Raw genomic sequence first — 56,949 nt, 5'->3', positions numbered from 1 at the left:
TCGCCGATTGGCCCTGTATGCCGGTGCGGCGGCCGCGGCAGGCTGGCCGGCATGAGTCTCGCCTTCCTCCTCACCACCCTTGTCGTCGTCGCCACCCCCGGCACCGGCGTCGTCTACACACTCGCCGCCGCGCTGTCCCGGGGACGGCGGGCGAGTGTGGTGGCCGCTCTCGGGTGCACGCTCGGGATCGTGCCGCACATGCTGGCCACGATCACCGGCGTCGCCGCGCTGCTGCACACGAGCGCGACCGCCTTCCAGGTGCTGAAGTTCGCCGGGGTCGCCTATCTGCTGTACATGGCGTGGGCGACGCTCAAGGACAAGGAGGCACTCGTGGTGGACGACGCACCCGCGCCGCTCTCCGCGGGGCGGGTGGTCGTGCGGGGCGTGCTGATCAACATCCTCAATCCGAAGCTGACGATGTTCTTCTTCGCCTTCCTGCCGCAGTTCGTGGACCCGGGCGAGGCCAACGCGCTGCCCCGCATGCTCGCGCTCAGCGGGGTGTTCATGGCCGCGACGTTCGCGGTCTTCGCGGCGTACGGCGTCCTCGCCGCCTCCGTACGCAGCCACGTCACCTCCCGTCCCCGGGTGATGGCGTGGCTGCGGCGGACCTTCGCCGGGTCGTTCGTGGCCCTGGGGGCAAAGCTGGCGCTCACCGCCCGCTAGGCGCTGCGCGGCTGTGCCGTCTTCGGCTGCGGCGCCGTTGTGGCTGGTCGCGCAGTTCCCCGCGCCCCTTGGGAGTTGCCGGGACCCGGCGTTGATGGTGGCCGTCGCCCTGGGCGTTCCAAGTGGATCAGGAGCGGGCTGCTGCCGAACAGGCTGAGTCGCTGGACGTGGACGGGGGACAGGCCGAACGCCAGGGCGTGGGCCAGTCCGCGGGCATCCGGTAGGAGTACGACCGCGCGTCCGTCGTGGGTCAGGACCCTGGCGAGTTCGCGCCACCAGCTCTCCGGGTGCCCGGCGAGGCGGCCGCCCGCGCCGACCTGTGCGCCCCACGGCGGGTTGCACAGCACCCGGTCCACGCTGCGGTCGGCCACGGGGAGAGCCCCGGCGTCGCCGTGGCGGACCGTGACCGGCAGCGGGCCGGCGTTCTCCCGTGCCGCCCGGCGCGCGTCCGGGTCGAGGTCGAAGCCGAGCAGGGTGGTGCCCGGCACCGTGTGATGGGCCTCGATCAGCAGGGTGCCCGCGCCGCAGCACGGATCCAGCACCCGCTGCCCCGCCCGGAGTTCGGCCGCCTGGGCCATGGCGGCGGCGACCGGCGGGTGCAGGGTGCCCGCGATCGTCGCGTTCTTGTAGGCACGCCGGTGCGCCGGGCGCCGGCCCAGGCGCAGCAGCAGGCCGGCGTGGGTGCCGTCCAGGGTCAGCCGCCAGCCGCTGTGACCGGCCGGGGGTGCCTCACCGTGCCGGCGCGAGTGGTACGGCACCCCGACGCGCTCGGCCAGCACCCGGCCGACGGTGTCCTCGATGTCGTAGCGGTTGTACGTCCTGCGTCCCAGGAAGGACGCCGAGATCTCGATGCCGTTGCCGAAGCCGGACGGGCCGCCGTGGGTCCGGCGCCCCCGCGCCAGCCCCTCCAGGTCGACCGTGCGGGCCAGTTCGGCCAGTTCGGTCAGGTCGCTCTTGTGCGGGCCGATGTCGTGCCGGCGGTGGGCCAGCAGGAAGACATCGTCGGCGGTGCGCAGCCGAAGGGCGATGTCGTCCGTTGCCCGGAAACCCACCTCGCGGTGGCCGATCCACTCGATGGTCGCGGAACGCGTCCGCAGAATCTCGGTGCCGAGGGCGGACTCCAGCCCGCGTACGCACCGAGCCACCAGGAACACGCGCGGTGTGCGCATGATGCCGTCTTCTCCCACGTCGAAGCCCGGGACGGTGGAGGACCGTCCCGCTTCGCCGGCGCCGGGGTGTTCCGCGTCGTGCCGACGGAGCGGCTAGCGGAGGTGGAAGAAGTACGTCATCGTCATGATCGAAAAAGCGTACCAGCCGGTCGGGCTTCCGTGAGAGGCTGCGGCATGGCCGTCATTCACCACACCACGCTCAAGCCGACGAAGCTGGAACTGCTCACCGCCTGGCTGCCCACCCGCCCGTGGTGCGCCGGTGAGGGTGCGCCCCGGCTCGCGAAGGCCGGCGGTTTCCGGCTGGACGACCCGCAGGGCGAGGTCGGGATCGAGTTCATGGTGGTCAGCGATGACACGGGTCCCGAGCCGGTCTGCTATCTGACCCCGCTGACCTATCGCGGGGCGCCTCTCGACGGCGCCGAGCACGCCCTCGTCGGGACCATGGAGCACGGCGTGCTGGGACCGCGCTGGGCCTACGACGGCTGCCACGACCCGGTGCTGGCCGCCCAGTTGCGGGCCCTGGTCGAGGGGCGGGTCCAGGCACAGGCGCAGAGCGTCACCGACGCCGTCGACCGGGAGGTCACCCGCTCGTACACCGGCCCGGGGCTCGCGACGGAGCAGGGTGCCGTCCGGGTCGTCGAGGACTCGGCGGAGGGCACCCTGTCGGCCGCGCCGGACGGCACGACTCTCCGGCTGCACCGCGTTCTGCGGCCCGCTCCGCAGGGCGAACCGCTGCCGGAAGGGGCCGTCGGGCATGTCGGCGGCGCCTGGCAGCTGCCGGACGGCACCCGCGTGCACGGCCTGTTCGCCACCCTGCACGCGGGCACCACGGGCTGATCAACGGCCCTGCAACGACCTGACGTTGTCACCGAACGTCCAGTTCTTCGAGCCGTCCCAGTTGATCGACCAGGTCATCAGGCCCTTGAGCGAGGTGCCGTAGTGCCGCCAGGCCTGGGCGACGAGGGACGGTGACATGTGGCCGCCGCCCGCGCCGGGCTGCGCGGGCAGGCCGGGCACCTGCTTGTCGTAGGGCACCTTGATGGTGGTGCCCTGCACTACAAGGCCCTTGTTGAGGCAGTCGGTCTGCGCGACGAAGCCCTCGACGGTGCCGGCGGAGTAGGAGTCGCCGGAGCAGCCGTACATGCTGCCGTTGTAGTACTGCATGTTCAGCCACCACAGGCGGCCGTTGTCGGCGTACTTCTTCACGATGGGCAGATACGCGCCCCAGATCGAGCCGTAGACGACGCTGCCGCCGGTGACGTACGCCGTCTCCGGGGCCATCGTCAGACCGAAGTTGGACGGCATCCGGGCGAGGATCCCGTCGATGATGCGGATCAGGTTCGCCTGGGACGTGGACAGTTGGCCGATGGTGCCGCTGCCGGTCAGGCCCGTCTCGATGTCGATGTCGATGCCGTCGAAGTTGTACTTCTGCAGGATCGGGACGATCGTCGCCACGAACCTGTCGGCCACGGCCGTCGAGTTGAGGTCGATGCCGGCCGTCGCGCCGCCGATCGACATCAGGATGGTCTGCCCGGCCGCCTTCGCCGCGCACATCTCCGCGGGGGTGGCCACCTTCACACCCGAGTCCATGCCGTCCTCCCACAGCGCGGTGCCGTCGGAGCGGATGACCGGGAACGCCGCGTTGAGCACGTTGTAGCCGTGCGCGGCGATACGGGAGTCGGTGATCGGGGTCCAGCCGAACGGCGGGTGGACGCCGTTGGCGGCGCCGTCCCAGTTCTCCCAGTAGCCCTGGAGCACCTTGCCGGACGGCTTGGACTTGACCGCGCAGGTGTCGGCGGCGGACGCGGGGGATGCGGCGGGGAGCTGGGTGAGACAGACGGTCGCCAGTGCCGCGGTGAGCAGGCTGAGGGCGCGGCGGAGCATACGGGGCCTCCCGGTGGGGGTCGGGGCGCGCGATGTCGTAGGCATGACAGTGCTCGTGGTCCAGACCTTTCGTCAATAGGTCTGGACCACATCGGGTGAGCCGGAGGGTGGGCGGACAGGTATGGAATGACAGATATTGAAATCTGTCATCTGTTAAGGCATGGTGGAGGCATGACGATGCAAACCCGCACCCTCGGAACCACCGGCCCCCAGGTCTCCGCCCTCGGCCTCGGCTGCATGGGCATGTCCGCGCTGTACGGCGACGCGGACCGGACCGAGTCGATCGCCACCGTCCACGCCGCCCTGGAAGCGGGCGTGACCCTCCTTGACACCGGCGACTTCTACGCCATGGGCCACAACGAGTTGCTGATCGGCGAGGCCCTGCGCACCGCGCCCGCCGCCCTGCGCGAACAGGCCCAGGTCAGTGTGAAGTTCGGCGCGCTGCGCTCCCCGGACGGCGACTGGATCGGACACGACGGCCGCCCGGCCGCCGTGAAGAACTTCGCCGCCTACTCCCTCCAGCGCCTGGGCGTCGACCACATCGACGTCTACCGGATCGCCCGGCTCGACCCCGACGTACCGATCGAGGAGACGGTCGGCGCGATCTCGGAACTGATCGAGAAGGGGTACGTCCGCCATGTCGGGCTGAGCGAGGTCGGCGCCGACACCATCCGCCGGGCCGCCGCCACCGCCCCCGTCGCCGACCTCCAGATCGAGTACTCGCTCATCTCCCGCGGCATCGAGGAGTCGGTCCTGCCGACCACCCGTGAGCTGGGCATCTCCATCACCGCGTACGGCGTCCTGTCCCGCGGGCTGATCTCCGGCCACTTCACCCGCGACCGGCAGCTCGGCGCCAACGACTTCCGGGCGTACTCGCCCCGCTTCCAGGGCGAGAACCTCCAGCACAACCTCGACCTCGTCGAGGCGCTGCGGAAGATCGCCGAGCGGAAGGGTGTCTCCGTCGCCCAGATCGCCATCGCCTGGGTGCTCTCCCGCGGTGACGACATCGTGCCCCTCGTCGGCGCCCGCACCCGCGAGCGGCTCACCGAGTCCCTCGGCGCGCTGGCCGTCACGCTGGACGACGCCGACCTCGCGGCGATCGAGCGGGCGGTGCCGGCGGACGCGGCGGCGGGCGACCGCTACCCGGCCCCGCAGATGGCCCACCTGGGCAGCAAGTGACCAGGTCCCTGCCAGGTACGGTCTAGGGCATGTCACCGACGCCCCAGACCCTGACCGCCGAGCGCATCCTCGAAGCCACCGAGGAGGTCCTGCGCCGCCACGGCCCGGCCAAGGCCACCGTGGTCGACGTGGCCCGCGCGCTCGGCGTCAGCCATGGCAGCGTCTACCGGCACTTCCGTACGAAGGCGGCCCTGCGCGAAGCGGTCACCAAGCGGTGGCTGGACCGGACCACGCAGGTGCTCGCGGCCATCGTCGCGGCACCGGACCTGGACCCGGAGACCCGGGTGCGCGAGTGGCTCGCGGCGCTCTTCGCGGCCAAGCGGCGCAAGGCTTTCGACGACCCCGAGCTGTTCGCCACGTACACGGTGCTGACCACCGAGACCGCCGAGACGGTCGTCGGCGAGCACATCGCCGAACTCACCGGCCAGCTCACCGAGATCGTGCGCACGGGCGTCGCCGCGGGCGCCTTCACCGCCGAGGACCCGGCCGTCACCGCCGGGGCCCTGTTCCGGGCGACCGACCGCTTCCACGACCCGCACTACGCCCGGGAGTGGGAACAGCCGGACGTGGAGGGCGACTTCGAAGCCCTCGTCGACCTGCTGCTGCGCGGGCTGCGCACCCGCGGCTGAGCCGTCACAGGACGTCGAGCGCGCCCGTCGTGCGGCCGAGGTAGGTGACCGGGCCGGGGTCGGGGACGGCGATCTCGTGGAAGCCGAGACGGTCGTAGAACGCCCGCGCGGGCTCGTTCGCCGTCACCATCGACAGATGCACGGCCGGCACGCCCCTGTCTCCGAGGGCCCGCAGCAGTGTGCGCATCAGCGCCCGCCCGTTACCCCGGCCCTGCCGGTCGGGCAGCAGGTCGATGTGGAGGTGGGCCGGGTAGGCGGCGACCTCCGGGACCAGCATCCGCTCCGGGTGGTGCAGCAGCCCGGCGATCTCCTCGTCCGGCGTGCGGGGCGGGCCGTCCGGCAGGGGATACCGGCCGGCGGCCGTCGGCAGCCACTGCGTGCGGAACGCCGTCACGAAACGCGCGGTGTCCGCGGCGCCCACGACATAGCCGACCGCCCGTCCGTCCCCGTCGTCCAGGACGAACGCCAGCTCCGGCTCCAGTACGACGTACGGGATCGCGAAGGTCGCCGGGAAGATGCCGGGGTCCCGGTAGTGCGGCCGGCTGTCGCCGCCCACATGCGCCGTGCGCACACAGATGTCCTCTACGGCCGCACGGTCCCCGGGGTGGTAGCGGCGGACGTGCGTCATCCGTCGGACTGCGCCTCGGCCGGGTCCACCGTGGCCTGGTGTGCCTCGGCCAGATGCTCCTCCGCCTTCAGCCAGGGCAGGAACTGCGCGCCCTTGCGCCAGCCACAGGTGTCACATCTGACCGTGCGCTGCGTGCCCCTGCGGAGTACCCGTACGACATGTTCTCGTCCGTGGTGGTCCCAGCGGCTCACCTTGCTCGTGTTGATCTCCAGCATGACGCCTCCAGCGTCCGAGGACATCGAGTCTGTGTGCGCGGCCTTGCGCAGCAAGGAGTGTGCAGCAAGACCAACATCAACAGGGACTCTTCCCCGGCGCGTTGACCAACCTGTGGCCACACCCTCACAAATCGATCAGGTGCTCAGGCGATCGTGCGCGGCAGTCGCAGGCTGAGCAGCGCCGTCAGCGCCACCCCGGCCAACTGGACCAGCAGCGTCGTCACCAGGGCGTCCCGCATGCCCGCCCCGGGGACGAGGGAGAGGAACAGCGTGCCCAGGGTCGCCACACCCAGCGCCAGTGCCGACTGCTGGGTCGTGATCATCACCCCGCTGCCCACGCCCGCCCTGGCCGGCGGCACCTCGGACAGCACGATCCGGAAGACCACGGGGAGTTGCAGGGCCTGGCCCGCGCCGGCGATCGCCGCACCGGGGAGCAGTTCGAGGAGACCGAGGTCCGGCCAGGAACGCCAGGCGGTCACGGCGATCAGGCCCACGCCCACCCCCTGGATCGCCGCACCGGCGGTCACCACCCGGGTGCCGAACCGGGCCACCAGCCGAGGACCGGCCAGCGACACGAAGAAGAACGCCACCGCCATGGGCACCAGTGCGAGACCCGCCCCGACCGGGCCGAGCCCCGCACCCTGCTGCAACGCCACCGCGATCACGAACATGAAGCCGCTGAAGCCGATCGAGAACGGCACGATCAGCAGCAGACCCCGGCGCAGGGACAGCAGTCCGAACAAGCTCGGCGGCACGAGGGGCGTACGGCCCGCCCTGTCCGCCCTGCGCTCCACCGCGTAGAACGCCGCCGCCACCAGCGGGAACGCCGCCAGAGACAGCCACGTCCACAGCGGCCAGCCCGCCGCCCGGCCCTCGGTGAGCGGGGCCAGCAGCGTGAGCAGGGCGGCGGCGAGCAGGACCGTGCCGGGGCCGTCGAGCGGCTCCGGGCGCTGGGAGCGGGTCTCCGGGACCGCGCGGGTGGCGAGGAACAGGCCGACCAGGACGACGGGCACGTTCACCAGGAACACCGAGCGCCAGCCGGTGCCCCAGATGTCCGCCGCGACCAGGACGCCGCCGAGGATCTGCCCGGCGACCATCGACAGACCGGCCGTCGCGCCGTACAGACCCATGGCCTTCGCTCGGCGCCGGCCCTCGGTGGCCGCCTGGATCGTCGCGAGCACCTGCGGCAGCATCGCCGCCGACGCCGCGCCCTGCGCGACCCGCGCGGCGACCAGTGTCCACGCGCTGGGCGCAAGACCGCACGCCAGCGAGGTCAGCCCGAAGGCCGCCATGCCGCCGAGGAACAGCCGGCGCCGGCCGAACAGGTCGCCGAGCCGCCCGCCGAGGACGAGCAGCACGGCGTACGCCAACCCGTAGCCCGCGACGACGAGTTCGAGCACGGCCTCGCTCGCCGCGAGGTCATGGCCGATGGTGGGCAGGGCCACGTTGACGATGAAGAAGTCGATGAGGGGCAGTGCCGCGGCGAGCAGCACCGTGAACAGGCCGAGGCCGCCGAGCGAGGGTGTTGCCGCGGTGGCCCGGTCGGCCTTGCGTGAGGTGATGGTTTCGGTCACGCCCACCAGGCTGGTGCGCTGCGCAGGCTGGTACCAGAGTGTCCTTATCCTGGTAGCAGAACCACCTGGAAACAGGGTCCGGGAAGCGGCAGGCTGGAGGCATGACGACCATGGCCCAGGAGATGACGGCGACCGCGGACGGCTCGCACGGTACTGCCGCGTCGGCGATCCGGCGCCATGAACTGGCCGCCTTCCTGCGCCACCGCCGCGAGCACATCACCCCCGAGCAGGTCGGCCTGCCCCGCGGCACCCGGCGCCGCACACCCGGCCTGCGCCGCGAGGAGGTCGCGCAGCTCGCCGCGGTCGGGGTCACCTGGTACACCTGGCTCGAACAGGCCCGTGACATCCAGGTCTCCGTCCAGGTCCTCGACGCCCTGGCCCGCACCCTGATGCTCGACCCCAGCGAGCGCTCCCACCTCTTCCAGCTGGCCGGCGCGGTGGACCCGACACCGGCGACGGCCTGCCCGTCGGTGACACCCGCGATGCGCGCCGTACTGGAACAGCTGGAACCGTATCCGGCGTGCCTGCAGAACAGCCGGTACGACATCCTCGCCCACAACCGCACCTACGGCCTGCTGCTGTGCGACCTGGAGGCGGTGCCGCCCGAGGACCGCAACTGCATGATCCTCTCCTACACCCACCAGGACTGGCAGTCCTCGATCGTGCATCTGGAGGAGACCCAGCGCCTCATGGCCGCCCGCTTCCGCGCCGCGATGGCCGGCCACCTCGGCGAACCGGCCTGGAAGATGCTCCTCAAGCGGCTGCGCACGGAGTCCCCCGCGTTCCGCGAGGTGTGGGAGCGCCACGAGGTGGTGTCCCACCGCAGCAAACGCAAGGAGTTCCTCAACCACCATGTGGGCCGCATCCTGGTCGACCACACGGACCTGTGGCTGAGCCCGGACGTGGGCCCGAGGATGGTGACGTACGTACCGGCGGACGAGGAGTCGCGGAAACGGCTGGAGAAGCTGCACGCGATCGCGTCCGAACGGTGAGCCTCGGGCGGGGCAGAACTGCTCGGCCCGCCCGAGGCTCAGGCGAAGTGCGGTGCTACACCATGACGTTGGTGACGACGTAGTACAACGCGTACAGGACCGCGGGCAGTGTCCCCACAAGGCCTGCGATGGACGCGATCACCACGGGCAGTCGCTGCGTCGCCCTCAACGCCCTGGCGAGATAGCCCACCAGCACGAAATAGGCCAGGGTGACTACAACTCCAGCCAAAAGCCACATAGATGGATCGCCGGCTTGCATGACAGCATTCTTCTCCCTTGCGACAGTGCCCAGTCCGGATACGCGACGCAACCGCGGCAAGGGGAACCGGAATGGGCCCTGGCATGGGAGCCCGAACCACTCGCAGCATCGTGGCGCGTGGCATGACGGTAGCTCAAAGAGGCGTGAGTGGGCCAGAGTTGGCCAGAAGAGCGAAGACGAGCTGGGGTCCCGGGATGCCAGTCCCGGGAATCCCCGGCTCAAGTCAGGCCCGGACTGGGCAAGTCACGGAGCGCTGCTGCGCAGAGAGTGCCAGGCCGCAATAAACGAACGATATACGCGCGCTAAACGTGCTGATAGCCTGCTGCCCAGGGAGGCGACCATGGACGGTGTGCCACGCACGCCGGAGCAGCGGCGTCCCCACGCGCAGGAGCCGACGGACCGCCTGCCGCGCACCGGGGCGCTGCGGTTCAGCGTGCTCGGTCCCGTCAGAGTCTGGCGCGGCGCGGAGCAGCTGTCCACCGGCTCCCCGCAACAACGCGCCCTGCTCGCGGCCCTGTTGCTGCGCGAGGGCCGTACGGCGACCGCGGCGGAGCTGATCGACGCCCTGTGGGGCGAGGAGCCGCCTTCTCAGGCGCTGGCGGCGGTACGGACGTATGCCTCCCGGCTGCGCAAGGTGCTGGACCCCGGAGTCCTGGTGAGCGAGTCGGGCGGCTACGCGGTGCGCGGCCTGGCCGAGGGCGCGCTGGACCTGGCTGTCGCGCAGGAGCTGGCGGCCCGGGCGGAGCAGGCGCGCAACGCCGCGGACCTGCGTCGTGCCGGGGAGGCCCTGTCGCAGGCGCTGACGCTGTGGGACGGGGAGGCGCTGGCGGGCGTACCGGGCCCCTACGCGGAGACACAGCGGGCGCGGTTGGAGGAATGGCGCCTCCAACTCCTGGAAGCCCGCCTCGACATGGAGCTCGAACGAGGGCAACTCGCCCAGGTGGTGGGGGAGTTGACCGCGCTGACGGCGGCGCATCCGCTGCGCGAGCGGCTGCGGGAGCTGCTGATGCTCGCGCTGTACCGCAGCGGGCGTCAGGCGGAGGCGCTGGCGGTCTACGCGGACACCCGGCGGCTCTTGGCCGATGAGCTGGGCGTGATCCCCCGAGCGGGCCTGCAGGAGTTGCAGCAACGCATCCTCGAGGCGGACCCCGGACTGGCCACCTCGTCCACCCCGAAGCCCGAGTCGACGCCCGTGCGACCGGCGCAACTCCCCGCGACCGTCCCGGATTTCACCGGCCGTGCCGCCTTCGTCGACGAGATGACCGACGCATTGGCGTCGCCCGACGGCCGGGTGATGCCGGTGTCGGCGCTGGCGGGCATCGGCGGCGTGGGCAAGACGACGCTCGCGGTGCATGTGGCGTACCGGGCGCGCGCGGCCTTCCCCGACGGGCAGCTCTACGTCGACCTCCAGGGCGCGGGCCCGAAGTCGGCGGAACCGGCGACGGTGCTGGGCTCCTTCCTGCGGGCCCTCGGCACCGCGGACTCGGCGATCCCGGACTCCCTGGAGGAGCGGGCCGCGCTCTACCGGTCCGTGCTGGACGACCGGCGGGTGCTGGTCCTGCTGGACAACGCCCGTGACGCCGCCCAAGTACGCCCGCTGCTGCCGCCGACGGGTGCCTCCGCGGCGCTGGTGACGTCGCGGGTGCGGATGGTGGACCTGGCCGGGGCGCATCTGGTGGACATGGATGTGATGTCCCCCGACGAGGCGCTGTCCCTGTTCACGAAGATCGTGGGCGAGGAACGGGTCGCGTCCGAGGGGGAGGCCGCGCTGGACGTGGTCGCCGCGTGCGGCTTCCTGCCGCTGGCGATCCGCATCGCGGCATCCCGTCTTGCGGCCCGGCGTACCTGGACGGTTTCCGTGCTCGCCGCCAAGCTCGCCGACGAACGGCGCCGGCTGGACGAGCTCCAGGCCGGGGACCTCGCGGTGAAGGCCACCTTCGAGCTGGGGTACGGCGCCCTGGAGCCCGCCCAGGCACGGGCCTTCCGGCTGCTGGGCCTGGCCGACGGCCCGGACATCTCGCTGGCCGCGGCGGCCGCGGTGCTGCATCTGCCGGTGGACGACGCGGAGGACCTGCTGGAGTCCCTCGTCGATACGTCGTTGCTGGAGTCGGCGGCGCCCGGCCGGTACCGGTACCACGATCTGGTGCGGCTTTACGCGCGTGCGTGCGCGGAGCGGGACGAGCAGCCGCCGAACGAACGGGACGCGGCCCTGGCGCGGTTGCTGGACTTCTACCTGGCCACGGCGGCCGGGGTGTACGCGATCGAGCGACCCGGCGACCGGCTCGTCGACCACCTGGAGCGGACGGAGTACCCGGGGCTGGAGTTTCCGGATCGCGATGCGGCGCGGGACTGGCTCTACGCCGAGGCCGGCTGTCTCCTCGCCACCGTCCGGCAAGCGCCCGCGACAGCGCGCCTGCGCAAGAAGGCCGACCTGTTGCTCGCCACGCAGGATCTGGCGGAGTCCGGAAACGCCGTCACGCTCTATCAATCGGCCGCCCTCGCTCTTCGTGACGCCTCGGTCCACGTGGGCGACAAGCACGCCGAGGTACGGGTGCGCGCCATCCTCGCTCGCGCCCACTCCCTGGCCGGCCGTTTCCGGGACGCCGACGAAGAGGCACGTGAGGCGCGAGCACTCTGCGCATCCGTCGACGACTCCTGGGTCACCGGAGATGTGCTCAACACCAGCGCGGGCATCGCGCTGCACAACGGTCGTGACACGGAGGGCGAGACCTACCTTCGCCAGGCCATCGACAGCTCCCGGTCGAACGGTGACGAACCGGCTCTGGCGATGGCGCTGGCCGGTCTCTCTCGCATCCACCGGATGACGGGACGGGAAAGCAGCGCCGTCCTCCTCGCCAGGCAGGCCGTCGAGATCAGGGATCGCCTCGGCCACGCCCTCCCTGGAGCCGGCGCCCGGTATGCCCTCGGGATGGCACTGGCGGCGACCGGATCGACGAGCGAGGCGATGAATGTCCTGGTGGAGGCGCTCGACGTCTTCCGCGACAGCCGGCAGCGGTTCTGGGAAGGGATGACGCTCGCGCGCATCGCGGAGACGCACCTGGCCATGGGATCTCTGCGAGAGGCGGCGAGCGCGGCGGAGCGCTCACTCGCCGTGCTGCCAGGAACCGCGGGAGAGGGGCAGCGCGCCCACACGCTGACCGTCCTCGGCCGGGCGCTCCAGGGAATCGGCCAGACCGACCGGGCCACCGCATGCTGGATCGAGGCTCAGGCCGTGTACGAGGAACTCGGGTCCAGTGAGGCGAAGGCCGTACGCGAGCTTCTCGGCGGTCGGACACAGCCGAGTGCCTACGCCTCCTGAGTCACCCGTTGCGTCGGCTGCCCCTCACACACCGGCCCTCGCGGCTTCGCGCACCTCCGCCGAGTCCAGCCGCTCAGCCGTCCGTTCGGCCGTGCGCCGCGCCCACCGCCCACTGGTCAGCGCGCCCACCACGAGGACCGTGAGCCCACACCCGGTGAGAATCCACCAGCCGGGCACGGCGGCGGAGACGAACGTGTCCTTGTACGACGACGCCCCCACCCCGGCAGCCAGCACCGCCCCGATCACCGCCACCCCCAGCGTCTGCCCCAGCTGACGACTGGTGGAGGCGACGGCGGCCGCGACCCCGGCCTGGGCCCGTGGCATCCCCGACACCGCCGTATTGGTGATCGGCGCGTTCACGAACCCGAAGCCGATACCGAACAGCACATACCCGAGCATCAACGTGACATTGGACGTCTCCGCCTCGAAGACGGCGAACAGCGCGCAGCTGGTCGTCATCGCGACGCCCGCGATCAGCAGCGGCAGCCGCGGCCCCCGGTTCCCCACCAGCCGCCCCGACAGCGGGGCACACAGGAACATCGGCGTCGCCATCGGCAGCATCCACAGGCCCGCGTGCAGGGCGTCGAGGCCCCGCACATTCTGCAAATACAGGGTCGACAGGAACAGGAACCCACCCAGTGCGGCGAACGCGCCGATCGCGATCACCGTGGCCCCGCTGAACGGCGCCGAACGGAAGAATCGCAGGTCGATGAGGGGTTCGGCACGGCGCGGCTCGTACCGGAGGAGGCCGAGCAGGGCCGCCGCCGCGACCACCGCGAACGGCAGCACCGACGTGAAGCCGGCGTTCGGCGCCTCGATGATCGCGTACGTCAGCGCGCCGAACAGCGCGATCACCAGGAGCTGGCCGACCGGGTCCAGGCGGCGGGCCCTGGGGGCCCTGGACTCGGGGACGAAGCGGAGGGTGAGCAGGAGAGCGGTCAGGCCCACCGGCAGGTTGACCCAGAAGATCGCGCGCCAGTCCACCGCGTCCACCAGCAGACCCCCGACCAGCGGTCCCGCGGCCATCGATATCCCGACGACGCCACCCCAGACACCGATCGCGCGGGCGCGCTCGCGCGGGTCCGTGAAGGTGTTGGTGATGATCGACATCGCGACCGGGTTGAGCATCGACCCGCCCACGGCCTGCACCATCCGGAAGACGATCAGCGAGTCGAGAGTCGGTGCGACGGAGCACAGGGCCGAGCCGATGGTGAACAGGATCAGGCCGGTCATGAAGACGCGTTTGCGGCCGATCCGGTCCGCCGTGGAGCCGGCCAGCATCAGCAGCGAGGCCAGCACGAGGGTGTACGCGTCGATCGTCCACTGCAGACCCGACGTGCTCGCGCCGAGGTCGCGCTGCATCGCGGGGAGGGAGACGTTGAGTGCCGTGGTGTCGAGGCTCACGATCAGCAGGCTCATGCAGCAGATCGCGAGGACCAGCACGCGGCGGCGTGGGCTGAGCTCCGGCATTCTTGAATAGTACGCCTAACTAATGAATTTCGCCGCACCCGGTCCGGTACGTGAGAATGGGGGAATGCCCACGACCGCCTCGCCCCTGCAGATCGGCTCGCACACCGTCCAGCCGCCCGTCGTCCTGGCCCCCATGGCCGGGATCACGAACGCGCCCTTCCGCACCCTGTGCAGGGAGTTCAGCGGCGGCAAGGGACTGTTCGTCAGCGAGATGATCACGACCCGGGCGCTGGTCGAGCGCAACGAGAAGACCATGCAGCTGATCCACTTCGACGCGACCGAGAAGCCGCGCTCGATCCAGCTGTACGGCGTCGACCCCGCCACCGTCGGCAAGGCCGTCCGCATGATCGCGGAGGAGGACCTCGCCGATCACATCGACCTGAACTTCGGCTGCCCGGTCCCGAAGGTGACCCGCAAGGGCGGCGGCTCCGCGCTGCCGTTCAAGCGGAACCTGCTGCGGGCGATCCTGCGGGAGGCGGTCAGCGGGGCCGGTGACCTGCCGGTCACGATGAAGATGCGCAAGGGCATCGACGACGACCACATCACCTACCTCGACGCCGGACGGATCGCCGTCGAGGAGGGCGTCACCGCCATCGCGCTGCACGGCCGCACCGCCGCCCAGCACTACGGCGGCACCGCCGACTGGGACGCCATCGCGCGGCTCAAGGAGCATGTGCCGGAGATCCCCGTGCTCGGCAACGGCGACATCTGGTCGGCCGAGGACGCGATGCGGATGGTGCGCGAGACCGGCTGCGACGGGGTCGTGGTCGGGCGCGGCTGCCTGGGGCGGCCCTGGCTGTTCTCGGACCTGGTCGCGGTCTTCGAAGAACGTACGGAAGCCCGTGCCGGAGGCACTGATGGATGCAGTGCACGGCCGACCCTGCGCGAGGTCGCCGACATCATGGTCCGGCACGCCGCACTGCTCGGCGAGTGGATCGGCGACGAGGCACGCGGCGTCATCGACTTCCGCAAGCACGTCGCCTGGTACCTCAAGGGCTTCGCGGTCGGCTCCGAGATGCGCAAGCGGCTCGCCATCACCTCCTCGCTCGCGGAACTGCGCGGCGGCCTGGACGAGTTGGACCTCGACCAGCCCTGGCCCACCGGCGCCGACGGCCCCCGCGGCCGTACGTCCGGCAACAACCGGGTGGTGCTGCCGGACGGCTGGCTCAAGGACCCGTACGACTGCGCCGGGGTGAGCGAGGACGCGGAGCTGGACACCTCCGGCGGCTGAGGGTTACTGCGACGCGCTCGGCGTCGAGCCGTACGCCGTCAGGAACCGGTCCCGGAAGGAGTCCATCTTCCACACGGGGGCCTTGGACGCGGGCTGGAGGCCGTCCGTCCAGTTCCAGTCGGCGATCTTGTCCAGCACCTTCGGGTCCTTCGCGACGATCGAGATCGGCACGTCCCGGCTGGCCCTGACGCCGCTGACCCGGGACATCGGCTGGTGGTCGCCCAGGAAGACGAGGACGGTGTCTTCGGTGCCGTAGCGCTCCAGCCACTGGGTGAGGCTGGTGACGGAGTACGAGACGGACTTGCCGTACTCCTGCTTGGAGCGGGTGGAGTCGGAGATGATGTCCGCCGGCTTGACGCCCGCCTTCTGGATGGACTTGAAGACCGAGCCGTCACCCAGGTCGTCCCAGTCGACCAGCTTCGGGATCGGCGCCCAGGGCTGGTGGCTGGACGTCAGGATGATCTCCGACATCAGGTCCTTGTCACGCTTCTTGCCGTGCACCTGGCGCTGGAAGGCCTCCAGGGCGTACTGGTCGGGCATCGTCGACCAGCTGAACTTCGGTCCCTTGTAGCCGAGTTGGAAGGCGTTGTAGACCTTGTCCAGGCCGTAGTACTTCTGCTCCGGCCAGCTCTTCTGCACGCCGGGCATCACCCCGACCGTGTCCCACTCGCCGGTCTTCTGGAAGACCTTGGTGAGGCTGAGGTGGTCGCTGGCCATGACCGTGCGGTAGCGCTGCTGGTTGTCTATCCACAGGCCGGACAGGGTGGTGGAGTGGCCCAGCCAGCTGTTGCCGCCGAACGTCGCCGACGTCAGCCAGCCGCTCTTGGCGTGGAAGCCGGCCTTCGCCAGCGCCTCGGCGCTGCTGTCGAGCGTGCCGGTGACGCCGGGGGCTATCTCGGGGTCCTCGATCGCGCTGCGGCCGTAGCTCTCGATGAAGGTGAAGATGACGTCCTTGCCGCGCAGGTCGGGGACGAGCTGGGCGGGCGGGGTGCCGCCGAATGTGTCGGCCTTCGCGTCCTTCGCGAACTGCGCCTCGTCGCGCAGGGTGTCCATCGCCCGGCGGGCGTGCACCTTGACCACGCCCGCGGTGTGGTCGGCGGCGATCGGCACGCCGGCGATCTGGAGGCCGAACGCCGTGCAGGTGATCCAGACGGTGCCGGCGATCAGGGCGCCCTTGGACGCGTCCGCCTTGTGCCGGGCCAGGAGGTTGGCGACGTGGACGGTGGCCAGGGCGACGAGGGCCGTCAGGAGTACGGCGAGGAGTATGGCGCCGATCGTGAGCAGCACGGTGGTCGTGTCGCCCATGGAGTCCTCCATGTACGACGTCGCGTCGTCGAGGAGTTCCCAGTCCAGGACGATGTTGAAGTGCCGGCCGAGGTATTCGTTGAAGCCGATGTCCAGCAGGCTGAGGAGGGTGAGGGCGCCCAGGGCCGCGCCTGCTGTGGCCGCGGTGATGATGCGGGGGCGGCGGGGGAGGCCGAGGAGGACCGCGGCGCCGATGATCGCCTCCGCGGGGAGGCGGGTGAACTCTCGGAGCCTGAGGTTGCCGAGGGTGTTCGGCATCTGGAGGCAGAGGTAGATGAGGGCGGCGGAGAGGAGGGTGAGGGTCCAGCGGAGGTAAGGGCGCCGGGGTGACTCGTCCTCGGCTCCGCCTTCGGCCGACGTGCTCCCATCCGCACCACCCGTGGCACTTTCGTCGTCGGGTGCGGGTGGCCCCTGCGGGGGCTCGTCGCCGCCGGCGGCCGCGGGTTCGCCGGGCGTGTCCTCAGCTTCGCCTTCGGCCGGTTTGCTCCCTCCCGCACCACTGGTGGCACTTTCGTCGTCGGGTGCGGGTGGCCCCTGCGGGGGCTCGTCGCCGCCGGCGGCCGCGGGTTCGTCGGGCGTGTCCTCGGCCAAGTCATCGTTCGTACCCGGCAATTGACGAAAGCGCGTGAAGACAGGCACCCGAAGGTCCTTCCGTGCGAGGCCCCTGCTGGAGTGGTGTGGCGGGCCGCGCTGGGGAGGCTGGGGGCCCGCCATCTCCACGTACGGTCCCACCTCGGCCTTTGTTCACCCACTCCGCCCCAGCGCTGGGCAAACACCCGGCAAACCCCAGGCCAACAGGCCCACGACGGTCGCGCGCCGATGGCGAAACGCGTCCCGCAGGGGTTACTTGCACTGAAGCCGGTCACTCGCCGACGGCGGATGCGCCCCGCAGGGGCGACCTGCACCGGGGCCGTCGCTCGCGGACCGGTGAATGCGCCCCGCAGGGGTTACTTGCACTGAAGCCGGTCACCCGCCTTCGGCGAATTCGCCCCGCGGGGCCACCCGCACCCGGCGACGAAAGTCGCACGGGTGGTGCGGGTGGGAAGACGAATCCGCCGAAGGCGGAGCCGGGCTACGCTCCGCCCACCGCCGTCAGCAGCGCCAGCGGTGCCGCCGCCGACCGGGACTCGCGCTCGCACGCATGCGGGTACGGCACCGGCTCCGCATGGGTGTCGCGGCCGTACCCCGCCAGAACCTCCGGCAGCCGGTGCCCGGTCGTCGTCGCCGCGTCGACCAGCGCGTTGGCCACCGTGCGAGCCTCGTCGTGCAGGCCGTAGCGGGCCAGGCCCAGGGTGACCAGGGCGTTGTCGTGCGGCCAGACCGACCCCCGGTGGTAGGACAGGGGATGGTAGGCCGGTTGCCCGGAGGCCAGCGTGCGGACGCCCCAGCCCGAGAAGAAGTCCGGCTCCAGCAGCCGGCGCCCCACCAACTCGCCGTACTCCTTGTCCAGCAGCCCGGACCACAGCAGATGCCCCGCGTCGGACGCGAGCGCGTCCACCTGGCGGCCCGCCCCGTCCAGCGCCAGCGCCGGGAAGGAGTGCTCCGGCATCCAGAAGTCCCGCTGGAACCGGTCGCGCAGATCGGCCGCCGCCTGTTCCAGGAGCGCCGCGTACGTCCCGTCCTGCCACACCGTACGGGCCAGCCACGCCGTGCGGCGCAGGGCGTCGTACGCGTACCCCTGGGCGCCCGCCGCCATCACCGGGCCGGCCGGACGGGTGCCGTCGGAGGAGCAGATGGCGCCGGGGGAGTCCTTCCAGTTCTGGTTCGCCAGGCCGCCCTGGTCGGCGCGGTAGACCAGATAGCCGCGGGTGGTGAGGCCGCCGTGGTTCAGCATCCAGCCGATCGCCGCTCGGGCGTGGGGCTCCAGGCGCTGGGCCAGATCTACCTCGCCGGTCTGCTCCACGTACGCGCCGAGCAGGATCAGGAACAGCGGTGTCGCGTCCACGGAGCCGTAGTAACGGCCGTACGGCACCTGCCCGAAGTGCGCCAGCTCGCCGTGCCGGACCTCGTGCACGATCTTGCCGGGCTGCGAGACCGCGTCGGCTCCCGTCCGGGCCGTCGCCTGCGTGGCCGCCAGCGCGGGGAGGGTGGCCGCGGCGAGCCGGGGCCGGTAGGGCAGGGCGAAGAGCGAGGTGAGCAGGGCGTCTCGGCCCAGCAGCGTCAGGAACCAGGGGGCGCCGGCAGCCGGTACGCGGAGTTCCTCGCCGTCGGGGCCCGTCGCCGGGACCTGGAGCGCGGCCAGGTCGGCCAGGCCGCGCGCACAGGCCGCGGCGAGCTCGGGCCAGCCCGTCGGGAAGGCCACGCCCTCGACGAACTCGCCTTCCTGGGCGAGGAGTTGGGCGGAGAGGGAGGCGGGGGAGCGGGGTACGCGCAGGGCCCGTTTGTCGCCGTGCGGGCGGGCCATCACGCGCAGGGTCAGCTCCGCCGTGCCGTGCGGTGCGAGATCCAGGGCCCAGACCAGCCTGCGGGCACCGGTCCCGGTCTCCTCGACGGCGTCGGGCGCGGGTTCGGCCGTCACGGTCGTCACCGAACGCCACTCGCCGCGCCGGTAGCTGAACTCCACGCCGTGGTCGAGGACCTGACGGTGGCGCTTGGCGCCGGACTTGGCGTAGGTGCGGTGGTCGGAGCGCAGTTCGAACTGGTCGGTGAAGTCGGCGTCGGCCGTCAGCGCGAGCCGGATCGTCGTCGGCACCGGACGGTTGCTCGTCACCCGGATCTCGTCGATGAACGAGCCGTCACCGACGGCCTGTTCGCGGAAGAGCGTGTACGCCGGAGGCTCGTCGCGCCCGCCGCGCGGGACCAGCACACAGCGTGCCGTGTCACCGTCGGCCACCGGCGAGAGCGTCTCGGGCACCGCTCCGTCCACGGTGAGCTGCCAGCGGCTGAGATGCCTGGCGTCGCGTACGAATAACCCCTCCGGAGAGCCGGCGGCCCGTACGCCGCTGATGTCGCCGGCGTCGCCCACGGCGGCGAACGTCCCCCCGTACACGAGCAGATGATGACGATCCGTCATCCCCGGTTCCCTCCCTTGGAGTCCATGGGTTGCTTGAAGTCGTGCGGCAGACCGAAGTCGTGCGCCAGATCGGAGCCGTGCGGTAGATCAGAGCCGTGCGGCAGATCGGAGCCGTGCAGCAGATCGAGCGTGAGCGCCGCCGTCCAGCTGAAGCGCGTGGTGCCGCAGCCCTCGCCGGTGTACGGATCGACGTACTCGGCGAAGTCGGAGGCGACGGCGAGGTCGAGCATCGCCTCGCGCAGGGCGTCGGCACGGTCCCGCTCGCCGTGTGTGCGCAGGCCCCGCTCCAGCAGCCAGCCGGTGTTGAACCAGGCCGGGCCCCGCCAGTAGCGGTGCGGGTCGAAGGCTTCGCCCAGGAGGTCGTACGACGGGACGAGGCGGGTCGAGCGGCCGAGGCCGAAGTGCGGGCCGTGCGCCGTGCGGACCAGGGCGGCGGCGATGTCGCGCGGCAGCGTGGGCAGCAGGAGCGGGATCAGGCCGCTGACGCCGCGCTCGGGGATCAGCTCGCCCGCCCGCACGTCGTGGCAGAGGAACATCCCGCTCGCCGGATCCCACATGCGCTCGATCAGCGCCGACGTCAGGCGTTCGGCGCGGGCGTGCCGGGCCGTGCCCGTCGCCCCCAGCTCCCGCGCGATGCCGGCCAGCGCGTGCTCGGAGGCGATGAGCAGGGCGTTGAAGGCCGGGTCCTCGACGGCGAACAGCCCCGGCCCGTCCGCGTACCGGCCGTCCCGGTAGTCCGCCGCCAGCCGCACATAGCGCCCGTAGTCCAGATCCGTCGGCCGGTCCTCGGCAGCCCCGTGGTCGAGGTCGGCGCGGCGGAAGGAGCGGGTGGGCGCGGGCGGGACGCGGTGCAGGGGCGCGTCCCAGCACGGGCTGTTGTCCATACCCTGTTCCCAGGGGTGCACGACCGAGGCGAGGCCGGCGCCGCCGAGGTCGCGCCGGTGCAGCAGATAGCGGTGCCAGGCGGCCAGGCGGGGATACACCCGGGAGAGGAAACCGCGTGCCCGGGACAGCCCCGGGTCGGCGCGGTGCACCAGCCAGGCGGCCAGCGCGTGCACCGGTGGCTGCACGATGCCGGAGGTCTGTACGGTGCGCGGGGCGCCGGCGGGCCGTCCGGCGGTCGAGGAGCGCCAGAAGTCCGGGCTCGGGAAGTAGGCGTCGAGCGGCACGGAGGGGTTGAAGACGATGTGCGGAATGCGCCCGTCACCCCACTGGGCGTCGAGCAGTGTCTCCAGTTCCGTCTGTGCCCGTAACGGCGAGACGTGCCGCAGGCCGATCGCGATGAACGCCGAGTCCCAGGACCACTGGTGCGGGTACAGACCGCGCGAGGGCACCGTCGAGGTGCCGGTCCAGTTGGCCTCCAGCACGCGGGCGGCCCCGGCATGCGGGGAACCGGCCTCCGGCGGCGGATCGTATGCAATGTCACGGTCCGCGCGGAGGGCGGTGAGTTGGGCAGTGCGATCCACTCGGGACTCCCCGAAAAGACGTCCGGCCGACCGGTTCGGTCGGTGCCACCATAGAGTTACGTCCAGTTAACACGCAAAACCCAATATGTAATGCAAGCTTGAGAAACACAAGGGGGTGTGCATGAGCGCACGGGGTCAGGCGAGCGCCGGGGAACTGCTCGAGCTGGTGCGGAGCGGACGGGCCGTCACACGCGGAGCACTTCAACAGGCCACCGGGCTGTCCCGTGCCACCGTCGGCCAGCGTCTCGACCGCCTCTTCCGGGCCGGCTGGCTGCGCGAAGGAGCCGGCGGTCCGGTGGACTCCCCGCTGGGCGGGCGCCCTTCCATCACCCTGGAGTTCGACGACGCCCACGCCGTCGTCCTCGCCGCCGACCTGGAGACCCGGCACGCGCGTGCCGCCGTGCTGTCGCTGACCGGCGAGATCCTCGCCGAGCACAGCGGCACCCTGGTCGTCGAGGACGGTCCGGAGGCGGTCCTGGGCGACCTCGGGCGCTGGTTCGCCGAGCTGCTGGTGAAGGCCGGGCGGCCGGCCGAGGAGGTGTGCGGCATCGGGCTCGCGGTGCCGGGTCCGGTGGACAGCGTGACCGGCCGGGTCGTCCAGCCGCCGATCATGCCCGGCTGGGACGGCTACGACATAACGGGCCGGCTGGCGCGGGCCTTCGGCGAGGAGACCGGTGCCGCCGCTGTGCCGGTCCTCGTCGACAACGACGCCAACCTCATGGCCTACGGCGAACAGCGCACCGGATACCCAAACTGCTCCGCCTTCGTCCTGGTCAAGGTGTCGACCGGTATCGGAGCCGGAGTCGTCGTGGACGGCTCGGTCTACCGGGGCATCGACGGGGGCGCCGGCGACATCGGGCACATCCGGATCGGCGCCGACGCGCTGTGCCGCTGCGGCTCCTACGGCTGTCTGGCCGCCGTGGCCTCCGGCCGTGCCGTGGCCCGGCGGCTGGCCGAGGACGGGGTGCCCGCGGCCTCCGGCTCGGACGTACGGGATCTGCTCGCGGCCGGGCACCCGGGGGCGGCCGCGCTGGCCCGGGAGGCCGGGCGGCAGGTCGGGGACGTACTGGCGACCGTGGTGACGCTGCTCAACCCCGGAGTGCTGATGATCGCCGGGGACCTGGCCGGGACGGCCTTCCTCACCGGGGTGCGGGAGCTGCTGTACCAGCGGGCGCTGCCACGCTCCACCGCTCATCTGGACGTGGTGACCTCGCGGCTGGGGGAGCGGGCCGGGCTGATCGGGGCCGGGGCGCTCGTCGTGGAGCATCTCTACGCACCCGAGCGGGTCGAAGATCGGCTGGTCGCGCTGGGTGTGTGACAGCCGCGTTTCCGTTTCGAGGACCGGTCCGCATGGTGAAATCCCGTCGGCTGTGGCAGCGTGATTCTCGCCACCCTTGATAAGGGTTGCGCTCAGATGAGCGGATCTTGAGCGGCTGCACTTCTCCAAGGGGTGGCACTGGGTGCCACCCCTTGATCGTTCATCGATCGAAATCAAACGTGCGGTAAGGCCGCTCATACGAGCAAGAAACCGCACCTGTCGACGCTCTTGCGTTCAAGAAGTGAAAACATCAGCCCGTCACGGCTTGCCAAGCCTTGACTTTCGATCCACTGGCGGACGGGTGGTTACAGGCGCATGACGCGTGAGTAGACGTACCCAGGCGCCTTCGATCTGGGTATGTTCCTCGCCGTCAGGGCAGCCACCACGTCCTCGAGGGAGTCGAGACCGTGTCGGAAAACAAAGATCCCCACGTAGCGAAGTTCGTTTACGACTTCACCGAGGGAAACAAGGACCTCAAGGACCTCCTGGGTGGCAAGGGCGCCAACCTCGCCGAGATGACCAACCTGGGGCTTCCCGTTCCCCCGGGCTTCACGATCACGACAGAAGCCTGCAAGGTCTACCTCGACAGCGGCGAGGAGCCCGCGGCACTGCGTGACGAGGTGAGTGCGCACCTCGACGCCCTTGAGTCCCGCATGGGCAAGAAGCTCGGCCAGGCCGACAACCCGCTTCTGGTCTCGGTCCGTTCCGGCGCCAAGTTCTCCATGCCCGGCATGATGGACACGGTTCTCAACATCGGACTCTCCGACAAGTCCGTGAAGGGCCTCGCCGAGCAGGCCGGCGACGAGCGGTTCGCGTGGGACTCCTACCGCCGCCTCATCCAGATGTTCGGCAAGACCGTCCTCGGTGTCGACGGCGACCTCTTCGAGGAGGCCCTCGACAAGGCCAAGGAGGCCAAGAAGGTCACGGTCGACACCGACCTGGAGGCCGCCGACCTCAAGAAGCTGGTCACCGCCTTCAAGAAGATCGTCAAGAAGGAGGCCGGCCGGGACTTCCCGCAGGAGCCGCGCGAGCAGATGGACCTCGCCATCGAGGCGGTCTTCAACTCGTGGAACACCGACCGCGCCAAGCTGTACCGCCGCCAGGAGCGCATCCCCGGCGACCTCGGCACGGCCGTCAACGTCTGCTCCATGGTCTTCGGCAACCTCGGCCCGGACTCCGGTACGGGCGTCGCCTTCACCCGTGACCCCGCCTCCGGCCACCAGGGCGTCTACGGCGACTACCTCCAGAACGCCCAGGGCGAGGACGTCGTCGCGGGCATCCGCAACACCGTGCCGCTCGCGGAGCTGGAGTCGATCGACAAGAAGTCGTACGACCAGCTGATGCAGATCATGGAGACGCTGGAGAACCACTACAAGGACCTCTGCGACATCGAGTTCACGATCGAGCGCGGTCAGCTGTGGATGCTCCAGACCCGCGTCGGCAAGCGCACGGCGGGCGCTGCCTTCCGTATCGCCACCCAGCTCGTGGACCAGGGCCTCATCGACGAGGCGGAGGCGCTCCAGCGCGTCAACGGCGCCCAGCTCGCGCAGCTGATGTTCCCCAAGTTCGACGAGGAGGCGAAGGTCGAGCAGGTCGGCCGGGGCATCGCGGCGTCGCCGGGTGCGGCGGTCGGCAAGGCCGTCTTCGACTCGTACACCGCGGTCAAGTGGTCGCGTTCGGGCGAGAAGGTCATCCTGGTCCGCCGGGAGACCAACCCCGACGACCTGGACGGCATGATCGCGGCCGAGGGCATCCTCACCTCCCGCGGCGGCAAGACCTCCCACGCGGCCGTCGTGGCGCGCGGCATGGGCAAGACCTGCGTCTGCGGCGCGGAGGAGCTGGAGGTCGACACCAAGCGCCGCCGCATGACGGTCCCCGGCGGACACGTGGTGGAGGAGGGCGACGTCATCTCGATCGACGGGTCCTCCGGCAAGGTCTACCTGGGCGAGGTCCCGGTCGTCCCGTCCCCCGTCGTGGAGTACTTCGAGGGCCGGATGCACGCGGGCGCCCAGGACGCCGACGAGCTGGTCGAGGCGGTCCACCGCATCATGGCCTTCGCGGACCGCAAGCGCCGGCTCCGTGTCCGGGCGAACGCGGACAACGCCGAGGACGCGCTGCGTGCCCGTCGCTTCGGCGCCCAGGGCATCGGCCTGTGCCGCACCGAGCACATGTTCCTCGGTGAGCGCCGCGAGATGGTCGAGAAGCTGATCCTCGCCGACACCGAGGCGGAGCGCGAGTCGGCCCTCTCGGAGCTGCTGCCGCTGCAGAAGAAGGACTTCGTCGAGCTGTTCTCGGCGATGGACGGCCTGCCGGTGACGGTCCGTCTCCTCGACCCGCCGCTGCACGAGTTCCTCCCCGACATCACGGAGCTCTCGGTCCGCGTGGCCCTGGCGGAGTCCCGCCAGGAGCCCCACGAGAACGAGCTGCGCCTCCTCCAGGCCGTCCACCGGCTGCACGAGCAGAACCCGATGCTGGGTCTGCGCGGCGTACGCCTGGGCCTGGTCATCCCCGGCCTGTTCACGATGCAGGTCCGCGCGATCGCGGAAGCGGCCGCCGAGCGCAAGAACGCCAAGGGCGACCCGCGCGCCGAGATCATGATCCCGCTCGTCGGCACCGTCCAGGAGCTGGAGATCGTCCGCGAGGAGGCCGACCAGGTCATCGCGGAGGTCGAGGCGGCGACCGGTACGAAGCTGAAGCTGTCGATCGGCACGATGATCGAACTCCCGCGCGCCGCGCTGACCGCCGGTCAGATCGCCGAGGCGGCGGAGTTCTTCTCCTTCGGCACGAACGACCTCACCCAGACGGTGTGGGGCTTCAGCCGCGACGACGTGGAGGCCTCGTTCTTCACGGCCTACCTGGAGAAGGGCATCTTCGGAGTCTCCCCCTTCGAGACGATCGACAAGGACGGCGTGGGTTCCCTGGTGAAGCTCGCCGCCGAGGCCGGCCGCGCCACCCGCCCCGACCTCAAGCTCGGCGTCTGCGGCGAACACGGGGGCGACCCGGAGTCGGTGCACTTCTTCCACGAGGTCGGCCTCGACTACGTCTCCTGCTCGCCGTTCCGCATCCCGGTGGCGCGCCTGGAGGCGGGCCGCGCGGCCTCCCAGTCGGTGGGCAGCGACCACCGATAGCCGACACGGCCGAAATACTCCGGAGTCGTCGCCCGTCCCCGACCCTCAAGACCGATGGGCGGCGACTCCGGTGCACGAAAAGAGGGCGGCACCCTGTGCGGGGGTGCCGCCCTCTCCCGTATTCGGCTGTTGAGCGCGATGGAAGTTGGACGGCAACCCGTGATTCCGGCAACCCGGGGCGACGGCAGGGTTAAGAGGTGGGGTGGGGTGGTCCGGGGGCACAACCACCCGGATGTTCCCCCTGTCTGACGCGGGTGAAGTCAACATCCAATTCATCGAGCGTGGGGAAACCGAACACCATGCGCAGACGCGCCACTGCCGTCATCGCCACCGCCGCCGCCTTCAGTGCCGTCCTGGGGGTGGCCGCTCTCGCCGTGCCCGCCGCCGGGGCCGGTCAGGACGACGCGGGCACGAAGTTCTGGAACATCGATGTCAACCACAACCGTGACTACACCGTCGGCGTCGCGGCCGCACAGAAGAGGGTGTTCTCGGTCTCCGCGACGGTCACCGACCCCTCCGGCGTCCAGAGCGTGTCGTACGAACTGTGGCACGGGCAGGACCGGGCGACGGCCGACGGAGTCCTGACCGCGGGCGCTCACTGCTCGAAGCTCAACGAGATCACCTCCTACTGCGAAGCCCTCGTGACCGCCGACCCGAACGTCAACCTCCGCAGCAACGCCCTCGCCGGTGTCTGGACCATCACCCCCGTGGCCACCGACGGCGCCGGCAACGTCACCCGCGGGGACGGCGCCTACCTCGCACGCATCAAGCGCCAGACCTATGTGTCCCAGACCGTCGCCACCCCGCAGTCGGTGACGAAGGGCAAGAACCTCACGGTCAAGGCCCGGATGACCGTCGCCGGCTGGGAGACGCGCAAGGACGTGCCCCTCATCGGGCACCAGGTGCTGCTCCAGTACCGCAAGGGCACGAGCGGCCCCTTCGTCACGCTGAAGAAGATCAAGACCGACCGCAACGGCTGGGCCACGGCCACCGTGCCGGCGACGGCCGACGGCGCCTACCGCTACGACTTCGCGGGCACGAGCCTCACCACGCCCACGACCGGCTGGGCCGACTTCGTCGATGTGAAGTGAGCCGGGGCCGGTGAAGTGCCCGCCCGCCGCGACCGCGACCGCGGCGGGCGGGCACCGAGGCACCGTCAGCTGTCGCAGCCCACCCCGTCGTTGTCCCGGTCCAGGTGGGAGGCGTAGCCGGGTTCGCCTCGGTGGACGGGGGCGGCGCCCGCCGCGCGGGCCTCGGAGCAGTTGGCGTAGTAGACGTCCGCGTCGGACGAGCCGGAGCCGGAGCCGACGTCGGAGTCGGAGTCGGAGTCGGCGACTGTGTCCGGCGCCGGTGTGGCGGTGACCGTCTTGGTGACCTTGACCGTCTTGGTGGCGGTGACCGTCGGCGCCGGCTCGGGGTCGGGAGCCTGCGCCGTCGTGGTGACGGTCACCGTGGGCCGCGGTGATGCCGCCGCGGGCTGTGCCTCGTCGGTCTTCTCGCCGGACGTGCCGCCCGCGCCGATGCCGATGAGGAAGGCCAGGGCGAGGGCGGGCAGTACATAGCGTTTGCGGGCCCACTTCGGGGCCGGGCGCAGCGGCGGCTGCGGTGGCATGGGTGCCGAGGTGTACGGATGGGTCATGTCATCCCCCCACTGGTGTTGCGTGAGGGGATGACCGTATTGCTTCGCGACGGAGTGTGCAGGTGGTGTGTCTGTTTCGTGACCGCTATGCGCGGAAGGGGCCCGTCACCTCATACGTGATGCCGCCCGACGAACTGCCGCTGGTGCCGCGCTGGCTGGAGAAGTACAGACGGGTGCCGTCGGGGGAGAACGCAGGGCCCGTGATCTCCGAGCCGGACTGGCCGTCGATCCGCAGGAACGAGGCGACCACGTCGTCCGGGGTGATCACGCAGATCTCCATGTTGCCGCCGTCCTCGGCGACGAACAGGTCACCGGAGGAGGCCCCGGTGATGTTGTCGACGCCGGTGAGCGGGGCGGTGCCGTTGACGAGGGAGTCGTCGTACGCCAACTCGTAGGTGCTGTTGGTGAGGTTGAGCTGCCAGACCCGGTTGTCGCCCTTGGTCGTGAACCAGACCGTGTCGTCGGCGTAGTGGCAGCCCTCGCCGCCGTTGAAGGACTTGGAGCCCGAGACCTGGGAGCGCGTGGCGGTCGGGGAGCCGTCCGGGTCGGGGATGTTCGCCCAGGTGAAGGAGCCGGACGTGGCACTGCCCGCGACCATCACCTGGAGGGTGCCGGACGACAGGTTCCCCCAGGTCGTCGGGACGAAGCGGTAGAAGCGGCCGTTGCTCTCGTCCTCGGTCAGGTAGATCACCTTGCGCACCGGGTCGGCGGCGGCCGCCTCGTGCTTGAAGCGGCCCATCGCGGCGCGCTGCACGGCCGGGTTCGTGCCCCACGGGTCGGTCTCGTAGACAAAGCCGAGGGACACCTCCTCGCAGGACAGCCAGGTGTTCCACGGGGTCTTGCCGCCCGCGCAGTTCTGCCGGGTGGACGAAAGGATGCGGTACGCGGCCGTGATCGCGCCCGAGGACGAGAACTTGACCGCGCTCGCGCCGCCGGAGGGGTTGATCTCCGAGTTGGAGACATAGATCCAGCCGCTGCCGTCCGCGTAACAGGCGCCGCCGTCAGGGGCGTTGTGCCAGGTGTACGACGTTCCGGAGACCGTCTGGCCGGAGCGGGCGATGACGCGGCTGGTGAAGCCGCTGGGGAGTCTGATGCCGTTGGCGTCGGGGGAGCCCAGCGCCCCGTAGGGGCCGGGGCCGGGCTGGGCGGGCGCGGCGTACGCGGCACCGCGCCACAGGGTTCCGCCGAAGACGGCGGCAGAACCGCCGAGGACGGCCGCACGCAGCAGATTACGACGTTCCACTCTCACTCCAAGAGGTGGAGACCGCCCCGCCGCCGGTCGGCGGCAGGGGTCGTGCCTGGGGGGGGCGGCATGGAAACTAGGGGCGCATGGTGGACGGACCGTGGCCAACGCATGACCGACGGACGGCATACCCGGGTGCTGACTGTGCGCTGCTGACGAGCGCTCAGCTGAGTGCCACCCGCGTACGCTCCCCGGAGTGCCGCTACCAGTGTGCGCCCCCTGAGTATCCCCGCCCTCGTGCGCTCACGCACGCAACGCCGGCACCACCCGCTTGCGCTGACCGGGCACCTTGTCGCCGCCCGGGCCGTGCCCCTCGCGCGGCGGGTCCGCCGACGGCAGGCGGATCACCGCGTCCAGGCCGCCCGAACTCGCCGCGTGCAGGCTCGCCTCTCCGCCGCTCGCGTGGGCCAGGCGCTGGACCAGGGACAGGCCGAGACCCGTACCGCCCTTGGGGGCGCCCGGCGCCCGCCAGAACCGGTCGAAGGCCCGGTCCCGCTGCTCCGGGGTCATGCCGGGGCCCTCGTCGGTGATGTGCAGGTCGACCCAGGCGGGGCGGGCGTCCCGCAGGGCGCGCCGGGCCGGGACGTGCAGCCGCAGCTCCATCGTCACGGTGGAGTCGCGCGGGGAGGCGCGCAGGGCGTTGGAGAGCAGGTTGTCCACGATCTGCTCGACACCGCCCGGCACCGCGAGGACCGGGCCCACACTGCCCGCGAACAGCACCAGCGAGACCCGCTGTTGCTCGAAGAGCGGCAGCCAGGTGCGGTGCCGTTCCGCGCAGACGGCGCCCACGTCGACCTGGGTGGGCGTCGCGGAGTCCTCCTCCAGACGGGCCATCGCCAGCAGCCCCTCGACCATCCGGGAGAGCCGGTCCGTCTCGGTCACGGCGGCGGTGAGGCTGCCGAGGCCACGGTCGGAGACGTTCGGCTCCAGGTTCTCAAGGCGCAGCCGCAACGCCGCCAGCGGCGTCTTGAGCTGGTGCGAGGCCTCGCCCGCGAACGCGCGCTGGGCGGCGAGGAGATGGGCGAGCCGGGCGGCCGTACGGTTGAACGCGGTGGCCAGCCGGCGCACCTCCGGCGGGCCCTTCGTCATCGTCACCGGCGTGGCCCGCCCGCCTTCGGCCAACTCATGGGTGGCCCGCTCCAGTTCGCGGATCGGCCGGCCGGTCCAGCGGGCGATGGCGAACCCCACGACCGCCACGGCCGTGAGCACCCCGAGCCCGACCAGAGCCAGCACCAGCCACACGCGATGGACCCGTTCGTGCACCGTCCGGGTCGGCAGCGTCAGCCACACGGCGCCCTGCAACCCCGTGGCGTGCCGGACCGGCGCGGCGACCGAGAGGTACTCGACCCCGCCGATGGTCGACGTGCGCACGTCCACCGTGGAGGCGCCCCGAAGGGCGGCCGCGATACCGGGGCGCGAGGCGAGGTCGGACGACATGACGGCGGCCCGCGGATGCGAGGTGGCGAGCAGCGTGCCCACCGCGTCCACGATCACCACCTTGCCGCCGATGCGCTGGGCGCAGTGCACCGCGCGGTGCGGCAGATCCCGCTCGGCACGGCCCGCGCTGAGCGACAGCGAGGCGTACGCGGAGACCGACTCGGCCTCGTCCTTCGCCGCGTTCACCACCCGCTCCCGCTCACTGCGCGAGTACACGAAGCCCAGCGGGATCTCCAGGCACAGCAGCACGAGCGCGGCGAGACTGAGGTAGCTGAGCAGCAGCCTGCGGGTCACGGCGAGGGCACCTGCTGCCCGCCCGGCTCGGTCTGCACCGCCAGCCGGAAGCCGACCCCGCGCAGCGTCTGGATCCACGCCGGGTCGCCCAGCTTGCGCCGCAGCGAGGCGACATGGACGTCCAGCGTCTTGGTCGGGCCCTCGTAGTGCGGGTCCCACACCCGGTCAAGGATCTGCTGCCGGGAGTACACCGCACCCGGATCCTCGGTCAGCAGCGCCAGCAGCTCGAACTCCTTCGGCGTGAGGGTGACGGGGATCTCGCCGACCCAGACCTGACGGGTGCGGCGGTCCACGACCAACGGGCCGGGCGGGTAGGAGGGGCGGGGTGTCGGGTCGTCGTACGGCGGAAGCGACTCGGCCTCGTACGAGGGTGCGGCGGGCGGCGGGGCGGCCGCCCGTTCCGCCAGCGCCCCGGCACGCAGCCGCTCCACCAGCGCCTCCGTGCGGCCACGGTCCGGCGCCGCCGTCTCGAAACGCTCCGGATCGCCCGGAGCCTCCGTACGCGGCGTCTCCGCCGCCGTCTCCGTCCGCTGGGTCCGCCGGGTCACGGCGCGCACCCGTGCCACCAGCTCCCGGATGCTGAACGGCTTCGCGAGATAGTCGTCCGCCCCCAGCTCCAGGCCCAGCACCCGGTCGGCCTCCTCACCCCGCGCACTCAGGATGATGACCGGCACGTCCGAGACCTGCCGGATGCCCCGGCACACATCGATGCCGTCCATGTCCGGCAACCCGAGGTCGAGCAGGACGACATCGCCGTACCCGCTTCTCAACCCCTCCGCCCCGGTGGTCACGTGATGCACCGTCAGCCCGAAGTGGGCCAGTCCTTCGACCAGCGGTTCGGCGATCGTCTCGTCGTCCTCGATGAGCAGCACTCGTATGCCCATGCGTCCTGTCTCTCCGTGAATTTGCATTCTCTGCCCTGACGTACACACGCTACAAGTAACAAGCGCTTGCCTGGCGTTGCGACAAAGAATGTCCAATTGCTGTACGCGCTCTGGCCTTTACTTAACCTTCCTCTGGTGTGCACTCCTCTACGGTGCTGTGAACTGGTTGAACTCCCAGCTGAGGAGGCATCGTTGAAGGCATTGCTGGACCGTGCCCGTTCGTTCAGGCGCAGGGTCGATTTCGAGAGCGACGCATATCGGAAACTGGCCGAGGGGCAATATCCCGAGGCGCTCTTCATTACCTGCTCGGACTCGCGGGTCATACCCGCACTGATTACCGGTGCCCGGCCCGGAGAGATATTCGAGCTGCGCAACGCGGGAAATATCGTGCCGCCGTACGGCAGTCCCGGCGCGTCCGGGGAGGCCGCCACCATCGAGTACGCACTGGAGGTGCTCGGGGTTCAGGACATCGTCGTGTGCGGTCACTCACACTGCGGTGCCATGGGCGCGCTGAAGTCCGGTGACGACCTGACCGCGCTGCCCGGTGTCGACGCCTGGCTCCAGCTGGCCCGCCCTGAACTGGCGCCGGTCCTCACCACCGCCACCGACGACCCCTCGCTGCCGGACGTGGCGCAGGGCAATGTCGTCAACCAGCTCGCCGTCCTGTCGACCTACCCGGTGGTGCGGCAGCGGCTGGACGGGGGACGGCTGCGGCTGCACGGCTGGTACTACGAGGTCGACACCGGGCAGGTGCACGAGCTGGAGGGTGACGGCCGGTTCCGGGTGCATACCGGATGAGCGGGGCACATGCGCGCGGGCGGACTCGCGGCAGGGGGAGCGGGGAGCCGGCGGCGGCCGCGGGGCCGCAGTCGGCGCGGGCCGGGGGCGAGCGGCAGACGAAGGCGGGAGGCGCGCGGTCGGCGAAGGCCGGGGGCGCGTCACCGGCGAAGGCGGCGGGTGCGCGGCCCGACCTCGCCAACGAGATCACCGCCTCCCTCGTCGTCTTCCTCGTCGCCCTGCCGCTGTGCATCGGCGTCGCGGTGGCCTCCGGTGTCCCCGCCGAACTCGGCATCATCTCCGGCGTGATCGGCGGCCTGGTCGTCGGTGCGGTCCGGGGCAGCACGCTCCAGGTGAGCGGGCCGGCCGCCGGGCTCGCCGCGCTGGTCGCGGAGACGGTGCTGGAGCACGGCCTGGCGATGCTCGGCGTGATCGTCCTGTTCTCGGGCATCCTCCAGATCGTCCTCGGCGTCGTACGCCTCGGCCGGATGTTCCAGGCGATCTCCCTGGCCGTGGTGCAGGGCATGCTGGCCGGTATCGGGCTGCCGCTGATGTTCAGTCAGGCGTACCCGATGTCCGACGCCAAGGCGCCCGGCACGCCGATCGAGAACATGGCCGGGATCCCGGGCCTGTTCGCCGACATCCTCACCGACCCGCAGGCGATGATCGCCACGCTGCTGGGCATCGTCACGATCGTGCTGAGCTTCGTGTGGAAGAAGGCGCCGGGCCCGGTGAAGCGGATCCCGGCCGCGCTGGTCGCGGTCGCCATCGGCATCGTGGTGGCCGCGCTGCCCGGCGTGGACGTGAAGACGCTCCAGGTCGGCAATCTGCTGGCGTCGGTGCAGGTGCCGGGGGCGGAGCAGTTCGCGGGTCTGGCCGACACCGCGATCATCACCTCCATCCTCACCTTCACGGTGATCGCCTCCGCGGAGAGCCTGTTCACCGCGGCCGCCGTGGACCGGATGCACAGCGGCCCGCGCACCCGGTACAACACGGAACTCATCGCCCAGGGCGCCGGGAACACCATCGCGGGCATCCTCGGCGCCCTGCCGATCACGGCGGTCGTGGCGCGCAGCTCGGCCAATGTCCAGGCAGGCGCGAAGACCCGGCTCTCCCGCACCCTGCACGGCCTGTGGCTGCTGGCCTTCGCGCTGCTGCTGCCGCAGGTCCTTGCGTTGATCCCGATCTCGGTGCTCGCCGGCGTCCTCGTGCACAGCGGCTGGAAGCTGTTCGCGCCGGAGGAGTTCCCGAAGATGTGGCGTCAGGACCGCGGCGAGTTCGTGGTGATGACGGTGACGACGCTGGTCATCGTGGCCACGGCACTGCTGGAGGGCGTCCTGATCGGTCTTGCGGCCGGGATCGTGCTGGCGGCGCTGCGCATGTCGCAGACGGTGATCCGGCAGCACATCGAGGAGGACACCGCGAAGGTCGTCATGGCCGGCAACGCGACCTTCCTGCGGCTGCCGCAGGTCATCGAGGCGCTGGAGAACGCCGCCGCCTCGGGCAAGCCGCGCATCCGTCTGGACCTGACCGGTGTGACGCACCTGGACCACGCGTGCCGCAACCAGGTGGAGGAGTTCACCGCGCAGCAGCGGGGGCTGGGGCTGCGCGTGGAGCTGCTGATGCCGGGACCGGCGAGGACGGAGGCACCGGCCGCCGCGATGCCCGCCCCGGAGCCGCCCCTCACGCCACCGTCGGCTCCCGGCCCGGACGCCGAGTGGTTCTACCTGGACACGGGCCCGCTCTCCGACGGTCACGCGGATCCGATGCACACCTACGCGGAGAGCTACCCTCCGGTCACGTCACGTTAGCATCACGGGTCCTTCATAACTCCACCGCATCAGCGGCCCCTGGCTACGTTCGTCACCTCGTGAACGACCAGGGAAGGACTCCCCGTGAACCTGCTTCGCAAGCCCGGCGCCATCGTCGTCGCCGCGCTGGCGCTGGCCGCACTGCCGTCCACCGCCGCCGCCCATGACGGTGCCCACCCGTTCGAGAACTGCACCGAGGCGTACGCCAACGGGCACTCCGACATCCCTGCGAACGATGAGCACTACGGCTCCCATCTGGACCGGGACGGCGACGGCCTCGGCTGCGACAACCCACCGTCCGACTTCGTCCCCGCCGACGAACAGGCGGCAGGGGAAGGGGCGGCGGAGGAAGGGTCGGCCTCCGGCGAAGCGGCCGGCGAGGACGGCAACGACACCGACCTCGCCGCGACCGGAGGCGACGACAACACCCCGTACCTGGCGGCGGGCGGCGCGGCCCTGCTCGCCGGGGGCGGGGTGTTGCTGGCGGTCCACCGACGGCGCGCGAGCCGCTGACCTCTCTCTTGAGGACGAGCCCCTACGAGCCTTGAGACGGGCCCCTACGAGGCCCGTACCTCGTACGTAGTGATCCGCACCGACTCGTCGTCCAGGCACTGCCCGGTCTCCAGGTCGAACCGCTGCTTCAGCAGGGGCGAGGCCACGAACGGGCGGCCCTGGTGGGTGCCGGTCAGGCCGCGGGAGAGGACCGCCGCGCCGCAGAACGGGTCGCGGTTGTCGATCGCATACAGCTGTCCGGCACGGTCGCGGAACAGGGCCACCTGACCGCCGTCCGGCAGCAGGGCCGCCACACCGCGGCCCGGGAGCAGCCGGGTCAGGTCGCAGACCGTCAACCAGTCCTCGTCCAGCCGTACTTGGATCTTCAGGTCGGTGGTCTCGGGTGCCAGGGTCATCGCTGGGCGCTTCCTTCCAGGGGGCGGGAGCCGATGGTCAGCAGCGGCAGGTCGGGCTTGATCTGGTCGCGCTCGGGGACGAAGCCGACGACCGGGTCGGGGGTGTCGGGGGCGTTGACGAAGGAGACGAAGCGGGCCAGCTTCTCGGGGTCGTTGATGGTCTCCGACCACTCGTCGCGGTAGTTGGCGACGTGGGCCGCCATCAGCGACTCCAGCTCCTCGCAGATGCCGAGGGAGTCCTCGACGACCACGTCACGCACGTGGTCCAGGCCGCCCGGGATCCGCTCCAGCCACACGCTCGTGCGCTCCAGGCGGTCCGCGGTGCGGATGTAGAACATCAGGAAGCGGTCGATCAGCCGGATCAGCTCCGTGTCGGAGAGGTCCTGCGCCAGCAGGTCCGCGTGGCGCGGGGTCGCGCCGCCGTTGCCGCCGACGTAGAGGTTCCAGCCGCCCGCCGTGGCGATCACGCCGAAGTCCTTCGACTGGGCCTCCGCGCACTCCCGCTGGCAGCCCGACACCGCCGACTTGAGCTTGTGCGGCGACCTGAGCCCTCGGTAGCGCAGCTCCAGGTCGATCGCCATCCGCACCGAGTCCTGGACGCCGTAGCGGCACCAGGTCTGGCCCACGCAGGACTTCACGGTGCGCAGCGACTTGCCGTACGCGTGCCCCGACTCGAAGCCGGCGTCCACCAACCGGGCCCAGATGAGCGGGAGTTGCTCGACACGTGCACCGAACATGTCGATGCGCTGGCCACCGGTGATCTTCGTGTAGAGGCCGAAGTCCCGGGCGATCTCACCGATCACGATCAGCCCCTCCGGGGTGATCTCACCCCCGGCGATCCGCGGTACGACCGAATACGAGCCGTTCTTCTGGATGTTGGCGAGGAAGTGGTCGTTGCTGTCCTGGAGGGCCGCCTGCTCGCCGTCCAGGACATAGCCGCTGGCGCCGATCGTCGGAGCGAGGGAGGCGATGATCGAGGCGACCGCCGGCTTGCAGATCTCACAGCCGTCGCCGCCCCGGGCGCCGTCGCGGCCGTAGCGGTCCAGCAGGTCCTGGTAGGTGTTGATGCGCAGGGCGAGGACGATCTCGTAGAGCTCCTCGCGGGTCTGCCCGAAGCAGCCGCACAGGCCCTTGTCGACCTCGACGCCGGACGCCTCCAGCTCGGCGTTGATCAGCTGGCCGAGGACCTTGACGCAACTGCCGCAGGTCGTACCGGCCTTGGTGCACTTCTTCACCTCGGGCACGGTCGTGCACTGGTGGTCGGTGACCGCGCCGCGGATCGTGCCCTTGGTGACGTTGTTGCAGGAGCAGATGATCGCCTCGTCCGGCAGCGCGGACGGGCCGAGCTGGGTGGGCGCACCGGCGCCGGCCGGCAGCACCAGCGACTCGGGCGACACCGGCGGGACCGAGCCGGTGAACGCCTTCAGCGTGCCGTACGCCTCCGCGTCGCCGACCAGGATGCCGCCGAGCAGCGTGCCGTCGCGGCCGATGACCAGCTTCTTGTACAGGCCCGCGCGGGAGTCGGAGTACACGACGTCCAGGCAGTCCTCGGTGGCGCCGTGCGCGTCGCCGAAGGACGCCACGTCCACGCCGAGCAGCTTCAGCTTGGTGGAGAGGTCCGCGCCGACGAACGACGCCTCGTCGGACGCGATCGTCGCCGCCGCCGTCTCCGCCTGCTCGTAACCCGGGGCCACCAGGCCGTACACCCGGCCGTCCGCCGCCAGCGCGCACTCACCGATCGCGAACACGCGCGGGTCGGCGACCGTACGGCACTGCTCGTCGACCGTGATGCCGCCGCGCTCGCCGACCGTCAGGCCGCAGTCGCGGGCCAGCTGGTCGCGGGGGCGGACACCGGCGCTGAACACCACCATGTCGGTGGCGAGTTCGGAGCCGTCGGACAGCTTCATACCGGTGACGGCGCCCGAGGAGTCCGTCACGATCTCCTGAGTGCCGACCCCCGTGTGCACGGTCAGACCCATGTCCTCGATGGTGCGCAGCAGCGCCGCGCCACCGCCCTCGTCGACCTGGACGGGCATCAGCCGGGGCGCGAACTCCACGATGTGGGAGGTCAGTCCGAGACCCTTCAGCGCACCGGCCGCCTCCAGGCCGAGCAGTCCGCCGCCGACCACGGCACCGGTCGTGCGGGTCTTGGCGTACTCCTCGATCGCGAGCAGGTCGTCGATCGTGCGGTAGACGAAGCAGCCGGTGGCGTCCTTGTTCGGGACCGGCGGCACGAAGGGGTAGGAGCCGGTGGCGAGGACGAGCGTGTCGTACTCGAAGACCTCACCGGAGCGGGCGGTGACCCTCTTCGCCTCACGGTCCACGGAGACGGCCGGGTCGCCGACGTACAGCTCGATGCCGTGCGTCTCGATGAACTCCATGTCCGTCATGGACAGGTCCTCGGGCGTCTTCCCCGAGAAGTACGAGGTCAGCGCCACGCGGTCATACGCCGGACGCGGCTCCTCGCACAGCACGACCACGCGGTGCGTGGCGGTCAGGCCGCGCTCGGCGAGCGCCTCCAGGAAGCGCTGGCCGACCATGCCGTGGCCGACGAGCACGATCGTGGGGGTGGCCTCCGTGGCCTCCGGGGTGGCGGTCATCAGGAGCCTCCATCGTTGGTGAGCAGGTGGAGCAGAGGGGCGTCGTCGGGGAGCGGCTCTGCTCCCTCCCAGGCGCGGGCGAGCGCGCCGACGGTGCCGAGTTCGCCGACGAGGACCCCGCCGACCAGGCGGTCGTCACGGACGACGACCTTGCGGTAGGTGCCGCGCGTGGCGTCGGTGAGCTGCACGACGTCGTCGCCGGGCCGGGCCTCGGTCTCGCCGAACGCGGCGAGGTCGAAGAAGCCCTCCCCGGCCAGCGTCAGCCGGGTCAGCGCACGCGTGCCGGTGTAGCGGGCGGCACTGTCCCCGGCCAGCGACTCGGCGAGGACGTCGGCCTGTTCCAGTGCCGGCGCGGCCAGCCCGTACACCGTCCCGTCGTGCTGGGCGCAGTCGCCGACGGCCCGGATGTGCGGGTCGGAGGTACGGAGTTCGTCGTCGACGAGGATGCCCTTGTGCACGGCGAGCCCCGCCTCCTTGGCGAGGCCGGCGCGCGGGTGGACGCCGCAGGCCAGGACCACGAGGTCGGCGTCGAGGGCGTAGCCGTCGGCCATCTCCACCGAGCGGACCGCGCCGCCGACACAGCGCACGTCCCGCACGCGCAGGTCGGTGTGGACCTCGACGCCGAGGTCGGTGAGATGGCGCCGGACCAGCTTCGAGGCGGCCGGGTCGAGCTGACGCTCCATCAGCCGTTCGGACTGCTGGGCGAGCACGACCTGCGCGCCGCGCAGCGCCAGCGCGCGGGCCGCGGAGACCCCGAGGAGCCCGCCGCCGATCACGACCGCCCGCGCCCCCGGCCGTACCGCCTTGGACAGGCCCAGGCAGTCGTCCATGGTGCGGAAGGCGTGGACGCCCTCCGGCAGTTCATGATCCGGGGTGAACAGACCCCGCAGCGGCGGGAGCACCGCGTTGGAGCCGGTGGCCAGCACCAGGGTGTCGTATGCGATCTCCGACCCGTCCGCGAGATGTACGGCTCGCATCTCGCGGTCGATGCCGGTGACCCGGCCCCGGGTCAGCTCCGCGGGCGCCGGCAGGGCGATCACCTCGGGGCTGTACCGTCCGGCGAGCACCTCGGCGAGCAGCACCCGGTTGTACGGGCGGTGCTCCTCGTCGCCGACGAGCGTCACGGGCGTGCCCAGCTCGCCGAGCCGCCGGGCGAGTCGTACGCCCGCGAGTCCGGCGCCGATCACCACCACACGCGTATTCGAGGTCATGCAAAGGAGCGTGCGGTGCCGGTGTTTCCCGACCGCATCACCTCTGTTTCCCACGAGGAACGCTGCCCTCAGCGAGTCCGGGGGGCGGGTGTGAGGGTTCGAAGGGCGCGGTGGGGGCGGGCTGTGAGGCCGGGCCGTGGAGATGCGCCGGGGGTGGGGTGAACCGTACCCCCGGTCTCCGTGCAGTCCCCATCGCATACGACCCGGGGGGACGGGAGCCTGGAGGCGTCGGCTTTCAGCGGCTCATGCCAGGGGGAACGTGTGAGGGACCTCGTTCGCGAGAGGGGACCGGTCGGCCGGGACGCCGCCGCCGTATGGGTGTGGCGGCTCGTGCGCGAGCCGTTCACCGCGCGGACGTGGCGGCGGACGGCGTACGCGCTCACCGCCCTCCCCGTCGGCGCGGTGTGCGTCCCCCTCGGCCTGGCCGGGCTGCCGACGGGGCGCTGGCAGCGGGAGCTCGCGCACCGGCTGCTCGGTGCCGACCTCGGTGAGCGGGGCCACGGCGGCCCGCGCGCCGGCCTGGTGCACGCGCTGGGCGCGCTGCCGCTGAACCTGCTCAGCGCCCTCGTCACGCTGTACGGCTGGGCGATCGTGCCGATGAACCTGGGCTGGCCCCTGCGCGCGGGCGGCGATCCCGCCGGCGCGTGGGGCGGGCCGACGTTCGCCGGGGCCTGGGCGTTCCACGCGATCGTCGGCGGGCTCGGCTTCCTGCTGCTCATGCCGTGCGTCGTACGCGCGCTGACCGGGCTCCAGCTCCGCTGGGCCCGTACGGCCCTCGCCTAGGTTGGCCGCTGTGAACCGCCTCCGCTCCCTCGCTGCCGCCACCTTCGGCCGCCGCGCCCTGGCCGCCCTGCTGTACGCGGTGATCGCCTTCCCGCCGGCGCTGGTCGGCTTCGTCCTGGTCCTGGTCGGGCTGGCGCTGGGCGGGGCGCTGTCCGTGACGACGCTGGGGTTGTGGCTGATCGCCGGGACGGTGCGCGGGGCGCTGGCGCTGGGCGCGGTGCAGCGGGGCCTGGCCCGCGGGCTGCTCGGAGTGGAGATCGAGGAGCCCGCCCCGCCGGGCGGCGCCGGGGTGCTGGGCCGGCGGCGGGCGCTGCTCGGCGAGCGGGTGGGCTGGCGGGCCGTCGCCTGCGCGCTGTCGACGCCGTTCACCGCGGTCCTCGCACTGGCGGCCGTCCTCGCCGGATACGTATACGGCGCCCTGTTCACCCTGCACCCGCTGCTCAAGCACCTGAACAACCGGACCGTCCACCATGCCGACGGCTCGGTGACGCGGGTGTCGCTGGAGTTCTTCGGCTATCAGGTCGACAGCTGGCCGCGCTGGCTGATCCCGGTCACGGCCGGACTGCTGCTGCTCGCCGTCGCCCCCGCCCTACTGCGCCACGCCCTCACCCCGCACCGGCTGCTGCTGACGGCGCTGCTCGGCCCGAGCGCCGCCGACCGCCGGATCCGCGCCCTGGAGGAGACCCGCGCGCACGCCGTCGAGGACGCCGCCGCCACCCTGCGCCGGATCGAGCGCGACCTGCACGACGGCACCCAGGCCCGGCTCGTCGGCCTCGCCATGCATCTGACCGTGATCCACGAACTGGTCACCGCCGACACCGACCGCGACCGTGTCCTCGCCGCCGTCGACACGGCCCGCGCCAACGCCACCCAGGCCATCGCCGACCTGCGCCACCTGGTCAAGGGCATCCACCCGCCGGTACTGGACGAGGGCCTGCCCGCGGCGCTCGCCACCCTCGCCGCCGACAGCGCCCTCGGCGTCGAGGTCAGCACCGACATCCGCACCCGCCCCACCCCCGCCGTCGAGTCCATCGCCTACTTCTGCGCCGCCGAACTCCTCGCCAACGCCACCAAGCACAGCGGCGCCGACACGGCCACGATCACCGTCACCGCCCACGACGGCCCGCTGCGCCTGCGCGTCGCCGACCCCGGCCGGGGCGGCGCGGTGATCGGCGCGGGCTCCGGACTCACCGGGCTGCTGGCCCGGGTGCGCACCGTCGACGGCACCCTCACCTGCGACAGCCCGCCGGGAGGGCCTACGGTGGTCACCGTCGAGCTGCCCCGCGCCTGACTCGGCCCCACGGACCACCCCCCACCGCCGATCGGAGCCGCATGCGCGTCGTCATCGCCGAGGACTCCGCGCTCCTGCGCGACGGGCTCGTGCAACTCCTCCAGCTCAGGGACGTGGAGGTCGCCGCCGCCGTGTCCGACGCCGAGGCGCTCCTGGCCGCCGTCGCCGCACACGCCCCCGACGTCGCCGTCGTCGACATCAGGCTGCCGCCCACCCAGAGCGACGAGGGCGTCCGCGCGGCCCTGCGGCTGCGGCGCGAGCACCCCGGCCTCGGGGTCCTGCTGTTCTCGCAGTACGTCGAGACCGCGCACGCCGCCCGACTGCTCACCGACCCCGCCGGGTTCGGGTATCTGCTGAAGGAACGGGTCGTCGACATCGGGGAGTTCGTGGGCGCCCTTGAGCGGGTCGCGGCCGGCGGCACCGCGCTGGACCCCGAGGTCGTCGCCCAGCTCTTCGGCGCGAGCCGGCGCGCCACCGCCCTGGACGCGCTCACGCCCCGCGAGCGCGAGGTGCTCGCCCTGATGGCGGAGGGCCGCACGAACCACGCCGTCGCGACCGCGCTGACGGTCTCCGAGCGGGCCGTGGAGAAGCACATCGCCAACATCTTCACCAAGCTCGACCTGCCGCCGTCGGAGACGGGACACCGCAGAGTGCTGGCGGTGCTCAGATATCTGGAGGACACGCGCGCCTGACCCGGCCCCGCGAACCTCAGATGCTCCTCAGGTACATGGACTGTGCATAGAACCGCCGCCTAGGGTCGCGATCATGCCCGACATATCCCTGACCACGGTCGTCGTCCTGTGCCTCGCGGCCCTCGCGGCCGGCTGGATCGACGCCGTGGTCGGCGGCGGAGGACTGCTGCTGCTCCCCGCCCTGCTGCTCGGCCTGCCCGCGAGCACCCCGGCCGCCTACGCGCTCGGCACCAACAAGGCGGTCGCCATCGTCGGCACGACGGGCGCCGCGGTGACGTACTCCCGCAAGGCACCGGTGGACGTACGCCTCGCCGTGCGCATCGGCCTCGCCGCGCTCGCGGGCTCCTCCGGGGGCGCCTTCTTCGCGGCCGGGATGAGCACCGAGGTGCTCAAGCCCGTGATCATGGTGGTGCTGCTGGGCGTGGCCGCCTTCGTGATCCTGCGACCCGCCTTCGGCACCGCCCCGGCGACCGGCCCGGCCTCACCCCGCCGGATCCTCGCGGCGATCGGCCTCGCGGGCCTGGGCATCGGCTTCTACGACGGCCTGATCGGCCCCGGCACCGGGACGTTCCTCGTCCTCGCCCTCACCGCCGTGCTCCACCTCGACCTCGTCACCGCCTCCGCCACCGCGAAGATCGTCAACTGCTGCACCAACGCCGGCGCGCTCGCCACCTTCGCCTGGCAGGGCACCGTGCTGTGGCAACTGGCCGCGGTGATGGCCGTGTTCAACCTCGCGGGCGGCACCCTGGGAGCCCACACGGCACTGAAGAAGGGCAGCGGATTCGTCCGGATCGTCCTGCTGACGGTGGTGTTCTCCCTGGTGGTGAAGCTCGCCTACGAGCAGTGGCTGGCCTAGGCAGCGGGCCTTGTCGCGACAGGGGGTGCCGCCCTCGGTGCGTTTGGCGGGTGCGGGTGGTTCGTGGTTGCTCGCGCAGTTCCCCGCGCCCCTGAAAGCAGGGCGTGCGCTGGACGTCCCTTGGGAATGCGCAGGGCGGTGCCCATGGCGCCGGTGCCGAGGAAGTGCTCGCCGCCCAGCTGCGGGAGTGGAGGCCGACGCTCCCGAGGAGCGTTCAGCGGCTGCCGGTCAGATGCGCGAAGACGACGACATTGCCCCGGTACCCGGTCGTCCGTGAGTAGCCGCCGCCGCAGGTGATCACCCGCAGTTCGGGGCGGGCCGCGGCGCCGTACACCTTCTCGTCGGGGAAGGCCTTCGCGTCGTACACCTCTACGGCGTCGACCGAGAACAGGGCGGTGCCGCCGTCGCGGCGGTCCACCTCGATCGTGCTGCCCTTGCGCAGGGCGCCGAGGCGGTAGAAGACGGCGGGCCCGTCGGCGTTGTCGACATGGCCGGCGACGATCGCGGTGCCCGTCTCGCCGGGCGTGGTGCCGGCCTCGTACCAGCCGGCGAGGTTCTCGCGCCCGGCGGGCGGGACGTCGAGGCTGCCGGCCTTCGTCAGACCGAGGCCCATGACGGGGGCGTCGACGCGGATCGACGGTATGCGTATGCGGTCGGGCGGGGAGGGCGCGAGCGCGAGGGCGGCGGCGTGCAGCGGGTCCCGCGGGCCGGCGCGGGGGTCGCCGCTCTCGGTGCCCGGCGAGGCGGCCCCGGCCTGCGCCGCCGACGGTTGCGGCGGGGCGTGCGACGCGCCGCCGTTGTGCAGCAGCCAGGCGCCGCAGCACACGGCCAGGACGGTCACGGTGGCTATCGCGGTGTCACCGACGCTCCATCGACTGCGCACGCGAGCCTCCTGGGACTCTCCTCGGGCCCCCGTTCCCCCTCCGGGCCGCGAGGGGCATCGGACCCGGAGGGGGAGGGGACGTGCGGTACCGGCGGACGGACAGCGGAGGGTGCCCGTCAGATCCCGTCGCCTCTCGCCCGGCGATGCAGGAGCCAGGTACCGCCCGCGGCGGCGACGGCGAGAGCCGCCACGCCGGCCGCGGTCTGCACGGGATCGCGGTCAAGAGCGCCGCCGACCCCCGTCTTCACACTTCCTCTCGGATGCGCCTGCTGCCCGCTCGCCGACGTCAGCGTGACCACCAGGTCGCCCGCGACCCGCTTGCCGCCGGCGGCGCAGGTCGCGACGATCTCGTACGTCCCCGGCTGCGCGCTCGGCGGCACCCGGAACCGTCCGGTCGCCTTGCCCTTGTGCGGTGCCAGCGCGAACGAACCGGCGCCGACCGCGCTCGCGTCGCCCGCCGCGCCGCCGTCCCGGCACGCGGACGTGTCCACCGTGACCCGCTCGCCCGGATCGACCGAGGCCGGACGCAGCTCCAGACGGTCGGCGTCGGCGCCGTACACGGGCGCGACGACTGTCGCCAGGGCGCCGACGGCCAGTGCGGTCCCGGTCAGCAGACGGGCGGTACGACGCATCGATGCTCCTCCGAGCGCAACGGACCCACGGCCCGCGACACCCCCATGTGCCGCCGTCTCGGCCGAGCCCTGCCCTACGAGGAAACGGCCGATGCGACGGGCGCGCCTGCCGAGAGAACACCGCGAGCGGGGTGAACGGGCGCCGGGAGGGAGCGTGCAGACCGCCGTTTCAGCAGGTCAGAGGGGCGGGTCGGAGGCGCCGTGGAAGAGAATCGGTTGGGCGGGACGCGGGGGTGTGAACGGGTGACGGAGGCGGGCGACGACTCACGGTTCCATCCCGGCTGGGCAGGACGCTGCCCACCCAGGGGCGCGGGGAACTGCGCGACCAGCCACGGATGACCCGCACCCGGCCACGCAGGCCCACCACCCGATCCCTGCCCCGTCGGTCAGCCCACCTTCACCGCACTCCAGGCCGCGGCCACCGCACGCTCCTCCGCGCTCCCGGCGCCATACAGATCCCGCGCCGCGCTCAGCGTGGCCGTCCGCGCCCCCGCGTACTTCGTCGAGGACGTCATGTAGACGGTCAGCGCCCGGTACCAGATCTTCCCGAGCTTGGCCCGCCCGATCCCGCTCACCGAAGAGCCGTCACAGGTGGGGGAGTTGTAGCTCACCCCGTTGATCGTCTTCGCACCGCTGCCCTCGGCCAGCAGATACGCGAAGTGGTTGCCGACCCCCGACGAGTAGTGCACATCGAGCTGCGCGGTCGACGTGCTCCAGCAGTCCACCGAGACGCCGTCCCGCGACGGCTTGTCCATGTACCGCAGGGCGCCGCGCCCGAGCCCCGACCGGACGACCTTCTCACCGATCAGATAGTCCCCGGGGTCCGAGGAGTTGCCCGCGTGGAACTCCACCAGCGACCCGAAGATGTCGGACGTCGCCTCGTTCAGCCCGCCGGACTCGCCCGAGTACGTCAGCGCCGCCGTCTTCGACGTCACGCCGTGCGACATCTCGTGCCCGGCGACGTCCAGCGACACCAGCGGACCGAGCTGGGTGCCGTCACCGTCGCCGTACGTCATGCAGAAGCAACTGTCGTCCCAGAACGCGTTGTTGTAGGCGTTGCCGTAGTGCACCCGGTTGAACGAGCCCTTGCCGTCGCCCGCGATGCCGTTGCGGCCGTGGACGTCCCGGTAGTAGTCCCACGTCGTGTCCGTGCCGTACTGCGCGTCCACCGCGGCCGTGGAACGGTCGGCCGAAGTCCCGGTACCCCAGTGGTTGTCGGCGTCGGTGAAGACCGTCGCGGGCGCGCGGTTGAGGCAGACGGTCAGGATGCACAGGTCGGTCTTGTTCGCCGCGTCACCCGTGTAAGTGCCGCCGCGCGTCGCGTCCTTGAGCTGGTAGGCCGCACCCGACGCCGTCGTCTCCAACGGCACCGTGCCCGCGTACAGCGACTTGCCGTCACCGGACGCCGTCTCGATGCTGTCCCAGGCGTCGATCTGCGCACCCGTGGCGGCGTCGGTCAGCACGGTCCGCGCGACCGGGTTGCCGAGGGAGTCCTGCGCGACCGCGTCGGTCCGCCAGGCCAGCTTCGGCGCGCCGTGCAGGGCGTCGACCACCAGCTCGGGCCTGGACGTGAGCTTCTTGAGGATCTCGCCGACGTTCACCGCACGCAGCGCGCTCGCGGCGAGGTCGGCGGCCCGGGGCCCGGAGACCTTGGGGGACACGCTCTTCAGGGAGATCGCGCGCCCGACCGCACGGGAGGCACCGCGGTAGGTGCCGTCCTTCTTCAGATGCACGACGAAGTCGCCCCCGAGAACGGGGAGTCGGTGATATGTCCGGTCGTAGCGGACATGCTGGGTTCCGTCCGAGTCCACCACCACGTCCCGGACGCGGGTGTCCTGCGCGGCCGTCAGCCCCAGACTCCCCGCGACGTCGGGGAGGACCGAGGCCGCGTTCTCCACGGCGTCGGCCCTGCTGGGCGGTTCGTCCGCGCCGGCGGTGGGGGTGAGGACGGCGGCCAGCAGGCCGGCGACGGCGGCCGCGGTGCCCGCGGTGGCCAGTCGGGAACGTCGGATGTGCGGCCGTATTCGGCTCATCGGTCTCCTTGAACTGGGCGGATGCTCGGGAGCTGACCCAGATTCAAGGGGGCGTGAACCGGCCGTGGCCAGGGTGAATACGTGGAGGTGTGTGAGAGGAGAGAATCGTTTCCGTGACCCTCTCTCCTCGACTCCCGTTCTTCGTCTACGGCACTCTGCGACCCGGGGAGCCCAACCACGACCACTTCCTGCGGGGGCGCGTCCGCGCGGAGGAACCGGCGCGGATGGAGGGGGCGGTGCTGTACGACGGGCCGGGGTATCCGTATGTCGTCGAGGAGGTGGGCGGGGGCGGTGTCGTGTACGGCGATCTGGTCACGGCCCGGCCCGAGGAGTACGGCGCGCTGCTGACCGCCCTCGATCTGCTGGAGGAGTACGCGCCGGGTGACGCGCGGAACCTGTACGAGCGGGTTGCCCGCGAGGTGCTGCGCGATGTCGACGGAACGGCTGTGCGGGCGTGGGTGTATGTGGCCGCACCGGCCGTTGCCGCCCGGTTGCGGGCGAGGGGGCCGGTGATCGAGAGCGGGGACTGGGGACGGCGTTGAGGTCCACTGTGGGTGCCGCGATCGGTCGTTGTCCGGCTGCGGCGCCGTCGTGGCCGGTCGCGCCCACGCGGCGGAGCCGCATATCGATACAGACCCGCGCCCCTTCAGGGCGTTGGGGCCCCGTCCGCTGTGACGTACCGCCACGACCCGCCCTTCAGGGCGTTGGGGTCCGGTCCGTTATGACTGCACCGGTTCCACCCGCACCGCGCACGTCTTGAACTCCGGCATGCGTGACGTCGGGTCCAGTGCCGGGTTGGTCAGGGTGTTGGCGCGGCCCTCGCCGGGCCAGTGGAAGGGCATGAAGACGGTGTCGGGGCGGATGCCGGTCGTGATCCGGGCGGGTGCCACCGCGCGGCCCCGGCGGGAGACCACGGCCACCGGATCGCCCTCGGCCGCCCCGAGCCGCGCCGCGAGGCGGGGGTGCAGCTCCACGAACGGGCCCGGCGCGGCGGCGTTCAGCTCGTCGACGCGGCGGGTCTGGGCGCCGGACTGGTACTGGGCCACGACCCGCCCGGTGGTGAGGAGAACCGGATACTCGGCGTCGGGTTCCTCGGCGGCCGCCCGGTGCGAGACGGGGGCGAACCTCGCCCGTCCGTCCGGTGTGGCGAAGCGGTCGAGGAAGAGACGGGGGGTGCCGGGGTGCGGTGCCGCGACGGTGTCGTGGTCCTGTGCCGGGTCGTCGGGCTCCGCGTCCAGCGAGGCGTCCTCGCAGTCCCCGGCGGTGTCGTCGGCCGTCCCCGTCGCCGCCGGACACGGCCAGAACACCCCGTTCTCCTCCGCCAGCCTCCGATACGTGATCCCCGAGTAGTCGGCCGGCCCGCCCGCGCTGGCCCGCCGCAGCTCCGCGAAGACCTCCTCGGCGTCCGTCGGGAAGCCCTTCTCCAGGCCCCTCTCCCCGCCGAGCCGCGCGGCCAGCTCGTGCATGACCTCCAGGTCGCTGCGCACGCCCGGCGGCGGGGTGATCGCCCGGCGGCGCAGCAGGACCCGGCCCTCCAGGTTCGTCGTCGTGCCCGTCTCCTCCGCCCACTGCGTGACCGGCAGGACGACATCCGCGAGCTCGGCCGTCTCCGACAGCACCACGTCGCACACGGCGAGGAAATCAAGGGACTTGATGCGCTCCTCGATGTGCGCGGCACGCGGCGCCGACACCACCGGGTTGGAGCCCATCAGCAGCAGCGACCTGATGTCGGTGCCGAGCGCGTCCAGCAGTTCGTACGCGCTGCGTCCAGGGCCGGGCAGGCTGTCCGGGTCCACGCCCCACACCTCGGCGACATGGCGGCGCGCCGCCGGGTCGTCCAGCTTGCGGTAGCCGGGCAACTGGTCGGCCTTCTGACCGTGCTCGCGCCCGCCCTGCCCGTTGCCCTGCCCGGTGAGGCAGCCGTATCCGGACAGCGGCCGGCCCGCCCGCCCCGTCGCCAGGCACAGGTTGATCCAGGCGCCCACGGTGTCCGTGCCCTTGGACTGCTGCTCGGGCCCGCGCGCGGTCAGCACCATCGCGTGCTCCGGCTCGCAGAACAGCCGTACGGCCTCCCGGAGTTGGGGCACGGGCACGCCGGTGATCCGCTCCACGTACTCCGGCCAGTGCGCCATCGCGGCGGCCCGCGCGTCCTCCCAGCCGGCCGTGCGCTCCGCGACGTACTCCTCGTCGACCCGCCCCTCGGCGACGACCAGGTGCAGCAGCCCCAGGGCGAGTGCGAGGTCCGTCCCCGGGCGGGGTGCGAGGTGCAGGTCGGCCTGCTCGGCGGTCCTGGTGCGGCGCGGGTCGACGACGACGAGAGTGCCGCCGTTCTCCTTCAACTCGTTGAAGAAGCGCAGCGAGGGCGGCATCGTCTCCGCGAGGTTGGAGCCGACGAGGATGACACAGCCCGTCCTCGGGATGTCCTCCAGCGGGAACGGCAGCCCCCGGTCCAGGCCGAACGCCTTCATCCCGGCCGCGGCCGCCGACGACATGCAGAAGCGGCCGTTGTAGTCGATCTGTGAGGTGCCGAGCACGATCCGCGCGAACTTGCCGAGGCTGTACGCCTTCTCGTTCGTCAGACCGCCCCCGCCGAAGACCCCGCACGCGTCCGGGCCATGTTCCGCACGCGTGCGACCGAGGCCCTCGGCGACGCGGTCGAGCGCCTCGTCCCACGTGGCCGGCACGAGCGCGCCGCCCGACCGCACCAGCGGCGAGGTCAGACGGACGCTCGACGCGAGCACCGCGGGAGCCGTACGGCCTTTCCCGCACAGCGCTCCCCGGTTCACCGGGAAGTCCGGGCGTTCGACCACCGCGACACCCCCGTCCTGCTGGGGCGTGAGGTTCATTCCGCACTGCAGGGCGCAGTACGGGCAGTGGGTGGGCGTCGCGGAGTTCGGCATACCGTTCAGCGTGCTTCCGACGTGTTACGCGCACGGCGGCCCCCTGTTACGCGGCCGGGACGGTGACCTCCCCGCCGCCGCCCGGTCGCGGTGAGGCGCCCGGACATCAAGGAGGGCGGGAGCCGGGCCCATGGCCCCGCTCCCCCCCGTTTCAGGGATCGTCCTTGGTCAGAGGACGCCCTCGGTCAGCACTCGTACGCGTAGTACGGGACGTCGCCGGGTTCCAGGCCGATCGTCCCGATCGCGCCCGGACCGATCTGGATGCACGACGGGTCGAAACCGTCGACCTCGACGCTGGCGAAGATGGTGTACCCGCACTCGTTGTAGATGTCCGCCCAGCCGGGACCGGAGCCGACGAGGTGGGCGCAGCCCGGCTCCCTCGGCTGTCCTGCCTCGGCCGCGGAGGCGGTCCCCGCGGCTGCCGCACCGGTGATCAGTGCGACCGCCGCGGCCGTGGCGAACAGAGAGCGAAGACGAGTCATCAGATGTCCTTTCCCCCAGACGCGGCGGCGGTCCGATCCGCCGCCGCACTGGGACGGACGCTATGAGTAACCGAATGACTACGGAAAGCTCTCGCCGGGGGGATTCACGCGGTTGGCTGGCGTGCGCGCGTCAAAACCTGCGCGCGAGAGCATGGTGCACCCGTTCCGGGCGCCGCTACCGCTGCCCGGCCAGCGCTTTCGCGACCCCCGGTTCCCGTCGGCCGAGGAAGTGCGGGTCCGGCTCGAAGACGGCGTCCAGCGCCGCCTTGCCGGCCGCGAGGATCTCCCGGGTGCCGCCGTAGTACCAGGTGACGTCGTGCTTGTCCTGCACCCCGACGCCGTACGACGCCACCCCCGCCTCCTCGCACAGCGCGACCGCCCGCCGGATGTGGAAGCCCTGGCTGATCAGCACCGCCTCGTCCACGCCGAAGATCTTCCTGGCGCGGACGCAGGAGTCCCAGGTGTCGAAGCCCGCGTAGTCGCTGACGATGTGTGCGTCGGGCACACCGTGCCGGGTCAGATACGTGCGCATGGCGTCGGGTTCGTCATAGTCCTCGCGGCTGTTGTCCCCGGTGACCAGGACCACCTTGATCCGCCCCGCGCGGTACAACTCGGCGGCCGCGTCCAGCCGGTGGGCGAGATAGGGGGAGGGCTCGCCGTCCCACAGCCCGGCGCCGAAGACGACCGCCACGTCGGTGCGCGGCACATCCGCCGTGGTGCGCAACCGGTCGCCGGTGACGACGTACATCCAGGTGGCCGGAAGCAGCGCCAGTACACATCCGGCCATCACGGCCTGCACCAGCCGCCGCTGCCCGGCGCGGGTACGCGGAAGTCTCGGTCGGCCCAGCTTCGGTCGGCGCATCGGACGGTCCCTCCCCGGTCGGCACACGGCCTGTCCTCGACCTTCAGGGACGTCCCGCCGGCCGCCGCGGTTCACTCACCACAGCGTGAGCAGCTTCACTCCGGCCGATGAAACCGCAGGTAGCCCCGCCTCACACCACCCGGGTACCGCACCGTGAACCCGGTGTAAGAACCCGTCATTCCTGCGAAACGGGACGGCAACGTCCCGCCGCCACCATCGGTTCATGACGGCGTCGAACCACCTTCACGACGAGTCCACGACGGCCCACCTCGACAGTACGGCGCACCTCATGAACCGGATCAGCAGCCAGCTCGCCAGCCAGCTCAGCCTCGTCTCGCTCGACGGCAGCCGGCGCCGCCGGCCGCCCGCGCTCGTCGTCGTGGCCCACGGCAGCCGCGACCCGCGCGCCCTGAGCACCGTCCGCGCGCTCCTCGACCAGGTCCGCGCGCTGCGCCCCGGCCTGCCGGTCCACCTCGGCCACATCGAGCTGAACGAGCCCCTGCTCCCCGACACCCTCGCCGCCCTCGGCGAACGCGAGGCGATCCTCGTCCCCCTCCTCCTCGGCCGCGGCTACCACATCAAGCGGGACATCCCCGAGATGGCCGCCGAGTCACCGGTACGCGCGCGCGTGGCCGGCGCGCTCGGCCCGCACCCCTTGCTGGTGGAGGCTCTGACCGCCCGCCTCGTGGAGGCGGGCTGGCGCACCCGTATGGACGAACGGACGCGTCGGGAGAGCGCGGTGATCCTGGCAGCGGCGGGCTCCCGCGACCCCGACTCCGAACTCGACACCTCCCGCACGGCCCACCTCCTGGCCAACCGCCTGGGCGTCCCGGTGATCCCGGCCTATGCGACGACGGCAGCTCCGACGGTCCCGGACGCGCTGGCCGCGCTGGCGACCCGGGGCCGCACCAGGGTGGCGATCGCCTCGTACTTCACCGCCCCGGGCCGCTTCGCGACGGAGTGCGCGGAGAAGGCCCCATGGATAGCGTCGGCCCCCCTGGGCACCCACCCGGCCATGGCCCGCCTGCTCCTGCACCGCTACGACAGAACGGTGACAACGCCGGTCACGACAACGGTGGAACTGGCGTCGGCATAGAACGCCGGGGGAGCGTACGTGCCTCCAGGGGCGCGGGGCTGCATCGATGTGCGGCTCCGCCGCGTGGGCGCGACAAGCCACACACCACCGTCACCCGCAATCCGACACATCCCGGCAGACGAGTAGGCGAAACACAGCCCCCCGTTTGTCACTGTCTGCCTTTACTGTCGGGTGCATGTACTACGACGAGTCGGCAGTCGAACGCTGGGCAGCCGAACCCGACAAGCGCCCCGGCCGCACCGCCTTCCAACGCGACCGAGCCCGCGTACTCCATTCGGCGGCCCTGAGAAGGCTCGCGGGGAAGACCCAGGTCGTCACGCCGGGCACGCACAGCCAGGCCTGGGACCCCAGCCCCCGCACCCGCCTCACCCACTCCCTGGAGTGCGCCCAAGTCGGCAGAGAGCTGGGCGCAGCCCTCGGCTGCGACCCCGACCTCGTGGAAGCCGCCTGCCTCTCCCACGACCTCGGCCACCCCCCCTTCGGCCACAACGGCGAAGTCGCACTGAACGAGTTCGCCGAGGACTGCGGCGGCTTCGAGGGCAACGCCCAGTCCCTGAGACTCCTCACCCGCATCGAACCCAAGCGGTTCACCCCGGAGGGCTCCGTCGGCCTCAACCTCACCCGCGCCACCCTCGACGCCGCCACCAAGTACCCCTGGCCCCGCGGCGCCCACCCCGCCGACCCCAAGTCCCCGAAGTTCGGCGTCTACGAGGACGACCGGCCGGTGTTCGACTGGGTCCGTAAGGACGCCCCCGGCTCCCGCACCACCTTCGAGGCCCAGGTCATGGACTGGTCCGACGACGTGGCGTACTCCGTGCACGACGTCGAGGACGGCCTGCACGCCGGCCACATCGACCCCAACTGCCTGCACGCCGAACCCGAACGCCGCGAGGTCTTCGCCGTGGCCGTCGGCCGCTACGTCCCCGAGGACACCGACCCCGACGAACTCGCCGCCGCCCTCGACCGGCTCCAGGACGCGCCCTGGTGGCCGCACGGCTACGACGGCTCCGCCGTCGCCCAGGCCCGCCTGAAGGACGCCACCAGCCAGCTCATCGGCCGCTTCTGCCTGGCCGCCGAGAGCGCGACCCGCGCCGCGTACGGCGACGGCCGGCTCACCCGCTACGGCGCCGAGCTCGTCGTGCCCCGTCAGACCCGTATGGAGTGCGCGGTCCTCAAGGCCGTCGCCGACCGGTACGTCATGCAGCGCGCCGAGCAGGAGCGGCTCCGTGCCGACCAGCGGATCGTCGTCGCCGAACTGGCCGAGGCGCTCACCGCCCGCGCGCCGGAGGGACTGGACCCGCAGTTCCGCGCCCTGTTCGACGCGGCCGGTGACGAGCGTGCCCGCAAGCGCGTGATCGTCGACCAGATCGCGTCCCTCACGGACGCCTCGGCGCGCGCTCTGCACACCCGGCTCACCCAGCGGGCGTGAGCGCCGGTGCCGTCACCCGCGTGCGACAGGTGAGACACCGGGGGCGAACGGGCACTCGAAAGTGACCCTGCGTGGCCTGATCGGGTCACCCCCTCTTCCCGCATCACGCTGCGTGCGGGACGCTCATGTGGCGGCACCCTTACGAGGAGGCATCAAGTGGTCGACGCGGATCAGACATTCGTCATCGTCGGAGGAGGGCTCGCTGGCGCCAAGGCGGCCGAGACACTCCGCGCGGAGGGCTTCACCGGGCGGGTGATACTGATCTGCGACGAGCGCGACCACCCGTACGAGCGGCCGCCGCTGTCCAAGGGGTATCTCCTCGGCAAGGAGGAGCGAGACAGCGTTTTCGTGCACGAGCCCGCCTGGTACGCACAGAACGACATCGAGCTGCACCTCGGCCAGACCGTCGACGCCATCGACCGTACGGCGAAGACGGTGCGGTTCGGCGAGGACGGCACGGTCGTCCACTACGACAAGCTCCTGCTGGCCACCGGTGCCGAGCCGCGCCGCCTCGACATCCCGGGCACCGATCTGGCCGGCGTGCACCACCTGCGCCGCCTCGCGCACGCCGAGCGCCTCAAGGGCGTCCTGACCTCCCTAGGCCGGGACAACGGCCACATCGTGATCGCCGGCGCCGGCTGGATCGGCCTGGAGGTCGCGGCGGCGGCCCGTGAGTACGGAGCCGAGGTCACCGTCGTCGAGCACGGGCCGACGCCGCTGCACGGTGTCCTCGGACCCGAGCTGGGCGGGCTCTTCGCCGAGCTGCACCGGGAGCACGGGGTGCGGTTCCACTTCGGGCGGCAGCTGACGGAGATCGTCGGCCAGGACGGCATGGTGCTGGCCGCGCGCACCGACGACGGCGAGGAGCACCCCGCGCACGACGTCCTGGCCGCGATCGGCGCGGCCCCGCGGATCGCTCTCGCGGAGGCGGCGGGGCTCGAGATCGCCGACCGTGCGCAGGGGCGCGGCGTGGTGGTGAACGAACAGCTGCGCACCTCCGACCCCGACATCTACGCCGCCGGCGACGTGGCGTCCTTCCCGCACGCCCTGTTCGACACCCGGCTGCGGGTGGAGCACTGGGCCAACGCGCTCAACGGCGGACCGGCGGCGGCACGGGCGATGCTCGGGCGGGACGTCACCTACGACCGCGTGCCCTACTTCTTCTCCGACCAGTACGACCTGGGGATGGAGTACTCCGGCTGGGCGCCCGCCGGGTCGTACGACGAAGTCGTGATCCGGGGGGACGCCGGCAAGCGGGAGTTCATCGCGTTCTGGATGAAGGACGGCCGGGTGCTCGCCGGGATGAACGTGAACGTGTGGGACGTCACAGAGCCGATCCAGCGGATGATTCGTTCCAGGGCGCAGGTCGACACGGAGGCCCTGGCAGATCCCCATGTCTCGCTCGAGGGGCTGATCGCCTAGGCGTCTGCCGGGTTGCGCTCGTCTCGCGGGCGCGGGCCCTGTGTGGCCGGTCGCGCAGTTCCCCGCGCCCCTGCGGGGCGCCAAGCTCACCCCAGGAGTGTCAGTTCTGCCCCGTAGAATCACCGTGTGGCAGGACGGATCAACGACGAGGACGTGAAAGCGGTACGGGACGCGGTCCCGATCGACGCCGTGGTGTCCGAGTACCTCCAACTGCGCAACGCGGGCGGCGGGAACCTCAAGGGGCTGTGCCCCTTCCACGACGAGAAGTCGCCGTCCTTCCAGGTCAGCCCCAGCAAGGGGTTCTTCCACTGCTTCGGCTGCCAGGAGGGCGGCGACACCATCACGTTCGTGATGAAGGTCGACCACCTCACCTTCTCGGAGGCCGTCGAGCGGCTCGCCGCCCAGGCCGGCATCACCCTGCGCTACGAGGAGGGCGGCTACAACCCCTCCCACCAGCGCGGCGAACGCATCCGCCTGGTCGAGGCCCACAAGATCGCCGCCGACTGGTACATGGAACAGCTCGCCACCGGTGCGGAGGCCGACACCGGCCGCCAGTTCCTCGCCGAGCGCGGCTTCGACCAGTCCGCCGCCCAGCACTTCTCCGTCGGCTACAGCCCCCAGGGCTGGGACCACCTCACCCGCTATCTGCGCGGCAAGGGCTTCACCGACAAGGAGCTCCTGCTGTCCGGGCTGTCGCAGGAGGGCCGCCGCGGCCCCATCGACCGCTTCCGGGGCCGCCTCATGTGGCCCATCCGCGACATCGGCGGCGACGTCGTCGGCTTCGGCGCCCGCAAGCTGTACGAGGCGGACAACGGCCCGAAGTACCTCAACACCCCCGAGACGGCGATCTACAAGAAGTCCCACGTCCTCTACGGCATCGACCTCGCCAAGAAGGACATCGCCAAGGCGTCCCGCGCGGTCGTCGTCGAGGGCTACACCGACGTCATGGCCTGCCACCTCGCCGGCGTCACCACGGCCATCGCGACCTGCGGCACCGCCTTCGGCGGCGACCACATCAAGATCCTGCGCCGACTGCTGATGGACAACGGCTCGGCCCGCGTCATCTTCACCTTCGACGGCGACGCGGCCGGCCAGAAGGCGGCTCTGCGCGCCTTCGAGGACGACCAGAAGTTCGCGGCGGAGACCTACATCGCCATCGCGCCCGACGGCATGGACCCCTGCGAACTGCGCCTCGCCAAGGGCGACGAGGCCGTCGCCGACCTGGTCGAACCCCGCACCCCGCTGTTCGAGTTCGCGCTGCGCCAGATCGTCGTCCGCTACGACCTCGACACCCCGGCGGGCCGCGCCGCCGCCCTGGACGAGGCCGCGCCCATCGTCGCCCGCATCAAGAACAGCGGCGCCCAGCACGAGGTCGCGGTCCAGCTCGCCGGCATGCTCGGCATCCTGGACACCCAGTTCGTGGTCAAGCGGGTGGCCCAGCTGGCGCGCTGGGCGCGCGAGCGCGGCGGCCGGGGCCAGGCGCCCACGTCCCGCGGCGGGCAGCAGCCGTACGACGCCGCGCCCGCCCCCCGCACCTCCGGCCCCGCCCTGACCCTGCGCAACCCCGTCTACGCCACCGAACGCGAGCTGCTCAAACTCGCCCTCCAGCGGCCCGAGTTGGTCTCCCCGGCGTTCGACGCGTACGGCGTCGACGAGTTCACCGCCGCCCCCTACGCCGCCGTACGCCAGGCGATCATGGACGCGGGCGGCGCGGAGTACGGCATCCAGGACGCACAGGAGTACCTGGTCCGCGTCCGGGACGCGGCACCCGACGACCAGGTCCGCGCGATGGTCACCGAGCTGGCCGTCGAGGCGATCATGCGCAGGACCGTCGACGAGAACTACGCCGGCGAGCAGCTCGTCACCGTCCGCCGTCGCGCGGTGGAGCGCCGGGTACGCGACGTACAGAGCCAGCTCACCCGTCTCGGCGCGGGCGGCGACCCGGCCCAACTGGCCTCCGTGCAGAACGAACTGTGGGTGCTGCAGCAGTACGACCAGGCATTGCGCGGGCACGGCGCGGCAGCGCTCTGACCGTCCCGGCCGTTCCCCGTACGACGGGGTAACCGGGCGGTCACGGCCCGATTGCAAAAAGTCACCGCACGCCCCTCGTGGCGGCGATGTGTCGTACTCCACACTGGGTTCCGGTGCCTGAGTCCTCGGAGCGCGGCCGATCCGTTCCCCACGGGTCCCACACCCCCGCGGTTCCGCTCATCGCGTACGGGACGGACAGCGGCGAGGCCGCCGACTCCGCCCTCGAAGCAGCGCTGCCGTACGCCTCGGCAGCGATCATCCTGGAGGTCGCCCCCGTGCAGACCCAGACCCTCATCCAGACCGACACCGGTACGGACGGCACGGCCGCGGACGCGGAGACCGACGTTCTCGTCGCGGTGCCGCCGCAGGACCGTGTCGTGCACCACCCGGAGGCGGAACCCGATACCTCGCCCGAGCCGACGGAGCCGCCGGCCGAGGCGCTGGCCACCGCCGAGACCGCCGAGCCGGTCGAGACACCGCTGCCGGCCCGTGCCCGCGCCGACAACAGCGGTCCCTCCTCGGACCTGTTCCGCCAGTACCTGCGGGAGATCGGCCGCATCCCGCTGCTCACGGCGGCCGAGGAGGTCGAACTCGCCCGCCGTGTCGAGGCCGGCCTGTTCGCCGAGGAGAAGCTCGGCAGCACCCCCGACCTGGACAGCCAGCTCGCCCTGGACCTGGACCGGCTGGTCGTCATGGGCCGGATGGCCAAGCGGCGGCTCATCGAGGCGAACCTGCGGCTCGTGGTCTCGGTCGCCAAACGGTACGTCGGGCGCGGCCTGACCATGCTCGACCTCGTCCAGGAGGGCAACCTGGGCCTGATCCGGGCCGTCGAGAAGTTCGACTACGCCCGCGGCTACAAGTTCTCGACGTACGCCACCTGGTGGATCCGTCAGGCCATGTCGCGCGCCCTCGCCGACCAGGCCCGCACCATCCGGGTCCCGGTCCATGTCGTCGAGCTGATCAACCGGGTGGTCCGCGTCCAGCGCCGCATGCTCCAGGAGCGTGGCTACGAACCGACGCCGGACGAGGTCGCCGACCATCTCGACCTCCCGCCCGAGCGCGTCAGCGAGGTCCTGCGCCTCGCCCAGGAACCGGTGTCGCTGCACGCGCCCGTGGGTGAGGAGGACGACGTCGCCCTCGGCGACCTGATCGAGGACGGTGACGCGACGTCGCCGGTCGAGTCGGCGGCGTTCCTGCTCCTGCGCGAACACCTCGAAGCGGTCCTGTCGACCCTCGGCGAACGCGAACGCAAGGTCGTCCAACTCCGCTACGGCCTCGCCGACGGCCGCCCCCGGACGCTGGAGGAGATAG

46 protein-coding genes (1 of these 46 only partly in view) are annotated in these 56,949 nt (G+C 71.6%); 23 read left to right on the top strand and 23 right to left on the bottom strand.

Annotated features, from left to right (window positions below; genetic code table 11):
• Positions 1 to 51 precede the first annotated feature (51 nt).
• On the top strand, positions 52 to 663 hold the full coding sequence (locus tag ACFPQ9_RS24115; RefSeq protein WP_380856847.1) for a LysE family translocator: 612 nt from the start codon (positions 52 to 54) through the stop codon (positions 661 to 663).
• Here the strand turns inward: ACFPQ9_RS24115 and ACFPQ9_RS24110 are convergent.
• Positions 660 to 1,832, bottom strand: coding sequence for a methyltransferase domain-containing protein (locus tag ACFPQ9_RS24110; RefSeq protein ID WP_380856844.1), 1,173 nt, complete (start codon positions 1,830 to 1,832; stop codon positions 660 to 662). The two genes, ACFPQ9_RS24115 and ACFPQ9_RS24110, sit on opposite strands and share 4 nt — an antisense overlap.
• A 174-nt stretch (positions 1,833 to 2,006) precedes the next feature.
• Here ACFPQ9_RS24110 and ACFPQ9_RS24105 point away from each other — a divergent pair, with 174 nt between their 5' ends.
• Positions 2,007 to 2,669 (top strand): maltokinase N-terminal cap-like domain-containing protein, encoded by a 663-nt coding sequence (locus tag ACFPQ9_RS24105; protein ID WP_380856841.1) that lies wholly within the window; start codon positions 2,007 to 2,009, stop codon positions 2,667 to 2,669.
• Here the strand turns inward: ACFPQ9_RS24105 and ACFPQ9_RS24100 are convergent, their stop codons facing one another.
• Positions 2,670 to 3,716, bottom strand: a complete 1,047-nt coding sequence (locus ACFPQ9_RS24100; RefSeq protein ID WP_380856838.1) for a chitinase — start codon at positions 3,714 to 3,716, stop codon at positions 2,670 to 2,672.
• A gap of 171 nt (positions 3,717 to 3,887) precedes the next feature.
• On the opposite strand from ACFPQ9_RS24100, the gene ACFPQ9_RS24095 reads away from it, so the two are divergent.
• Positions 3,888 to 4,895, top strand: coding sequence for an aldo/keto reductase (locus ACFPQ9_RS24095; protein ID WP_380856835.1), 1,008 nt, complete (start codon positions 3,888 to 3,890; stop codon positions 4,893 to 4,895).
• Between the two features lie 29 nt (positions 4,896 to 4,924).
• The gene (locus ACFPQ9_RS24090; protein WP_380856832.1) at positions 4,925 to 5,524 is read left to right on the top strand and encodes a TetR/AcrR family transcriptional regulator; all 600 of its coding nucleotides are present in this window, start codon (positions 4,925 to 4,927) and stop codon (positions 5,522 to 5,524) included.
• A 4-nt stretch (positions 5,525 to 5,528) separates the two neighbouring features.
• On the opposite strand, the gene ACFPQ9_RS24085 is transcribed toward ACFPQ9_RS24090, so the two are convergent.
• The 3 genes from ACFPQ9_RS24085 to ACFPQ9_RS24075 form a co-directional block, all read right to left on the bottom strand.
• The gene (locus ACFPQ9_RS24085; protein ID WP_380856829.1) at positions 5,529 to 6,152 is read right to left on the bottom strand and encodes a GNAT family N-acetyltransferase; all 624 of its coding nucleotides are present in this window, start codon (positions 6,150 to 6,152) and stop codon (positions 5,529 to 5,531) included.
• The gene (locus ACFPQ9_RS24080; RefSeq protein WP_380856826.1) at positions 6,149 to 6,367 is read right to left on the bottom strand and encodes a hypothetical protein; all 219 of its coding nucleotides are present in this window, start codon (positions 6,365 to 6,367) and stop codon (positions 6,149 to 6,151) included. Before ACFPQ9_RS24080 ends, ACFPQ9_RS24085 begins: the two co-directional genes overlap by 4 nt.
• A 143-nt stretch (positions 6,368 to 6,510) precedes the next feature.
• On the bottom strand, positions 6,511 to 7,941 hold the full coding sequence (locus ACFPQ9_RS24075; protein ID WP_380856823.1) for an MFS transporter: 1,431 nt from the start codon (positions 7,939 to 7,941) through the stop codon (positions 6,511 to 6,513).
• A 101-nt stretch (positions 7,942 to 8,042) separates the two neighbouring features.
• Here ACFPQ9_RS24075 and ACFPQ9_RS24070 point away from each other — a divergent pair, with 101 nt between their 5' ends.
• Positions 8,043 to 8,933 carry a helix-turn-helix transcriptional regulator gene (locus ACFPQ9_RS24070; RefSeq protein ID WP_380856820.1) on the top strand — a complete coding sequence of 297 codons (891 nt, stop codon included), beginning with the start codon at positions 8,043 to 8,045 and terminating at the stop codon, positions 8,931 to 8,933.
• Between the two features lie 55 nt (positions 8,934 to 8,988).
• On the opposite strand, the gene ACFPQ9_RS24065 is transcribed toward ACFPQ9_RS24070, so the two are convergent.
• Complete coding sequence (locus tag ACFPQ9_RS24065; protein ID WP_380856817.1) at positions 8,989 to 9,171, bottom strand: hypothetical protein; 183 nt, start codon at positions 9,169 to 9,171, stop codon at positions 8,989 to 8,991.
• A 361-nt stretch (positions 9,172 to 9,532) separates the two neighbouring features.
• Here ACFPQ9_RS24065 and afsR point away from each other — a divergent pair, with 361 nt between their 5' ends.
• Positions 9,533 to 12,511, top strand: a complete 2,979-nt coding sequence (gene afsR / locus ACFPQ9_RS24060) for an SARP-family global regulator AfsR (RefSeq protein WP_380856814.1) — start codon at positions 9,533 to 9,535, stop codon at positions 12,509 to 12,511.
• A gap of 24 nt (positions 12,512 to 12,535) precedes the next feature.
• On the opposite strand, the gene ACFPQ9_RS24055 is transcribed toward afsR, so the two are convergent.
• Positions 12,536 to 13,981, bottom strand: coding sequence for an MFS transporter (locus tag ACFPQ9_RS24055; protein WP_380856811.1), 1,446 nt, complete (start codon positions 13,979 to 13,981; stop codon positions 12,536 to 12,538).
• A 64-nt stretch (positions 13,982 to 14,045) separates the two neighbouring features.
• Between ACFPQ9_RS24055 and dusB the strand changes: the two genes are divergently transcribed.
• The gene (dusB, locus tag ACFPQ9_RS24050; RefSeq protein ID WP_380856808.1) at positions 14,046 to 15,212 is read left to right on the top strand and encodes a tRNA dihydrouridine synthase DusB; all 1,167 of its coding nucleotides are present in this window, start codon (positions 14,046 to 14,048) and stop codon (positions 15,210 to 15,212) included.
• A gap of 3 nt (positions 15,213 to 15,215) precedes the next feature.
• On the opposite strand, the gene ACFPQ9_RS24045 is transcribed toward dusB, so the two are convergent.
• The 3 genes from ACFPQ9_RS24045 to ACFPQ9_RS24035 all read right to left on the bottom strand — a co-directional run bounded on the left by ACFPQ9_RS24045 (position 15,216) and on the right by ACFPQ9_RS24035 (position 20,996).
• On the bottom strand, positions 15,216 to 16,775 hold the full coding sequence (locus ACFPQ9_RS24045; protein WP_380858629.1) for an alkaline phosphatase family protein: 1,560 nt from the start codon (positions 16,773 to 16,775) through the stop codon (positions 15,216 to 15,218).
• A gap of 814 nt (positions 16,776 to 17,589) precedes the next feature.
• A complete protein-coding gene (locus ACFPQ9_RS24040) occupies positions 17,590 to 19,530 on the bottom strand; it encodes an amylo-alpha-1,6-glucosidase (RefSeq protein WP_380856805.1) in 1,941 nt (646 codons plus the stop codon).
• On the bottom strand, positions 19,527 to 20,996 hold the full coding sequence (locus ACFPQ9_RS24035; RefSeq protein WP_380856802.1) for an MGH1-like glycoside hydrolase domain-containing protein: 1,470 nt from the start codon (positions 20,994 to 20,996) through the stop codon (positions 19,527 to 19,529). The genes ACFPQ9_RS24040 and ACFPQ9_RS24035 overlap by 4 nt, the downstream gene beginning before the upstream one ends.
• 121 nt (positions 20,997 to 21,117) lie before the next feature.
• Between ACFPQ9_RS24035 and ACFPQ9_RS24030 the strand changes: the two genes are divergently transcribed.
• The 3 genes from ACFPQ9_RS24030 (at position 21,118) to ACFPQ9_RS24020 (ending at position 26,533) form a co-directional block, all read left to right on the top strand.
• The gene (locus ACFPQ9_RS24030) at positions 21,118 to 22,314 is read left to right on the top strand and encodes an ROK family transcriptional regulator (protein WP_380856799.1); all 1,197 of its coding nucleotides are present in this window, start codon (positions 21,118 to 21,120) and stop codon (positions 22,312 to 22,314) included.
• Between the two features lie 407 nt (positions 22,315 to 22,721).
• On the top strand, positions 22,722 to 25,442 hold the full coding sequence (gene ppdK / locus ACFPQ9_RS24025) for a pyruvate, phosphate dikinase (RefSeq protein WP_380856796.1): 2,721 nt from the start codon (positions 22,722 to 22,724) through the stop codon (positions 25,440 to 25,442).
• Between the two features lie 299 nt (positions 25,443 to 25,741).
• A complete protein-coding gene (locus tag ACFPQ9_RS24020) occupies positions 25,742 to 26,533 on the top strand; it encodes a hypothetical protein (RefSeq protein ID WP_380856793.1) in 792 nt (263 codons plus the stop codon).
• Between the two features lie 65 nt (positions 26,534 to 26,598).
• Here the strand turns inward: ACFPQ9_RS24020 and ACFPQ9_RS24015 are convergent, their stop codons facing one another.
• The 4 genes from ACFPQ9_RS24015 to ACFPQ9_RS24000 form a co-directional block, all read right to left on the bottom strand.
• Positions 26,599 to 27,081, bottom strand: a complete 483-nt coding sequence (locus tag ACFPQ9_RS24015) for an excalibur calcium-binding domain-containing protein (protein WP_380856790.1) — start codon at positions 27,079 to 27,081, stop codon at positions 26,599 to 26,601.
• An 85-nt stretch (positions 27,082 to 27,166) separates the two neighbouring features.
• Positions 27,167 to 28,324 carry an alkaline phosphatase PhoX gene (locus ACFPQ9_RS24010; RefSeq protein WP_380856787.1) on the bottom strand — a complete coding sequence of 386 codons (1,158 nt, stop codon included), beginning with the start codon at positions 28,322 to 28,324 and terminating at the stop codon, positions 27,167 to 27,169.
• A gap of 243 nt (positions 28,325 to 28,567) precedes the next feature.
• Complete coding sequence (locus tag ACFPQ9_RS24005; protein WP_380856784.1) at positions 28,568 to 30,055, bottom strand: sensor histidine kinase; 1,488 nt, start codon at positions 30,053 to 30,055, stop codon at positions 28,568 to 28,570.
• Positions 30,052 to 30,939 (bottom strand): response regulator transcription factor, encoded by an 888-nt coding sequence (locus ACFPQ9_RS24000; protein ID WP_380856781.1) that lies wholly within the window; start codon positions 30,937 to 30,939, stop codon positions 30,052 to 30,054. The genes ACFPQ9_RS24005 and ACFPQ9_RS24000 overlap by 4 nt, the downstream gene beginning before the upstream one ends.
• Positions 30,940 to 31,131: 192 nt before the next feature.
• Here ACFPQ9_RS24000 and ACFPQ9_RS23995 point away from each other — a divergent pair, with 192 nt between their 5' ends.
• From ACFPQ9_RS23995 to ACFPQ9_RS23985, 3 genes are all read left to right on the top strand, one after another.
• The gene (locus tag ACFPQ9_RS23995; RefSeq protein ID WP_380856779.1) at positions 31,132 to 31,737 is read left to right on the top strand and encodes a carbonic anhydrase; all 606 of its coding nucleotides are present in this window, start codon (positions 31,132 to 31,134) and stop codon (positions 31,735 to 31,737) included.
• Positions 31,734 to 33,527: a SulP family inorganic anion transporter gene (locus ACFPQ9_RS23990; protein ID WP_380856776.1), complete on the top strand. Its 1,794-nt coding sequence runs from the start codon at positions 31,734 to 31,736 to the stop codon at positions 33,525 to 33,527. The genes ACFPQ9_RS23995 and ACFPQ9_RS23990 overlap by 4 nt, the downstream gene beginning before the upstream one ends.
• Positions 33,528 to 33,611: 84 nt before the next feature.
• Positions 33,612 to 34,040, top strand: a complete 429-nt coding sequence (locus ACFPQ9_RS23985; RefSeq protein WP_380856773.1) for an excalibur calcium-binding domain-containing protein — start codon at positions 33,612 to 33,614, stop codon at positions 34,038 to 34,040.
• Between the two features lie 44 nt (positions 34,041 to 34,084).
• Here the strand turns inward: ACFPQ9_RS23985 and nirD are convergent, their stop codons facing one another.
• From nirD to ACFPQ9_RS23970, 3 genes are read right to left on the bottom strand one after another with little or no spacing between them, the layout of a single operon-like run.
• Positions 34,085 to 34,435 (bottom strand): nitrite reductase small subunit NirD, encoded by a 351-nt coding sequence (gene nirD, locus ACFPQ9_RS23980; protein WP_380856770.1) that lies wholly within the window; start codon positions 34,433 to 34,435, stop codon positions 34,085 to 34,087.
• Positions 34,432 to 37,035 (bottom strand): nitrite reductase large subunit NirB, encoded by a 2,604-nt coding sequence (nirB, locus tag ACFPQ9_RS23975; protein WP_380856767.1) that lies wholly within the window; start codon positions 37,033 to 37,035, stop codon positions 34,432 to 34,434. The genes nirD and nirB overlap by 4 nt, the downstream gene beginning before the upstream one ends.
• The gene (locus ACFPQ9_RS23970) at positions 37,035 to 38,246 is read right to left on the bottom strand and encodes an NAD(P)/FAD-dependent oxidoreductase (protein WP_380856764.1); all 1,212 of its coding nucleotides are present in this window, start codon (positions 38,244 to 38,246) and stop codon (positions 37,035 to 37,037) included. The genes nirB and ACFPQ9_RS23970 overlap by 1 nt, the downstream gene beginning before the upstream one ends.
• A gap of 261 nt (positions 38,247 to 38,507) precedes the next feature.
• Between ACFPQ9_RS23970 and ACFPQ9_RS23965 the strand changes: the two genes are divergently transcribed.
• From ACFPQ9_RS23965 to ACFPQ9_RS23950, 4 genes are all read left to right on the top strand, one after another.
• On the top strand, positions 38,508 to 39,029 hold the full coding sequence (locus ACFPQ9_RS23965) for a hypothetical protein (protein ID WP_380856761.1): 522 nt from the start codon (positions 38,508 to 38,510) through the stop codon (positions 39,027 to 39,029).
• 10 nt (positions 39,030 to 39,039) lie between these two features.
• Positions 39,040 to 40,320 (top strand): sensor histidine kinase, encoded by a 1,281-nt coding sequence (locus tag ACFPQ9_RS23960; RefSeq protein WP_380856758.1) that lies wholly within the window; start codon positions 39,040 to 39,042, stop codon positions 40,318 to 40,320.
• A 41-nt stretch (positions 40,321 to 40,361) separates the two neighbouring features.
• Entirely contained in the window at positions 40,362 to 41,012 is a 651-nt protein-coding gene (locus ACFPQ9_RS23955) for a LuxR C-terminal-related transcriptional regulator (protein WP_380856755.1), read from the top strand.
• Between the two features lie 73 nt (positions 41,013 to 41,085).
• Positions 41,086 to 41,868 (top strand): sulfite exporter TauE/SafE family protein, encoded by a 783-nt coding sequence (locus tag ACFPQ9_RS23950; RefSeq protein WP_380856752.1) that lies wholly within the window; start codon positions 41,086 to 41,088, stop codon positions 41,866 to 41,868.
• A 214-nt stretch (positions 41,869 to 42,082) separates the two neighbouring features.
• Here ACFPQ9_RS23950 and ACFPQ9_RS23945 read toward each other — a convergent pair whose 3' ends face one another.
• The 3 genes from ACFPQ9_RS23945 to ACFPQ9_RS23935 all read right to left on the bottom strand — a co-directional run bounded on the left by ACFPQ9_RS23945 (position 42,083) and on the right by ACFPQ9_RS23935 (position 45,416).
• On the bottom strand, positions 42,083 to 42,751 hold the full coding sequence (locus tag ACFPQ9_RS23945; protein ID WP_380856749.1) for a class F sortase: 669 nt from the start codon (positions 42,749 to 42,751) through the stop codon (positions 42,083 to 42,085).
• Positions 42,752 to 42,867: 116 nt separating this feature from the next.
• A complete protein-coding gene (locus tag ACFPQ9_RS23940) occupies positions 42,868 to 43,383 on the bottom strand; it encodes a hypothetical protein (protein ID WP_380856746.1) in 516 nt (171 codons plus the stop codon).
• Between the two features lie 386 nt (positions 43,384 to 43,769).
• Positions 43,770 to 45,416 (bottom strand): M4 family metallopeptidase, encoded by a 1,647-nt coding sequence (locus ACFPQ9_RS23935; RefSeq protein ID WP_380856743.1) that lies wholly within the window; start codon positions 45,414 to 45,416, stop codon positions 43,770 to 43,772.
• A 113-nt stretch (positions 45,417 to 45,529) separates the two neighbouring features.
• On the opposite strand from ACFPQ9_RS23935, the gene ACFPQ9_RS23930 reads away from it, so the two are divergent.
• Positions 45,530 to 45,958: a gamma-glutamylcyclotransferase family protein gene (locus ACFPQ9_RS23930; RefSeq protein WP_380856740.1), complete on the top strand. Its 429-nt coding sequence runs from the start codon at positions 45,530 to 45,532 to the stop codon at positions 45,956 to 45,958.
• Between the two features lie 177 nt (positions 45,959 to 46,135).
• On the opposite strand, the gene ACFPQ9_RS23925 is transcribed toward ACFPQ9_RS23930, so the two are convergent.
• From ACFPQ9_RS23925 to ACFPQ9_RS23915, 3 genes are all read right to left on the bottom strand, one after another.
• Positions 46,136 to 48,316, bottom strand: coding sequence for a molybdopterin oxidoreductase family protein (locus ACFPQ9_RS23925; protein ID WP_380856737.1), 2,181 nt, complete (start codon positions 48,314 to 48,316; stop codon positions 46,136 to 46,138).
• Between the two features lie 185 nt (positions 48,317 to 48,501).
• Positions 48,502 to 48,798 carry a hypothetical protein gene (locus ACFPQ9_RS23920; RefSeq protein ID WP_380856734.1) on the bottom strand — a complete coding sequence of 99 codons (297 nt, stop codon included), beginning with the start codon at positions 48,796 to 48,798 and terminating at the stop codon, positions 48,502 to 48,504.
• A gap of 175 nt (positions 48,799 to 48,973) precedes the next feature.
• Positions 48,974 to 49,660 (bottom strand): SanA/YdcF family protein, encoded by a 687-nt coding sequence (locus ACFPQ9_RS23915; RefSeq protein WP_380856731.1) that lies wholly within the window; start codon positions 49,658 to 49,660, stop codon positions 48,974 to 48,976.
• Positions 49,661 to 49,883: 223 nt separating this feature from the next.
• Between ACFPQ9_RS23915 and ACFPQ9_RS23910 the strand changes: the two genes are divergently transcribed.
• The 5 genes from ACFPQ9_RS23910 to ACFPQ9_RS23890 all read left to right on the top strand — a co-directional run.
• Positions 49,884 to 50,756 (top strand): sirohydrochlorin chelatase, encoded by an 873-nt coding sequence (locus ACFPQ9_RS23910; protein WP_380856728.1) that lies wholly within the window; start codon positions 49,884 to 49,886, stop codon positions 50,754 to 50,756.
• A gap of 175 nt (positions 50,757 to 50,931) precedes the next feature.
• Positions 50,932 to 52,185 (top strand): deoxyguanosinetriphosphate triphosphohydrolase, encoded by a 1,254-nt coding sequence (locus tag ACFPQ9_RS23905; RefSeq protein ID WP_380856725.1) that lies wholly within the window; start codon positions 50,932 to 50,934, stop codon positions 52,183 to 52,185.
• Between the two features lie 156 nt (positions 52,186 to 52,341).
• The gene (locus ACFPQ9_RS23900; RefSeq protein ID WP_380856723.1) at positions 52,342 to 53,607 is read left to right on the top strand and encodes an NAD(P)/FAD-dependent oxidoreductase; all 1,266 of its coding nucleotides are present in this window, start codon (positions 52,342 to 52,344) and stop codon (positions 53,605 to 53,607) included.
• Positions 53,608 to 53,733: 126 nt separating this feature from the next.
• Positions 53,734 to 55,638 (top strand): DNA primase, encoded by a 1,905-nt coding sequence (dnaG, locus tag ACFPQ9_RS23895; protein WP_380856721.1) that lies wholly within the window; start codon positions 53,734 to 53,736, stop codon positions 55,636 to 55,638.
• 113 nt (positions 55,639 to 55,751) lie between these two features.
• Positions 55,752 to 56,949, top strand: partial view of an RNA polymerase sigma factor gene (locus ACFPQ9_RS23890; protein WP_380856719.1) — the 5' portion only. 110 nt of this gene lie beyond the right edge of the window; only the first 1,198 of its 1,308 coding nucleotides appear in the window; the start codon lies at positions 55,752 to 55,754; the stop codon falls past the right edge of the window.

It is taken from the genome of Streptomyces coerulescens (assembly GCF_042657965.1).
Classification (GTDB): Bacteria; Actinomycetota; Actinomycetes; order Streptomycetales; family Streptomycetaceae; genus Streptomyces; species Streptomyces coerulescens.
Note: the sequence above shows the minus strand (reverse complement) of the source record. Positions and strands in the feature narration are given on the sequence as shown.

Excerpts from the sequence above, each read along its gene's own strand:
- ACFPQ9_RS24115 (WP_380856847.1), top strand. The coding sequence starts at position 52 with ATGAGTCTCGCCTTCCTCCTCACCACCCTTGTCGTCGTCGCCACCCCC.
- ACFPQ9_RS24110 (WP_380856844.1), bottom strand. The coding sequence starts at position 1,832 with ATGCGCACACCGCGCGTGTTCCTGGTGGCTCGGTGCGTACGCGGGCTG.
- ACFPQ9_RS24105 (WP_380856841.1), top strand. The coding sequence starts at position 2,007 with ATGGCCGTCATTCACCACACCACGCTCAAGCCGACGAAGCTGGAACTG.
- ACFPQ9_RS24100 (WP_380856838.1), bottom strand. The coding sequence starts at position 3,716 with ATGCTCCGCCGCGCCCTCAGCCTGCTCACCGCGGCACTGGCGACCGTC.
- ACFPQ9_RS24095 (WP_380856835.1), top strand. The coding sequence starts at position 3,888 with ATGACGATGCAAACCCGCACCCTCGGAACCACCGGCCCCCAGGTCTCC.
- ACFPQ9_RS24090 (WP_380856832.1), top strand. The coding sequence starts at position 4,925 with ATGTCACCGACGCCCCAGACCCTGACCGCCGAGCGCATCCTCGAAGCC.
- ACFPQ9_RS24085 (WP_380856829.1), bottom strand. The coding sequence starts at position 6,152 with ATGACGCACGTCCGCCGCTACCACCCCGGGGACCGTGCGGCCGTAGAG.
- ACFPQ9_RS24080 (WP_380856826.1), bottom strand. The coding sequence starts at position 6,367 with ATGCTGGAGATCAACACGAGCAAGGTGAGCCGCTGGGACCACCACGGA.
- ACFPQ9_RS24070 (WP_380856820.1), top strand. The coding sequence starts at position 8,043 with ATGACGACCATGGCCCAGGAGATGACGGCGACCGCGGACGGCTCGCAC.
- ACFPQ9_RS24065 (WP_380856817.1), bottom strand. The coding sequence starts at position 9,171 with ATGTGGCTTTTGGCTGGAGTTGTAGTCACCCTGGCCTATTTCGTGCTG.
- afsR (WP_380856814.1), top strand. The coding sequence starts at position 9,533 with ATGGACGGTGTGCCACGCACGCCGGAGCAGCGGCGTCCCCACGCGCAG.
- ACFPQ9_RS24055 (WP_380856811.1), bottom strand. The coding sequence starts at position 13,981 with ATGCCGGAGCTCAGCCCACGCCGCCGCGTGCTGGTCCTCGCGATCTGC.
- dusB (WP_380856808.1), top strand. The coding sequence starts at position 14,046 with ATGCCCACGACCGCCTCGCCCCTGCAGATCGGCTCGCACACCGTCCAG.
- ACFPQ9_RS24045 (WP_380858629.1), bottom strand. The coding sequence starts at position 16,775 with ATGCCGAACACCCTCGGCAACCTCAGGCTCCGAGAGTTCACCCGCCTC.
- ACFPQ9_RS24040 (WP_380856805.1), bottom strand. The coding sequence starts at position 19,530 with ATGACGGATCGTCATCATCTGCTCGTGTACGGGGGGACGTTCGCCGCC.
- ACFPQ9_RS24030 (WP_380856799.1), top strand. The coding sequence starts at position 21,118 with ATGAGCGCACGGGGTCAGGCGAGCGCCGGGGAACTGCTCGAGCTGGTG.
- ACFPQ9_RS24020 (WP_380856793.1), top strand. The coding sequence starts at position 25,742 with ATGCGCAGACGCGCCACTGCCGTCATCGCCACCGCCGCCGCCTTCAGT.
- ACFPQ9_RS24015 (WP_380856790.1), bottom strand. The coding sequence starts at position 27,081 with ATGACCCATCCGTACACCTCGGCACCCATGCCACCGCAGCCGCCGCTG.
- ACFPQ9_RS24000 (WP_380856781.1), bottom strand. The coding sequence starts at position 30,939 with ATGGGCATACGAGTGCTGCTCATCGAGGACGACGAGACGATCGCCGAA.
- ACFPQ9_RS23990 (WP_380856776.1), top strand. The coding sequence starts at position 31,734 with ATGAGCGGGGCACATGCGCGCGGGCGGACTCGCGGCAGGGGGAGCGGG.
- nirD (WP_380856770.1), bottom strand. The coding sequence starts at position 34,435 with ATGACCCTGGCACCCGAGACCACCGACCTGAAGATCCAAGTACGGCTG.
- nirB (WP_380856767.1), bottom strand. The coding sequence starts at position 37,035 with ATGACCGCCACCCCGGAGGCCACGGAGGCCACCCCCACGATCGTGCTC.
- ACFPQ9_RS23970 (WP_380856764.1), bottom strand. The coding sequence starts at position 38,246 with ATGACCTCGAATACGCGTGTGGTGGTGATCGGCGCCGGACTCGCGGGC.
- ACFPQ9_RS23955 (WP_380856755.1), top strand. The coding sequence starts at position 40,362 with ATGCGCGTCGTCATCGCCGAGGACTCCGCGCTCCTGCGCGACGGGCTC.
- ACFPQ9_RS23950 (WP_380856752.1), top strand. The coding sequence starts at position 41,086 with ATGCCCGACATATCCCTGACCACGGTCGTCGTCCTGTGCCTCGCGGCC.
- ACFPQ9_RS23940 (WP_380856746.1), bottom strand. The coding sequence starts at position 43,383 with ATGCGTCGTACCGCCCGTCTGCTGACCGGGACCGCACTGGCCGTCGGC.
- ACFPQ9_RS23935 (WP_380856743.1), bottom strand. The coding sequence starts at position 45,416 with ATGAGCCGAATACGGCCGCACATCCGACGTTCCCGACTGGCCACCGCG.
- ACFPQ9_RS23925 (WP_380856737.1), bottom strand. The coding sequence starts at position 48,316 with ATGCCGAACTCCGCGACGCCCACCCACTGCCCGTACTGCGCCCTGCAG.
- ACFPQ9_RS23920 (WP_380856734.1), bottom strand. The coding sequence starts at position 48,798 with ATGACTCGTCTTCGCTCTCTGTTCGCCACGGCCGCGGCGGTCGCACTG.
- ACFPQ9_RS23915 (WP_380856731.1), bottom strand. The coding sequence starts at position 49,660 with ATGCGCCGACCGAAGCTGGGCCGACCGAGACTTCCGCGTACCCGCGCC.
- ACFPQ9_RS23910 (WP_380856728.1), top strand. The coding sequence starts at position 49,884 with ATGACGGCGTCGAACCACCTTCACGACGAGTCCACGACGGCCCACCTC.
- ACFPQ9_RS23905 (WP_380856725.1), top strand. The coding sequence starts at position 50,932 with ATGTACTACGACGAGTCGGCAGTCGAACGCTGGGCAGCCGAACCCGAC.